The organism is Pseudomonadales bacterium, from assembly GCA_024234215.1.
Classification (GTDB): Bacteria; Pseudomonadota; Gammaproteobacteria; order Pseudomonadales; family UBA5862; genus JACKOQ01.
The window spans coordinates 1-54,859 of record JACKOQ010000007.1; the positions used below are offsets into that span (position 1 = coordinate 1).

Annotated in this window: 50 protein-coding genes; 13 read left to right on the top strand and 37 right to left on the bottom strand. The window is 62.3% G+C overall.

The window, feature by feature from the left end:
* From arsC to H7A13_11540, 3 genes are all read left to right on the top strand, one after another.
* A partial coding sequence (gene arsC / locus H7A13_11530; GenBank protein MCP5333965.1) for an arsenate reductase (glutaredoxin) occupies nucleotides 1–323 on the top strand: 323 nt, incomplete at its 5' end.
* Between the two features lie 3 nt (nucleotides 324–326).
* On the top strand, nucleotides 327–950 hold the full coding sequence (gene wrbA, locus H7A13_11535; protein ID MCP5333966.1) for an NAD(P)H:quinone oxidoreductase: 624 nt from the start codon (nucleotides 327–329) through the stop codon (nucleotides 948–950).
* The gene (locus H7A13_11540) at nucleotides 951–1,358 is read left to right on the top strand and encodes a DUF2069 domain-containing protein (GenBank protein MCP5333967.1); all 408 of its coding nucleotides are present in this window, start codon (nucleotides 951–953) and stop codon (nucleotides 1,356–1,358) included.
* 52 nt (nucleotides 1,359–1,410) lie between these two features.
* On the opposite strand, the gene H7A13_11545 is transcribed toward H7A13_11540, so the two are convergent.
* From H7A13_11545 to H7A13_11645, 21 genes are all read right to left on the bottom strand, one after another.
* Complete coding sequence (locus tag H7A13_11545; protein MCP5333968.1) at nucleotides 1,411–1,650, bottom strand: CDGSH iron-sulfur domain-containing protein; 240 nt, start codon at nucleotides 1,648–1,650, stop codon at nucleotides 1,411–1,413.
* 34 nt (nucleotides 1,651–1,684) lie between these two features.
* Entirely contained in the window at nucleotides 1,685–2,557 is an 873-nt protein-coding gene (locus H7A13_11550; GenBank protein MCP5333969.1) for a GGDEF domain-containing protein, read from the bottom strand.
* Nucleotides 2,557–3,759: a 1-acyl-sn-glycerol-3-phosphate acyltransferase gene (locus H7A13_11555; GenBank protein ID MCP5333970.1), complete on the bottom strand. Its 1,203-nt coding sequence runs from the start codon at nucleotides 3,757–3,759 to the stop codon at nucleotides 2,557–2,559. The genes H7A13_11550 and H7A13_11555 overlap by 1 nt, the downstream gene beginning before the upstream one ends.
* Before the next feature lie 61 nt (nucleotides 3,760–3,820).
* Entirely contained in the window at nucleotides 3,821–5,281 is a 1,461-nt protein-coding gene (gene sbcB, locus H7A13_11560; GenBank protein ID MCP5333971.1) for an exodeoxyribonuclease I, read from the bottom strand.
* A 21-nt stretch (nucleotides 5,282–5,302) separates the two neighbouring features.
* Nucleotides 5,303–6,499, bottom strand: a complete 1,197-nt coding sequence (lpxB, locus tag H7A13_11565) for a lipid-A-disaccharide synthase (GenBank protein ID MCP5333972.1) — start codon at nucleotides 6,497–6,499, stop codon at nucleotides 5,303–5,305.
* A gap of 80 nt (nucleotides 6,500–6,579) precedes the next feature.
* A complete protein-coding gene (gene lpxA / locus H7A13_11570) occupies nucleotides 6,580–7,350 on the bottom strand; it encodes an acyl-ACP--UDP-N-acetylglucosamine O-acyltransferase (protein ID MCP5333973.1) in 771 nt (256 codons plus the stop codon).
* Nucleotides 7,343–8,854, bottom strand: coding sequence for a UDP-3-O-(3-hydroxymyristoyl)glucosamine N-acyltransferase (gene lpxD, locus H7A13_11575; GenBank protein ID MCP5333974.1), 1,512 nt, complete (start codon nucleotides 8,852–8,854; stop codon nucleotides 7,343–7,345). The genes lpxA and lpxD overlap by 8 nt, the downstream gene beginning before the upstream one ends.
* 7 nt (nucleotides 8,855–8,861) lie before the next feature.
* Nucleotides 8,862–9,365 carry an OmpH family outer membrane protein gene (locus H7A13_11580; GenBank protein MCP5333975.1) on the bottom strand — a complete coding sequence of 168 codons (504 nt, stop codon included), beginning with the start codon at nucleotides 9,363–9,365 and terminating at the stop codon, nucleotides 8,862–8,864.
* A 56-nt stretch (nucleotides 9,366–9,421) separates the two neighbouring features.
* Nucleotides 9,422–11,737: an outer membrane protein assembly factor BamA gene (bamA, locus tag H7A13_11585; GenBank protein MCP5333976.1), complete on the bottom strand. Its 2,316-nt coding sequence runs from the start codon at nucleotides 11,735–11,737 to the stop codon at nucleotides 9,422–9,424.
* Between the two features lie 65 nt (nucleotides 11,738–11,802).
* Nucleotides 11,803–13,158, bottom strand: a complete 1,356-nt coding sequence (gene rseP / locus H7A13_11590; GenBank protein ID MCP5333977.1) for an RIP metalloprotease RseP — start codon at nucleotides 13,156–13,158, stop codon at nucleotides 11,803–11,805.
* 48 nt (nucleotides 13,159–13,206) lie between these two features.
* Entirely contained in the window at nucleotides 13,207–14,388 is a 1,182-nt protein-coding gene (locus H7A13_11595; GenBank protein MCP5333978.1) for a 1-deoxy-D-xylulose-5-phosphate reductoisomerase, read from the bottom strand.
* Nucleotides 14,388–15,218: a phosphatidate cytidylyltransferase gene (locus H7A13_11600; GenBank protein MCP5333979.1), complete on the bottom strand. Its 831-nt coding sequence runs from the start codon at nucleotides 15,216–15,218 to the stop codon at nucleotides 14,388–14,390. Before H7A13_11600 ends, H7A13_11595 begins: the two co-directional genes overlap by 1 nt.
* Nucleotides 15,212–16,012 carry a di-trans,poly-cis-decaprenylcistransferase gene (gene uppS, locus H7A13_11605; GenBank protein MCP5333980.1) on the bottom strand — a complete coding sequence of 267 codons (801 nt, stop codon included), beginning with the start codon at nucleotides 16,010–16,012 and terminating at the stop codon, nucleotides 15,212–15,214. Before uppS ends, H7A13_11600 begins: the two co-directional genes overlap by 7 nt.
* Nucleotides 16,013–16,089: 77 nt before the next feature.
* A complete protein-coding gene (gene frr / locus H7A13_11610) occupies nucleotides 16,090–16,647 on the bottom strand; it encodes a ribosome recycling factor (protein MCP5333981.1) in 558 nt (185 codons plus the stop codon).
* A 27-nt stretch (nucleotides 16,648–16,674) separates the two neighbouring features.
* Entirely contained in the window at nucleotides 16,675–17,394 is a 720-nt protein-coding gene (gene pyrH, locus H7A13_11615; GenBank protein MCP5333982.1) for a UMP kinase, read from the bottom strand.
* A gap of 20 nt (nucleotides 17,395–17,414) precedes the next feature.
* Nucleotides 17,415–18,284 (bottom strand): elongation factor Ts, encoded by an 870-nt coding sequence (locus tag H7A13_11620; GenBank protein MCP5333983.1) that lies wholly within the window; start codon nucleotides 18,282–18,284, stop codon nucleotides 17,415–17,417.
* 140 nt (nucleotides 18,285–18,424) lie between these two features.
* Entirely contained in the window at nucleotides 18,425–19,168 is a 744-nt protein-coding gene (gene rpsB, locus H7A13_11625; GenBank protein ID MCP5333984.1) for a 30S ribosomal protein S2, read from the bottom strand.
* Between the two features lie 281 nt (nucleotides 19,169–19,449).
* Nucleotides 19,450–19,965: a 2,4'-dihydroxyacetophenone dioxygenase family protein gene (locus H7A13_11630; GenBank protein MCP5333985.1), complete on the bottom strand. Its 516-nt coding sequence runs from the start codon at nucleotides 19,963–19,965 to the stop codon at nucleotides 19,450–19,452.
* 114 nt (nucleotides 19,966–20,079) lie between these two features.
* Nucleotides 20,080–21,201 carry an ABC transporter permease gene (locus H7A13_11635; protein MCP5333986.1) on the bottom strand — a complete coding sequence of 374 codons (1,122 nt, stop codon included), beginning with the start codon at nucleotides 21,199–21,201 and terminating at the stop codon, nucleotides 20,080–20,082.
* A 1-nt stretch (nucleotide 21,202) separates the two neighbouring features.
* Complete coding sequence (gene rbbA, locus H7A13_11640) at nucleotides 21,203–23,968, bottom strand: ribosome-associated ATPase/putative transporter RbbA (GenBank protein MCP5333987.1); 2,766 nt, start codon at nucleotides 23,966–23,968, stop codon at nucleotides 21,203–21,205.
* On the bottom strand, nucleotides 23,965–25,035 hold the full coding sequence (locus H7A13_11645) for an HlyD family efflux transporter periplasmic adaptor subunit (GenBank protein ID MCP5333988.1): 1,071 nt from the start codon (nucleotides 25,033–25,035) through the stop codon (nucleotides 23,965–23,967). The genes rbbA and H7A13_11645 overlap by 4 nt, the downstream gene beginning before the upstream one ends.
* Nucleotides 25,036–25,209: 174 nt before the next feature.
* Here H7A13_11645 and H7A13_11650 point away from each other — a divergent pair, with 174 nt between their 5' ends.
* Nucleotides 25,210–25,905, top strand: a complete 696-nt coding sequence (locus H7A13_11650; protein MCP5333989.1) for an enoyl-CoA hydratase/isomerase family protein — start codon at nucleotides 25,210–25,212, stop codon at nucleotides 25,903–25,905.
* A gap of 41 nt (nucleotides 25,906–25,946) precedes the next feature.
* Here H7A13_11650 and H7A13_11655 read toward each other — a convergent pair whose 3' ends face one another.
* Nucleotides 25,947–27,014, bottom strand: a complete 1,068-nt coding sequence (locus H7A13_11655) for an MBL fold metallo-hydrolase (GenBank protein MCP5333990.1) — start codon at nucleotides 27,012–27,014, stop codon at nucleotides 25,947–25,949.
* Nucleotides 27,015–27,073: 59 nt separating this feature from the next.
* On the opposite strand from H7A13_11655, the gene H7A13_11660 reads away from it, so the two are divergent.
* From H7A13_11660 to H7A13_11670, 3 genes are all read left to right on the top strand, one after another.
* Nucleotides 27,074–27,661, top strand: a complete 588-nt coding sequence (locus tag H7A13_11660) for a cytochrome b (GenBank protein MCP5333991.1) — start codon at nucleotides 27,074–27,076, stop codon at nucleotides 27,659–27,661.
* Nucleotides 27,658–28,245 carry a YceI family protein gene (locus H7A13_11665; GenBank protein MCP5333992.1) on the top strand — a complete coding sequence of 196 codons (588 nt, stop codon included), beginning with the start codon at nucleotides 27,658–27,660 and terminating at the stop codon, nucleotides 28,243–28,245. The genes H7A13_11660 and H7A13_11665 overlap by 4 nt, the downstream gene beginning before the upstream one ends.
* Before the next feature lie 108 nt (nucleotides 28,246–28,353).
* The gene (locus H7A13_11670) at nucleotides 28,354–28,689 is read left to right on the top strand and encodes a DUF1820 family protein (GenBank protein MCP5333993.1); all 336 of its coding nucleotides are present in this window, start codon (nucleotides 28,354–28,356) and stop codon (nucleotides 28,687–28,689) included.
* 18 nt (nucleotides 28,690–28,707) lie between these two features.
* On the opposite strand, the gene H7A13_11675 is transcribed toward H7A13_11670, so the two are convergent.
* The 7 genes from H7A13_11675 to H7A13_11705 all read right to left on the bottom strand — a co-directional run bounded on the left by H7A13_11675 (nucleotide 28,708) and on the right by H7A13_11705 (nucleotide 35,446).
* Nucleotides 28,708–29,991 (bottom strand): aminotransferase class I/II-fold pyridoxal phosphate-dependent enzyme, encoded by a 1,284-nt coding sequence (locus H7A13_11675; protein ID MCP5333994.1) that lies wholly within the window; start codon nucleotides 29,989–29,991, stop codon nucleotides 28,708–28,710.
* Nucleotides 29,992–30,137: 146 nt separating this feature from the next.
* Entirely contained in the window at nucleotides 30,138–31,238 is a 1,101-nt protein-coding gene (locus H7A13_11680; GenBank protein ID MCP5333995.1) for a pseudouridine synthase, read from the bottom strand.
* The gene (gene scpB / locus H7A13_11685; protein MCP5333996.1) at nucleotides 31,235–31,840 is read right to left on the bottom strand and encodes an SMC-Scp complex subunit ScpB; all 606 of its coding nucleotides are present in this window, start codon (nucleotides 31,838–31,840) and stop codon (nucleotides 31,235–31,237) included. The genes H7A13_11680 and scpB overlap by 4 nt, the downstream gene beginning before the upstream one ends.
* Nucleotides 31,837–32,643, bottom strand: a complete 807-nt coding sequence (locus H7A13_11690) for a segregation/condensation protein A (GenBank protein ID MCP5333997.1) — start codon at nucleotides 32,641–32,643, stop codon at nucleotides 31,837–31,839. The genes scpB and H7A13_11690 overlap by 4 nt, the downstream gene beginning before the upstream one ends.
* A gap of 30 nt (nucleotides 32,644–32,673) precedes the next feature.
* Nucleotides 32,674–33,876, bottom strand: a complete 1,203-nt coding sequence (locus tag H7A13_11695; protein ID MCP5333998.1) for a tryptophan--tRNA ligase — start codon at nucleotides 33,874–33,876, stop codon at nucleotides 32,674–32,676.
* Between the two features lie 77 nt (nucleotides 33,877–33,953).
* Nucleotides 33,954–34,589 carry a threonylcarbamoyl-AMP synthase gene (locus H7A13_11700; protein ID MCP5333999.1) on the bottom strand — a complete coding sequence of 212 codons (636 nt, stop codon included), beginning with the start codon at nucleotides 34,587–34,589 and terminating at the stop codon, nucleotides 33,954–33,956.
* A complete protein-coding gene (locus H7A13_11705; GenBank protein MCP5334000.1) occupies nucleotides 34,586–35,446 on the bottom strand; it encodes a PHP domain-containing protein in 861 nt (286 codons plus the stop codon). The genes H7A13_11700 and H7A13_11705 overlap by 4 nt, the downstream gene beginning before the upstream one ends.
* Before the next feature lie 135 nt (nucleotides 35,447–35,581).
* Here H7A13_11705 and H7A13_11710 point away from each other — a divergent pair, with 135 nt between their 5' ends.
* The 3 genes from H7A13_11710 to H7A13_11720 all read left to right on the top strand — a co-directional run bounded on the left by H7A13_11710 (nucleotide 35,582) and on the right by H7A13_11720 (nucleotide 37,207).
* The gene (locus tag H7A13_11710; GenBank protein ID MCP5334001.1) at nucleotides 35,582–36,133 is read left to right on the top strand and encodes a septation protein A; all 552 of its coding nucleotides are present in this window, start codon (nucleotides 35,582–35,584) and stop codon (nucleotides 36,131–36,133) included.
* A gap of 2 nt (nucleotides 36,134–36,135) precedes the next feature.
* A complete protein-coding gene (locus H7A13_11715) occupies nucleotides 36,136–36,435 on the top strand; it encodes a YciI family protein (protein MCP5334002.1) in 300 nt (99 codons plus the stop codon).
* 151 nt (nucleotides 36,436–36,586) lie between these two features.
* Nucleotides 36,587–37,207: a TIGR04211 family SH3 domain-containing protein gene (locus H7A13_11720; GenBank protein MCP5334003.1), complete on the top strand. Its 621-nt coding sequence runs from the start codon at nucleotides 36,587–36,589 to the stop codon at nucleotides 37,205–37,207.
* A 51-nt stretch (nucleotides 37,208–37,258) separates the two neighbouring features.
* Here H7A13_11720 and H7A13_11725 read toward each other — a convergent pair whose 3' ends face one another.
* Nucleotides 37,259–39,394 carry a hypothetical protein gene (locus H7A13_11725; GenBank protein MCP5334004.1) on the bottom strand — a complete coding sequence of 712 codons (2,136 nt, stop codon included), beginning with the start codon at nucleotides 39,392–39,394 and terminating at the stop codon, nucleotides 37,259–37,261.
* A 150-nt stretch (nucleotides 39,395–39,544) separates the two neighbouring features.
* Here H7A13_11725 and H7A13_11730 point away from each other — a divergent pair, with 150 nt between their 5' ends.
* Nucleotides 39,545–40,468, top strand: coding sequence for a hypothetical protein (locus tag H7A13_11730; GenBank protein ID MCP5334005.1), 924 nt, complete (start codon nucleotides 39,545–39,547; stop codon nucleotides 40,466–40,468).
* Nucleotides 40,469–40,498: 30 nt separating this feature from the next.
* On the opposite strand, the gene queF is transcribed toward H7A13_11730, so the two are convergent.
* Nucleotides 40,499–41,323 (bottom strand): NADPH-dependent 7-cyano-7-deazaguanine reductase QueF, encoded by an 825-nt coding sequence (gene queF / locus H7A13_11735; protein MCP5334006.1) that lies wholly within the window; start codon nucleotides 41,321–41,323, stop codon nucleotides 40,499–40,501.
* Here queF and H7A13_11740 point away from each other — a divergent pair.
* Nucleotides 41,303–44,485, top strand: a complete 3,183-nt coding sequence (locus tag H7A13_11740) for a tetratricopeptide repeat protein (GenBank protein ID MCP5334007.1) — start codon at nucleotides 41,303–41,305, stop codon at nucleotides 44,483–44,485. The two genes, queF and H7A13_11740, sit on opposite strands and share 21 nt — an antisense overlap.
* Before the next feature lie 87 nt (nucleotides 44,486–44,572).
* Nucleotides 44,573–45,655: a 3-deoxy-7-phosphoheptulonate synthase gene (locus tag H7A13_11745; protein MCP5334008.1), complete on the top strand. Its 1,083-nt coding sequence runs from the start codon at nucleotides 44,573–44,575 to the stop codon at nucleotides 45,653–45,655.
* Nucleotides 45,656–45,714: 59 nt separating this feature from the next.
* Here the strand turns inward: H7A13_11745 and H7A13_11750 are convergent, their stop codons facing one another.
* The 6 genes from H7A13_11750 to H7A13_11775 all read right to left on the bottom strand — a co-directional run.
* Complete coding sequence (locus H7A13_11750; GenBank protein ID MCP5334009.1) at nucleotides 45,715–46,977, bottom strand: CoA transferase; 1,263 nt, start codon at nucleotides 46,975–46,977, stop codon at nucleotides 45,715–45,717.
* Between the two features lie 16 nt (nucleotides 46,978–46,993).
* Nucleotides 46,994–48,280 carry a CoA transferase gene (locus H7A13_11755; protein ID MCP5334010.1) on the bottom strand — a complete coding sequence of 429 codons (1,287 nt, stop codon included), beginning with the start codon at nucleotides 48,278–48,280 and terminating at the stop codon, nucleotides 46,994–46,996.
* Between the two features lie 253 nt (nucleotides 48,281–48,533).
* On the bottom strand, nucleotides 48,534–50,921 hold the full coding sequence (locus H7A13_11760) for a tetratricopeptide repeat protein (protein MCP5334011.1): 2,388 nt from the start codon (nucleotides 50,919–50,921) through the stop codon (nucleotides 48,534–48,536).
* A gap of 144 nt (nucleotides 50,922–51,065) precedes the next feature.
* Nucleotides 51,066–52,796 carry an undecaprenyl/decaprenyl-phosphate alpha-N-acetylglucosaminyl 1-phosphate transferase gene (locus H7A13_11765; protein MCP5334012.1) on the bottom strand — a complete coding sequence of 577 codons (1,731 nt, stop codon included), beginning with the start codon at nucleotides 52,794–52,796 and terminating at the stop codon, nucleotides 51,066–51,068.
* Between the two features lie 113 nt (nucleotides 52,797–52,909).
* Nucleotides 52,910–54,490, bottom strand: a complete 1,581-nt coding sequence (gene xrtD / locus H7A13_11770) for a VPLPA-CTERM-specific exosortase XrtD (GenBank protein ID MCP5334013.1) — start codon at nucleotides 54,488–54,490, stop codon at nucleotides 52,910–52,912.
* 150 nt (nucleotides 54,491–54,640) lie between these two features.
* Nucleotides 54,641–54,859: glycosyltransferase (locus tag H7A13_11775; GenBank protein MCP5334014.1), on the bottom strand; the 219-nt coding region annotated here is incomplete at its 5' end.

Consider the following 54,859-nt stretch of genomic DNA (forward strand, 5'->3'; position numbering starts at 1 on the left):
CCCGCTGCTCGAAATCGCGACAGGCATTGCAGCTGCTCAATGAGCGCGGCATCACGCCGACCATCCTGCTCTATCTGGAAAATCCACCCGATCTCCCTACGCTGCGCCGCCTGCTCCAGCAACTGAATCTGCCGGCCCGTGCACTGCTGCGCAGCGGCGAGGCAGAGTACCGGGCCCTCGGGCTCGACGACCCGGCCTGCGATGAAGAGACGATCATTGCCGCCATGGCGGCAACGCCGAAACTGATCGAACGGCCGATCCTGGTGGTGGACAGTCGCGCAGTGATTGGCCGCCCCGCCGAAAAAGTACTGGAGCTGCTCTGAGCCATGGTCACCTCTGCCAATCCCTACGTGCTGGTGCTCTACTACAGCCGCCATGGCGCAACCCGCAACATGGCCCTGCAGATCGCCCGCGGTGTCGAACAGGTGGAGGGCATCGAAGCCCGCCTCCGCACGGTGCCGGCGGTGTCACCGGTCAATCAGGCAGTGGAGCCGGCCATTCCTGACGAAGGGGCCATCTACTGCGAAGAGGCCGACCTGCGTGACTGCGCCGCCCTGGCACTCGGCAGTCCGACCCGCTTCGGCAACATGGCCGCGCCACTCAAATATTTTCTCGACGGCACCGGCGCGCTGTGGGGCTCGGCCACACTCGCCGACAGGCCGGCCGGGGTCTTCACTTCCACCTCGAGCCTGCATGGTGGACAGGAGAGCACACTGCTGTCGATGATGCTGCCACTGCTGCACCACGGCATGATTCTGACCGGCATTCCCTACCGCGAGGCTGCCCTGCATCGCACTCGCAGCGGCGGCACGCCTTATGGCCCCAGCCACCACGCCGGCGATGGTCAGGCGGCGCTGTCCGAAGATGAAAAGGTGCTCTGTCAGGCATTTGGCAAACGGTTGGCCAGCCTGGCGCTCACCCTGCACCACGCGCGGCGCGGCGCACACTGAATGGCCGCACCACCCCTTTCCAGGACTGCAGGTTGCGGCAACCGCTCACGAATCGCGCAACAGACCGCCCTGTGCTGCCTGCTGGCACTGCTCGCACTCTTTGCATTGCAGACCCTCTGGCTCGATCCGCCCACCGCCCTGCCCCCCGCAGTGGCACTGGCGATTCAAGCCTTGCCGCTGCTGGCCTTTCTACCCAGTGCCATCAAGGGTTCACCACGCAGCATGGTCTGGCTCTGCTTTGTGCTGCTGCTCTATTTCATCGTGGCCGTGCCCCACCTCTTTTTGCCGGCAATGCTGCTGTTCGGCATCCTCGAAGTGACGCTGATCACGCTGCTGTTTGTGGCGGCCATGCTCTTTGTGCGCTGGCACAGGCACGAGCGTACCGCAGCGGACCAGGAAGATGATTAGGCAGAAAAAAGCGGCGACCGGAGGGTCACCGCCCGTGGACAGAGGAGGCAGTTCAGAGATTCTTGTGGGTGCCGTCGCACAGCGCACCGGCGGCTGAGCGCTTGCAACCGCAGAAATAGACCGTCTTGCTCTCGGCAGTCTCATAGGCCAACGGCGTGAAAGGCCCCTCCTTGTGCGAACCATCGCAGAAGGGCTGCTTGGCACTCTTGCCGCAGGAGCACCAGTAGTAGGTCTTTCCTGCCTCGACCGCCACACCATAGGGCGCTTTCTGGGCAATCACTGCTTCGGACATGTCGTTCTCCTCGAGGTTGTCGTTGTCTGAAAGTTCACAATGCGCTCTTGCGCGAACCCGCCACCATGCGGTTGCCACCGCGTGACTGTGCTTCGGCCAGTGCCCGGTCAGCCCGGCCCAGTACGCTGCCGAGATCCATCTCCAGCTCTTCGAGCGTCGCCAGACCGCCACTGATGGTGAACCTGAGCGGCTCATCGATCGACTGCATCGACCGCGTCATGGCACTGCGAATCCGCTCGGCAATGGTTCTGGCGCCCGCCAATGGGGTTTCGGGGCAACAGATGCCGAACTCGCTGCCACTCATCCTTCCCAGGATGTCCACTTGACGCACTTCGGCCTGACAGATTCCGGCGCAGTGCACCAGCAGCCGATTGGCGACCTCTTCGCCTTGCCTCGCCACCCGCTCCTTGAACTGGTCGATGTCGAGCATGATCAGCGAAAAGGGCACCGAGAAGCGCAATGAGCGCGACAGTTCATTGTGCGCCAGCGAGAGGAAGTGAGCGCGGTTGAAGACGCCGGTCACCGGATCGGTCACCGCCAGCCGTACAAGCTGGGCCTGCGCCTCTTGCAGCGCCCTCTTCTGTGCCTGAAGTCGCAGCAGCAGCTCGACCCGATGCTGGAACAACGGCTGCTCCAGCGATATCTGCGCCAGATCGTCGACGCCGGAGGCGCACCAAGGCGTGGCGTCGACGCCATCGCCGATCACCGCCAGAGTGGCAGCCTGCGCATGCTCTGTCAGAAAAATCTGCAATCTGGCGGGGTCGGCAGCCCATACGATCAGCAGATCCACCTGTTGCGGCGCTGCATCCATGCTCGATCGCAACAGCCGATGATTGGCAGCATGGAGGCCACTGAGCCACGCCTGCGGCAACGGAGCCACCTCTTCGATCAGCATGATGCTTGCCATCAACCACCCCCTCTGTTGTCCTGTTCACTGTCCGTTCGTACGCTGGCTGCATCGAGCTGCTGTCGCGCCAGCAGCGGATTGGCGTACATGCGCAAGAAATGGCTGCGCTGGCCGGGTGTCAGCTTGGCGCAGCGCTGCAGAAAACCTCTTTTGTCTTCCGCCGACTCATCGGGCCGCTGCAAGTCATGCGAAGCAGGCAGGTCGGTTGCCCCCTCCGCCTGCAATTCGCGCCAGGCAATCCAGCTTGGCGGAAAGAGCGCGTAGTTGGCGATGATCTGCCGATCTATCGCCGTCGCCACCTGATCAGGATCGCTGAACGTCCCACTCAGTGGTTTGCCGAAGACCAGCCGAATGCGCCCCTTTTGCCCCTGGACGCCCGCGGCGATGCTGGTCAGATCCTCGAACGGCGCCTTTTCGTACCGGCCCAGGCGCGCAATCTGGTCGAGTTCCACCGCCTTGCGCTCATCGCAGGGGTCATACTCGTAAGAGATCGCCACTGGGATCAGATTCATCCGCCGCACCGCTTCTGTCAACTCCAGGGCATCGCGTCGATAGGCCAGCAGCAGCATCTTGATCACCGCTGGATCGGTGCGGTCCATGCCATCCTTGGCCCGCCCCTCACTCTGCGCAATCCAGACATTGGCGCTGTGCTCGAGGCGGTCGCGAATGTAATCGGAGAGCAGCTGGCTGTTTCTCAGCAACTCCTTGGCGCCCTTGGCGCTGCGCTTGACGATGAAGCTCTTGTTCAGGCGCATCAGATCGGCCGCGAAGGGCTTGCTCAGCAGGTTGTCACCAATGGCGCAATGCACCGTCTGCAACCCCTGATGGTAGAGCGCATAATTGATCAGTGCCGGATCGAGCACGATGTCGCGGTGGTTGGAGATGAACAGGCAGCCCTGATCGTGCGGGATGTTTTCGACGCCGATCGCTTCAAACCCCTCGGAGGTCTGCTGGAGAACCCTGGAAAGAATCTCCTCGACCCGATCCTGCAGCCGTGCCACTGAGTCGATCCCCGCGACCTCTTTTCTGAAAGCACGTCGAACCAGCCAGCGTGTCAGCACCGGAACGAATCGGTGCAGCCGTGGCAGCATCAGGTTGCCGAACAGATCAAGGAATTCCGGATCGCGCAGCAGCCGTTCGAGAACAGGCCGTACCTCATCATCCCGATAGGGTCGAATCTGTTCAAACCGATCTTCACTCATTGCTTCTGCTCCACGGTTGGCATGATTGAGTTCCCGGGGACACCACCCTTCTTCGCCGGTCTCACGCCGCCTCCACCATCCGCGCCAGCCGCTCGCCATGCTGACGCAACTGCACCAGCACCGCCCGATCGCGTTCCGAACGGATCTCGCCACTGACCGCAAGCTGATCGATCTGCGCAAAAAACTGGGCCAGCGTGAGCAGACCCGGGCCGCCCTCCAGCAGCCGCTGACGCCGCCACTGCTGCCAGCGCGTCTGCTCGGATTCGCTCAGAGTGTGCGGATGGTTGCGCGCCCGGTAGCGAAACAGCAGTTCGGGCAGACGCGGATCGGCAAAGCGCCCGGCATAGCTGGCCAGTCGTGTCGGCTCCTCCTGTTGCAGCTGCTGCATCAGGCGCCGGTCCGGTTCGCTCCAGAAGCTGCCGGCATAAAGCGCCTGCTCGACATCGGGTTCACCCTGTGCGGGAGGCTCGCCAAAAATCTGTTGCAGTTTGTCGGTCAGCGCGGCCACTGCCGGAAAGTTTTGCCAATGTCGTTCACAGCGGGCGCGGTCGATCTGCAACCGTTCTGCCAGTTGAGGCGTCAACAACTTCAGCGGTGCAATGGCCGGACAACGGTTGAGATGGATCAGCTTGAGCGGAATGCGCCGCTGTCCCTGCTGCTCCAACTGCTCCCGGCTGGAGAAGAGCCGCTGACGGATCTCCTCCACGCTGCACTCCAGCAGTGGCGCGGGATCTTCGCTCAGATCGAAACAGATCACCGCATTGGCATTGGTGGCGTGACGCGCCAGTGGCAGCACGATGGCGGTGTGGCCATGCGCTGCCGGAAAACGGCCAGAGACATGCAGTACGGGAGTCGGTTGGCGCAGGTCGATCAGGCGGGCCACCTCGCGCTTGTCACGCATCCGGTAGCTGTAGTCGAACAGCCGCGGCTGCCGCGCCTTGATCAGGCGGGCCACGGCAAGGGTGGCCTCGACATCGGCCAAGGCATCGTGCGCATCTGCATGGGCTATCTGGTTGGCACGGGTGAGATCTTCGAGGCGAAAGCTGGGTGTGCCATCCTCATGCAGTGGCCAGTCGATGCCGTCGGGACGCAGCGCATAGGTCATCCGCACCAGATCGATCAGATCCCAGCGACTGTTGCCCTGCTGCCATTCATGCGCATAGGGGTCGAGAAAATTTCGATAGAACAGATGGCGGGTGAAGCCATCATCGAACCGCAGGTTGTTGTAGCCGACGATGCAGCTGTTGGCACTCGCCAGTTCGCTCTGCAGAGCGCGCGCGAATCGGGCTTCGTCGACACCCAGCTCATCACAGCGCTGCGGCGTGATCCCAGTAATCAGGCAGGAGCGTGGCTGTGGCAGACAGTCATCGCTCAGTCGGCAGTGGAGCACGACCGGCTCTGCCACCGGCTGCAATGCAAGGTCGGTACGCACTGCGGCAAACTGCGCCGGCCGGTCGATGCGCATGTCGAGACCAAAAGTTTCGTAATCGTGCCACAAGAAGGTTGGAGCACTGCTGTTCATCCTGCCTCCAGAGACATCCGCTCATCCCGCTGGAACGCGGTCTTGCGACTGCCGGATGGGGTGATCGCTGCCGGATGTCGGCAGCAGCCGGGAAACTGCCTCGGCCGCCCGCTGGCTGGCGTCGCGTGCCAACTGCTGACGCACCTGCGCAAAGCTGACCAACATCGGTTCACGATCGGAATCGGACTCCAGCAGCCGCAGCAACTCCTGGCCCAACAGTTCCGGCTGCGCCGCATTCTGCAGGAATTCAGGCACGATCTGCTCATGCAGCAGCAGATTGGGCAGCCCGACATGGGGCACCTTGACCAGTTTCGAGAGGATCCAGAAACTCAATGGCGCAAGCCGGTAGGCAATCACCATCGGGCGGCCGATCAGCATCGCCTCCAGGGTCGCGGTGCCCGAAGCCACCAGCACGGCATCTGCCGCCGCCATCGCCTCGCGCGACCGTCCATCCACCAGGCTGATCGGCAGAGAGTCATCACGCTGCGCCAGAAGCTGCTCCAGTTGCGCCCGACGCGCCGTATTGGCGCATGGCAGGATGAACCGCAGTGCCGGCAATCGCCGCAGACACCAGGCGGCGGTGTCAAAGAACAGCGGCGCCAAACGGGAAACTTCGCCAGCACGACTGCCGGGCAGCAGCGCCACCAAGGGCACTTCCGCCGAGAGATCGAATGCCGCACGATGCGCTGCCGCATCGCCAAACTCTATCAGCTCATCGGCCAGGGGATGGCCAACGAATTCGACCGCCACGTCGGCCTTGCGATAAAAATCGGCCTCGAACGGAAAGAGCGTCAGCATCAGATCGACGGCCTTGCCAATCTTCTTGACCCGTCCCTGCCGCCAGGCCCACACCGAAGGACTGACATAATGGGCGGTGCGGATGCCCGCTGCGTGCAGCCGGGCCTCCAGTCCGAGGTTGAAGTCCGGGGCATCGATGCCGATGAAGAGATCCGGCGGATCGTCGATCCAGTGGCTGACCAGGCGGTGACGCAGCGCCAGCAGTTCCGGCAACCGCCCCAGCACCTCGACCAGCCCCATCACCGACAACCTTTCCATCTCGGCCAGTGGACTCAGCCCTTGGGCCAACATCCGCTCTCCGCCAATGCCTTCAAAACTGGCATGCGCAAACCGCTGCCTCAAGGCGGCCATCAACGGCCCCCCGAGCAGATCTCCCGAGACCTCTCCGGCAACCAGAGCAATACGCGGTGACATGGTCATTGAGCCTGCTGGGCTGGCACTGTCTGTTATTTTTGTCTCATGCGGCGCCGGGTGGCTTGACCGCGAATCTGCCTTGGCCGTCAGCGAACGATGCCACGCGTCGAACGGCGCAGTGATTCGAGCAGCGGCAGCAGGACCGGAGACTCATCCACCAGCACTGCGATCTGCTCGATCGCCTCGGCGGCACTGCGACCTTCGCGGTACAGGATTCGGTAGGCACGCCGAATGGTATTGATCTGCTCATCGGAGAAATTCCGCCGCCGCAACCCATCGCTGTTGATGCCATGCGCTTTGGCGCTGTTGCCATTGACCATCACATAGGCAGGAATGTCTTTCAGCACCACACTGCCAGTGCCGCAGAAGGCATGCCCGCCGATCTGGCAGAACTGATGGACCAGTGTATAGCCGCCCAGAATGGCCCAGTCGGCCACCTGCACGTGGCCACCCAGCGTGGCATTGTTGGCAAAGACCGTGTGGTCTCCAACGATGCAGTCATGCGCAATGTGCACATAGGCCATCAGCAGATTGTGGTTACCGATGCGGGTCAACGACTTGTCCTGCACCGTGCCCCGATGCAGTGTGCACCCCTCACGAATGATGTTGTGGTCACCGATCTCGAGATAGGTGGTTTCACCGTGGTATTTCTTGTCCTGGCAATCTTCGCCAATGGTGGCGAATTGATAGATTCGATTGTTGCAGCCGATCCGGGTCGAGCGCGCAATCACCACATGGGGACCGATGACCGTTCCCGCACCGATCTCGACATCCGGACCAATGATGCTCCAGGGTCCAACCACCACATCGGACGCCAGCCGTGCATCCTTGTCGATGATGGCACGCGGATCAATCACGGGTCAGCTTCCGATGCGCACAGAGGATGGTGCCTTCGCAGACCAGCTGGTCACCCACCGATGCACGGCATTCGAACTTCCAGACACCCTTTTTGCTGGAAATGACCTTGGCAAAGAGATCGAGGCGGTCTCCAGGCACGACGGGACGTTTGAAGCGAACATCGTCGATACCGGCGAAATAGTAGATCGAATCACTCGAGCTTTTCTGATTCATCGTCTTGAAGCCAAGAATCCCAGCCGCCTGCGCCAGCGCTTCGACCACCAGAACACCCGGCATCACCGGATGAGAGGCGAAGTGCCCCTCGAAAAAATGTTCGTTCACCGTGACATTCTTGTAGGCATTGATCGACTCACCAACGATCAGATCGGTGACTCGATCGACCAGCAGAAAGGGGTAGCGCTGCGGCAGGTACTCCTTGATCTCATTCACATCAATCATTGCTTCGTGGCTCTCAGGTTGAGGCAGACAGTGATTCGGTTCAGCAAGATGCTCTTCCAGCCGGCGCAGACGTCGGGCCATCTCATCGAGATGGCGAAAGCGCGCAACATTTTTTCTCCACTCCAGATTCTCGAGCATGCCGGTGCCGGATGAATAGGCACCTGACTTCGAAATGGAGCGCGTCACCATCGCCATGCCGGTCAGATGAACATCGTCCGCGATGGTGAGATGCCCACCAATGCCCACGGCACCGCCAATGGTGCAACGCCTGCCGATAACGGTACTGCCAGAGATTCCGGTTCCAGAAGCGATCGCCGTTCCCTCGCCGATCTTCACATTGTGCGCAACCTGCACCCCGTTATCGAGCTTGACCCCATTCTCGATGATGGTGTCCTCGATCGCGCCACGGTCGATGGTGGTTCCGGCCCCGATTTCGACATCATCGCCGATGATGACCGAACCGATCTGGGCAATTTTATGCCAGGCATTGTCGCTTCTGGCAAAACCGAAACCGTCGGCACCGATCACTGCCTGACTGTGGATGATCACTCCCCTGCCGAGGCGCACTCCGTGGTAGAGGACCACCTGCGGATGCAATCGACTGTGGGCCCCGATCACACAATCCTGACCCACGTAGCAACCACTGCCGACCACGGCATGCGCTTCGAGCACCGCACCGGACTCGATCACGGCAAAGGGGCCTATGCAGGCAGTCGTGGCCACATGCGCCTGTGGACTCACCTTGGCCGAGGGGTCGATGCCCATTGCCATGACGGGTGCGCTGTCAAACCAGTGAGAAACCTTGGCATAGGCAAGGTAGGGATCGGCTACCACGATATGTGGCAAGGGACATTCTTTCGCCGCTTCCGCATTCAGAATGACCGCACCCGCGTCGCTGGTGGCCAGATATTTTCGGTAACCCGGATTGGACAGAAAAGCCAATTGATCTGCCCGAGCACGCTGCAGGGTGGCCAGTCCGGTGATCTCCAACTGTGGATCACCCGACAGCACCCCGCCCAGTTGTTCGGCAATCTCGCCCAGTCGATAGCGTGGTTTTTTGACCATGCCCGGATCACTTCTGCTGATTGATCCGATCGGTCACCTTGGCGGTGATGTCCAGTGCGGAGACCGCATAAACCACGGCCTGTCGTTGCAGTACCAGATCGAACTGCTCAGCCTTGATGATCTCCGTGACCGCTTTTTCAACCTTCGGGTTCATTTTTGAAAGCAGCTCCTGCTGCTTGTCTCGTTGCGTACTTTGCAGTTTGCCGACCAGATACTTGTAGTTGACCGCTTTTTCTTCGATTTTTTCTGCCAGTTTCCGTTTTTCATCCTCTGACATGATCGGCCCGTCTTTCTGCATCCGTTCCTGAAGCTTTCTGCCCTCTTCGGAGATGCCTTTCAATTTCTCTTCATCCGGCCCGGTCTCTTTTTTGACCTGCTCGATGAATTTCTTCGCCTCGTCGGAGGAGAGCACGGCGGTTTGCACGTCAAGAACCGCAACTTTCAGCTCTGCCACTGCCGAAAACGCCAGCCCCATCAGCCCAACCATCGACCATATCTGCAATTTTTTCATGAAAAAACTCCGGTTAATTTTCGAATATTGCAAGGAATATCAAAACAGTATTCAGATCAGTTGACATAACCCAGTGAGAACTGGAAGAACAGGGTCTTGTCTCCATCACCCGGATTCAGCGCTTTGGCAATGCTGAAAGAGAGTGGTGCCAACCCGGTCACCCATGTCAATCCTACACCCGTGGCGTATCTGATCTCGGCAAAATCAAAATCGTAATCCCTATTGGTGTCGAAGACATTGCCCGCGTCGACAAAGAACGCACTGCGCACCGAGGCCTTGTCATCGACGAAAGGAAGCGGGAACAGCACCTCACTTCTGAGCGTCGTCAGCAGGTTGCCGCCAAAGGCATCTGGACTTTGATCAGGATCATTGATGTTTGGCGTGGCCTTCGGTCCCAGCGTGTTGTCCTTGTAACCTCGGACCGATCCGAGTCCACCTGCATAAAAGTGCTTGAAGAACGGGAATGAACCGTCACCATTGAAACTGTCGCCATAGCCAATGTAGCCATCCAGGTGAAATACCCAGTCATTCCTGATCGGAAAGAACCGCTCACTCTTCAACCTGAGAATGTAATAGTCAAGCGTGCTCCCCGGCGTGGTGACCTCCATCACCGCACTGGTGGCATAGCCTCTTCTGGGCAAAACACCTCCCTCAAGTGTCGACTGCCGCCAGCCGAGGGAGAACAGATAATTGTCGAAGGTATCGCCAAACTCATTCAGATAGTTGACGATCTCGTCTTCTGGATAGACCCCTTCCTTTATTTTTGTATGCTCTACATCAAACCCGAAATTCAGCCGCTGCGTGTCAGCGATTGGATAACCGAAATTGATTCCGGCCCCATAGGCGTCGGTCGAATATTTTGCAACATTGAACTCATCGAAATCCGTGGTCTGATAGAAGAACCGATAGCCGAGACTGACACCATCGACGGTAAAATAGGGGTCGGTGAACTTCAGGCTGTAGAGATCCTGATAGTCGCTTTTACTGACATTGAAACTGACATTGTTGCCCGTTCCAAGAAAATTGCTCTGCTGGACTCCAATGCCATAGACGATGCCGGAGGTCTGCCCATAACCTACGCTGGCAGTGACGGCGCCGGAGGGCTGCTCTTCGACCGTGTACTTGAGGTCGATCTTGTCGGTGGCGCCTGTTACCGGAACGGTTTCGACATCCACCTTCTTGAAGAACCCAAGGCGCTCAAGACGACTCTTGGAGTTCTCGATCTTGCGCGTGGAGGCCAGCGAACTCTCCATTTGTTGTAGTTCACGTCGCAGCACTTCGTCCTTGGTCTTGCTGTTTCCTGCGAAACTGATTCTGTTCACATAGACCAGATTGCCCGGTTCGACGTAATAGACGATATCAACCTGATTGCTTTTTGTGTCGACTTCCGGATTGCCATTCACATTGGCCGTGGTGTAGCCATCATCACCCAGTCTCTTGCGCAGCAGATCAGCCGAGGCGGTCATTTTCTGCCGTGAAAACACTTCACCGCTCTGCGTGGTGATCAGCGACCTCAACTCGGACTCCGAAACCTTCAGATCGCCTGCGAGCCTGACGTTTCGTACTTTGAATTCTGCACCTTCACGGACGTTGATGCTGACATAGACCTCTTCCTTGTCTGGCGAAACCGAAACCTGCGTCGAGTCGATCTCGAACTGAATGAAACCCCGATCGAGATAATAAGAACGCAGGCGCTCCAGATCACCCGAGAGTTTTTCTCGGGAATATTGATCGGACTTGGTGAAGAAGCTGAACAGACTGCCGGTGTCTATTTCGAACAGTTTCAACAGCTCCTTGTCGCTGAAAATTTCGTTTCCGACAATGTTGATATGTCTGACCTTGGCCACTTCACCCTCTTCAATGGCGATCTGAATGGCCACCCGGTTGCGAGCCTCTTCCGTGATTTCGCTCTTGATCTCGGCACCATAACGCCCCTCGGAAACATATTGGCGTTTCAGCTCGAGTGTCATCCGGTCGAGCACCGCACGACGAAAAACCTGACCTTCGGCAAGACCAACCCCTTTCATCGCCTTGGTCAACTGCTCGGTCTTGATGGCCTTGTTGCCACTGATCTCGATCTTGCTGATCGCTGGTCGTTCGACGACCTTGATGATCAAAACCCCCCCCTCGCGACCAATGGAGATGTCCTGGAAATAGCCTGTTTCAAACAGCTCATGGACCACCTGATCCAGTCTGCCCTGATCGATTGTCTCTCCGACATTGACCGAGAGCGCCGAAAAGACCGTCCCTGCCGACACCCGTTTGAGTCCATCGACGCGGATATCGGTGACCCGAAATGCGCTCTCGGCCGCGTGGGCGCAGAACCATGTCAGACCACCAAGCAGAACGAACAGCTTGCACAACGCTTTCATAGTGATCTATCGGATTCTAGTGGTGGCAGGATTATTGATATTGTTCGAAAAAAGATCGGCAGCCATCACAACTGCCTGAAGTCATTATATAGTGCCAGCAGCATCAGCGCAGCCAGAATCGCCAGGCCGATGCGCAGACCGATCATTTGGGCATGCTCCGAAAGCGCCTTGCCGCGAACCGCCTCGACCAGAAAATAGAGCAGATGCCCCCCATCCAGCAGAGGGATCGGCAGCAGATTGAGGATGCCAAGGCTGATGCTGAAATAGGCAATGAACCCCAGCAGGGCGGTCGCGCCCGATGCGAGCGAGCTTCCTGCCGCCTTGGCGATGGTAATCGGCCCACCGATCTGATCGACCGAAATCAGTCCCGTGACCATTTTCTGGATCGAGTCGAGCGTCAGGAGCATCATTGCGCCAACTTTTTCCGCCGCCGGCAACCATGCACTCCACCATGGGTGGCGAATTTCTCGCAACAACTCCGGCGGCCAGACAACGGGCGGTGCCCCGACCCCCAGATAGCCGATGGCTCGTCCCGCTTCATCTTTTCTTTCCTGCGGCGTCACCAGCAACTTGAGATCGACCCCTTCGCGCCTGAACAGCACCTCCATCGCCTGCCCGGGATGCTGACGCACCCGTTCGACCCACTGCTGCCAGTCGCTGATCGGTTCACCATCGACGGCGACGATCTGGTCGGCGCTACGCAATCCCGCTGCCGCAGCCGCACCGTCCGGTGCGACTTCGCCCAGCACGGCCGGGATGGCCGGACGGTAGGGTGAAATTCCCAACGCGGCAAGCGGATCGGGATCCTCTGTTCCACGCAGCCAATTGTCGAGCGGAATCCGCACCACCTCATGGATGTTCGACTTGGACGGCGTGACCGTCAGCTGCAATGTGCCACTCTCGCCCAGTCTGGAGAGCAGGCGGATGCTCACCTCCTGCCACGTCAGGGTGATGGCCTCGTCAACCGCGATGATTTCACTGCCCGACTGCACTCCTGCCCGTTCCGCCAGCGAGCCCGCCGTCACCTCACCGATCACCGGTTTGACATTTTCGACCCCGAGCACGAAAACCGCCCAATAGACCAGCCAGGCCAGCAGCAGGTTGGCGATCGGACCCGCCGCGACGATCGCGATGCGCGCGAAGACCGGCTTGCGGTTGAAGGCCAGGTGCTGCTGCGCTGGCGCGACTTCACCTTCGCGCTCATCGAGCATCTTGACGTAGCCGCCGAGCGGGATGGCGGCCAGTACGAACTCGGTGCCTGCCCGGCTCGTCCAGGCATAGAGGGGTGCGCCAAAGCCGATCGAGAAGCGCAGCACCCTGACGCCCATGCGCCGAGCAACCCAGAAATGGCCAAATTCGTGCACCGTGACGATCACGGTCAACACGATCACAAAGCCCAGCAGGGTTTCAAACATCGTCATGAATGCTTTGCACGTTGCTAAAAAAGAGAAGCATCTGTCGTCGTCGCGTCATTTCAGGCGCCGCCTCAGCCATTCGTTGGCCAGCTGGCGTGCCCGCATGTCCACTTCCAGAACCTGCTCGATGGAGTCGACTCGAAGTGGAACCAACTGCTCCAGCACCTGCTCAAGCAATGCCACCATCTCGGTAAACAGCAGTCTGCGCTGCAAAAAAGCGTCGACGGCGACCTCGTTGGCGGCATTCAGCACGGCACCCGCGCCACCGCCGGCGCGCGCCGCGGCAATCGCCAATGCCAGCGCAGGATAGCGGGCCAGATCGGGTTTGGAGAACTCCAACTGTCCGATGGCCACCAGATCGAGTGCTGGAACACCGGACACGATGCGCTCAGGCCAGGCCAGTGCATGGGCGATGGGTGTACGCATGTCGGGATTGCCGAGCTGCGCCAGCGTCGAACCGTCGACGTACTGCACCATCGAGTGAATGATGCTCTGCGGATGAATGACGATGTCGACCTGATCCGGCGTGGCATCGAACAGCCAACAGGCTTCGATCAGTTCCAGCCCCTTGTTCATCATGCTCGCCGAGTCGACCGAAATCTTGCGCCCCATCTCCCAGTTGGGATGGGCACAGGCCTGCTCCGGGGTCACCGATTGGAGTTGATCGATCGGCAGCGTCCGAAATGGCCCGCCCGAAGCGGTCAGGATGATCCGATCGATCACCCTTTCATCAAATATTTTCTTGGAACATCCCGCAATACATTGAAATATCGCGTTATGCTCACTGTCTATCGGCAACAGTTGTGCGCCGGAATCTGCCACCGCCTCCATGAAGAGCTCGCCGCTCATCACCAGACTCTCTTTGTTCGACAGCAACACTCTTTTGCCAGAACGCACGGCAGCCAGGGTCGGCAGCAATCCGGCCGCTCCGACGATGGCGGCCATGACGGTATCAACCCGACTCTCTGCGGCCACTTGGCAGAGTCCCTCTGCCCCCCACAGCACTTCGGTGGCGAGCTCCGCCGCACGCAGCCGCGAAATCAGAGCGTCGGCCAGTCTTTCATCCGCCACCACGGCATAGAGCGGATTGAATTGCCGACATTGCGCAAAGAGCAGATCGACGCGTCGGTGCGCCGTCAGCGCAAACACCTGATAGCGCTGCGGATGCAGGGCGATGACATCGAGCGTGCGGGTGCCGATCGAGCCGGTCGAGCCCAGAATGGTGATGCGTTGCATCAGCCATCCACCTGCTGGCTCGAACAGAGCATGACCCAGGCAAACCAGGGTGCGGCTGCGCAGATGCTGTCGAGGCGATCGAGCAATCCGCCATGGCCGGGCAGCAGATGGCTGCTGTCCTTCACGCCCCGGTAACGTTTCAGCATGCTGATCGACAGATCACCGACCACTGAAAACAGCATCGTCACTGCCGCGATGCCCATGGCCAGCAGGCTCCGCTGCAGCGACAGACCCTGCGCGAGTGCAATGCCAGCAGCCAGCGCCAGGGTGGCGCCCAGCCCCCCGGCAAAGCCCTCCCAGGTCTTGCCGGGGCTGACGCGCGGCGCCAGCTTGGTCTGCCCCCAGGTTCGCCCGATTGCGAATGCGCCGATGTCCGCCGCCGCGACCAGCGCGAAGAAATAGAGCAGATGCCACTCGCCATTGGGCAGTTTCTTCAATGCGGCCAAGGCCAGCCAGGTCGCCATCAACGACCACCAACCCCAGAGAGTTCGCATCAGCGGTGCCTGCCACAGCGCTGACGCTTCGGGATAGCGCACCAGCCATGGAATTGGCAACAGCCAGACGATGGCAGAAAGCGCAAGCGGCAGACGCAGCAGATCGAGATCGGTATCGATGAGCCAGTAGCTGCCGCCCACCAGCAGCAGCATGACGCCGACGCAGAGTCCGCGTACGGCAAGCCGTTCGATCGATGCAAGGTTGAAAAACTCCCAGCTTGCCGCCAGGGTGATGAGCGCAGTGATGAGGGCGAACTGCTTGAACGAGGTGGCCAGAATCAATCCGAGCAGCAGCGCCCCGAGCAGGATGCCGGTGAGGATGCGCTGCCTCAACATCCGGTCTGCTCTTGACTGGGACTCTCCTGATCACGGCGCCCGAATCGCCGCTCACGCTCCATGTAGCTGTCGATCGCCCGCGCCAGCTCCTCTTTCTGGAAATCGGGCCAGAAGGCTTCGCTGAAGTAGAATTCGCTGTAGGCCGCCTGCCACAGCAGGAAGTTGCTGATGCGGTATTCGCCCGCTGTGCGGATGTACAGATCGGGCGGTGGCAGATCGGCCAGGCAGACATAACGCTGCACGGTCTCTTCATCGATCCGTGCCGGATCGATCAGCCCAGCCATGGCATCCATGGCGATGCGGCGCGCGGCCTGGACCATGTCCCAGCGCCCGCCGTAGTCCGCGGCGATCACCAGCGTGCTCTTTGCGTTGTCTGCGGTCAGCCGCTCGGCGCGTTCGATGTGGCGCCGAATGCTCGGATGAAAACGGTCCCTGTCACCGATCACACGCAACCGGACGCCATTTTGGTGCAATCGACTGACTTCGTACTTGAGTACGGCCAGAAACAGCGCCATCAGCGCACGCACTTCACCAGCCGGGCGTTGCCAGTTCTCGGTGCTGAACGCGAAGAGTGTCAGCACCTCGATCTGCTGCTCGACACAGTACTCGACCACGGAACGCACCGATTCGATTCCGGCACGGTGGCCGGCCTTGGGTGACAGACCACGGCGTTTGGCCCACCGGCTGTTGCCATCCATGATGATGGCGATGTGCCGGGGCCGAGAGGATGGGAGGAGATCCTCACCCGAAGGCAAAACTGTTTGCGCCATCATCTTCGAGGCTGCTTCGGTCATACCGACCTGCACTATGCTTATTAGAAGGTGCCATTGTAGGGATCAATCGACACCGAACCACTCAGAAAGACGAAAAACTAAATCTCCATCAGATCGGTCTCCTTGGTGGCCAACAGTGCGTCGACCTCCTTGATGAACCGATCGGTCAATTTCTGAATCTCTTCCTCGGCACGGCGCAGGTCATCTTCCGAGATCTCCTTCTCTTTCAGCAGCTCCTTGAAATCGCCGTTGGCATCGCGCCGGATGTTGCGGATGGCCACGCGCGCCTGCTCGGCTTCGTTGCGCGCCTGACGGATGTGGTTCTTGCGCGTCTCTTCGGTCAATGCCGGCATCGGAATGCGGATCAGCTCACCCGAAGAGGTGGGGTTCAGACCCAGACCGGCACTCAGAATGGCTTTCTCGATGGCCGGCAGAATTTTCTTCTCCCACGGCGAGACGATCAGGTTTCTCGAATCGTCCACGCTGACGCTGGCAACCTGCTTGAGTGGCGTGTCGGTGCCGTAGTAGTTGACCTTGACGCCATCGAGCAGGCCTGGACTGGGCCGGCCGGTGCGGATTTTACTGAAGGCGACACCCAATGCATCCACCGCCTTGGACATGCGTTCGCTGGCGTCCTGTCTGATCTCGTTGATCACGGTCTCAACACCCCTTTTCGGATAGATCTATTCAATCTGCGTTCCTTCCGAGCCGCCAACGACAATGTTGAGCAGCGCCCCCGCTCGATCCATCCTGAATACCCGCAGCGGCATGCCATGGTCCTGACACAGGCAGATCGCGGTCAGATCCATCACTCCCAATTTGCGATCCAGCACCTCCTGGTAGGTGAGCCGGTCATACTTGATCGCGGATGAGTCGGTGAAGGGGTCGGCAGAGTAGACCCCATCCACCTTGGTCGCCTTGAGCACCAGTTCGGCATTGATCTCGATGCCGCGCAGACAGGCCGCCGAGTCGGTGGTGAAAAAGGGGTTGCCGGTGCCCGCGGCAAAGATCAGCACATCGCCCTGCTCCAGATAGCGAATCGCCTCGCGCCGGTCATAGTGTTCGACCACACCACTCATCGGGATGGCGGACATGACGCGCGAAGAGATGTCCGAGCGTTCGAGCGCATCGCGCAGCGCCAGGCTGTTCATCACCGTCGCCAGCATGCCCATGTGGTCACCGGTCACCCGGTCGAGCCCCACCTCATGCAGTTGCGCGCCACGAAACAGGTTGCCGCCGCCCACGACCAAACCGACCTGCACGCCGATGCCGACCAGCTGGCCAATCTCGAGCGCCATCCGGTCGAGCACCTTCGGGTCGATGCCGAAGCTCTGATCGCCGGTCAGCGCCTCTCCACTGAGCTTGAGCAGGATGCGCTTGTACTTGCGGTCTGTTGCTGCCATTGCGCGGGCGACCTCCGGGTTCAGCTCAAGCCTGCCTGAGCAGCCACTTCGGCCGCGAAGTCGACCTGCTCCTTGACGATCCCTTCACCCACTTCGTAACGGGTGAACGAGAGAATCTCGGCGCCGGCCTTCTTGACCAGATCGCCCACCTTGACATCGGGATCCTTGACGAAAGGCTGTTCGACCAGGCTCACCTCCGCCAGGAACTTGCGAATGCGGCCATCGATCATCTTCTCGACGATTTCGGCCGGCTTGCCGCTCTCGGCCGCCTGCGCGCTGTAGATCTCGCGCTCTTTGGCGATCACGTCAGCGGACACATCGGTGCTTCGGACCACCAGCGGATTGCTCGCGGCCACATGCATGGCGATGTCGCGGGCCAGCGCGCTGCTGCCATTCTTCAGCACGACCAGCACGCCGATCTTGTTGTTGCCATGCACATAGCTGCCAACGATGGCGGAATCGGCCTGCTTGAGTTCGGCCCGGCGCACACTGATGTTCTCGCCGATCTTCTGCACCAGCGCCTCACGCACGGCACCCAGCTCGGAGCCCATCAGTGCATCGACATCGACTGTCTTTGCGGAAAACAACCGATCAACCACCTGCCGCGAGAAGTTGAGGAAATTTTCGTCCCGGGCCACGAAGTCGGTTTCACTGTTGATCTCGGCCATGACGCCGTAGCTGCCATCTTCCGCCAGTCGGGTGACGATGACCCCTTCCGCCGCGATCCGTCCCGCCTTTTTGGCGGCCTTCATGCCGGAAGATTTGCGCAGCTCATCGATCGCCTTCTCGATGTCGCCATTGGCCTCCTGCAGCGCGCGTTTGCACTCCATCATGCCGAGGCCGGTTCGCTCTCTCAGCTCCTTGACCTGGGAAGCACTGATTGCGGTCATTTACACTCTCCTTCCGAATTTCATCCGCTGCGCGACAGCTGCAGCGGCCGTTCATCTTCTGCCCGAGCAGCGGGTGAGCGCGCAGCGCACCCATCCGCCCGGGCCTTCATTTCTGCAAAAGCGGCAGGATTCCGGCCGACTCAGACCGACGCCGACTCATCCTGGACTTCGACGAACTCATCCTGACGCACCACACCGCGCGCCCGCTCCTTGCCGTCGATGATCGCATCGGCCACTGCGGTCACATAGAGCTGGATGGCGCGAATGGCATCGTCGTTGCCCGGGATCACATAGTCGATGCCTTCAGGGTTGCTGTTGGTGTCGACAATGGCAATGACCGGTATGCCGAGCTTGCGCGCCTCGGTGATGGCAATGTGCTCGTGGTCGACATCGACGACGAACATCGCGTCGGGCAGGCCGTTCATCTCTTTGATGCCGCCGATGCTGCGCTCGAGTTTTTCCAGCGTGCGCATCCGCATCAGCGCTTCTTTCTTGGTGATCTTGTCGAAGGTGCCATCCTGACTCTGTTTCTCGATCTCCTGATAGCGACGGATCGAGCTGCGAATGGTCTTGTAGTTGGTGAGGGTGCCGCCCAGCCAGCGGTGGCAGACATAGGGAGCGCCGCAGCGTTCGGCCTGCTCCTTGATGATCTTGCTGGCCGAGCGCTTGGTGCCGACAAACAGAATCTTGCTGTTGCTGGCGGCAAGATCACCAAGCAGGCCGAGGGCGCGGTTGAACGCCGGCAGGGTGTATTCGAGGTTGATGATGTGAATCTTGTTGCGGGCTCCATAGATGTAGGGGCCCATTTTGGGATTCCAGTACCGGGTCTGGTGTCCGAAGTGCACTCCGGCCGCCAGCATCTCTTTCATGCTCACGTGTGGCATAACGCCTCCTGTTGGGTTGAACCTCCACGCATCCCATGATTCAACCCTGTGAGAGGGGCACCCAGAACCATGTGACGATGCGTGTGTGTCGTTTCGTTCGTTGAATTGAGGTGTGCTTCGCACCCCCCCCCTGCCCCTCGTAAAAAGAGGCAGGGCGCGGATTATGCCACAGGGCGGAATGCATCAAAAGCCGAAGCGGGTTCGATCGAAGCTGGCGGCACTCCAGGTGGATACGGTTGTGATCGCTCCGCGAAACGGGCGAGCCATCGCCCCGTCACCGTTCAGCTCTTGGGTTCGCCGAGGACGATCACCTTGTCGGCCGAGAGCCCCTGCGCGGCGCAAAGCATCCGGTAGGTTCTGAGAATCGCGGCAGCATCGACCATGCCGACCACATTGCCGGCCTCGTCGATGTTGATGTTGGCGCCATAGATCGCGAACCAGACATCGGTAATGCCTTCCTGATCCTTCGGTGTCATCAGCGTGTGGACCGAACCGGCGGGTTCATAGAGGTAGGAGCCGGGTGCGTTGACGTAGCTGGGATACTCCTTGTAGAACCAGCGCCCCTTCAGGGTGACCGCAAAGACCGATCCGGTGTGGTAGTGCTTGGTGATGGTGCGTCCGGGCGGCATGCGGGTGCGCAGAATCCACAATCCCTGGTTCAGATCGACCTGCAACAACTGCATCGAACCACCATCGCCGGTGTCGACGAAGGGCACTTCGCTCTCGCTGATGTGGATGGCTTCGGTCAGGCCATGCAGCGGAATCATGGGTGGCGGATTGGCAGGCGCAGTGGACATGCGGGCTTCCTCAAAGGGGGAGTGGACAGGGATGTGTCTGAAAGGTGGCCGGCATTGTTGTGGTGGCGAACCCCGGACCGACTCACCCGGCCGCATCATAGCGCATCCCTGTGGTCACGCCATCAGACTGATCGCCTTGCGAAACCGCGCCAGCGACAGGCCGAACAGTGCCGCTCCGATCAGGCCAAGCGCGGCAAAGTGAGGCCAGACCACCCCAATGCCGGCACCGCGGTAGAGAATCGCCTGCGAGAAGGCGACGAAGTGGGTGGTGGGCGCCAGCGCCATGATCCACTGCACCAGCTCCGGCATGCTCTCGCGTGGCGTCACTCCGCCCGAGAGCATCTGCAACGGCAGCAGCACCAGCATCAGCAGCAGGCCGAACTGCGGCATCGATCGGGCCAGGGTGCCGAGGAAGATCCCCATCGAGGTGGTGGCAAACAGATGCAGCGTGGCGCCGGCCAGAAACAGCAGCAGCGAACCTTCGATCGGCACCGCCAGCAATCCCTGCACCACGCCGAGCAGTGACAGGGTGCAGGCGACCAGCACCACCAGCCCCATCGCCCACACCTTGCTGGTCATGATCTCGAACGGCGTCACCGGCATCACCAGCAGATGTTCGATGGTGCCATGCTCACGCTCGCGAATCAGTGCCGCGCCGGTCAGTACGATCGACAGCATGGTGACGTTGTTGATCACCTCCATCACCGAACCGAACCACGCCTTGTTCAGCTCCGGATTGAAGCGCGCCCGCAGCGTCAGTTCGACCGGCAACACACTGTTGCTGCGGTGACGCTGAACGAATTCGGCCACCTCACTGTTCACCATGCTCTGGATGTAACCGCTACCGGCAAAGGCCTGACTCATGCGGGTCGCATCGACGTTGAGCTGGATGGTCGGTCGACGCCCGGCCAGCAGGTCACGCTCGAAATCGGGCGGAATGTCGAGCGCGAAGGTGTCGAGCCCGGCATTCATCCGCGCATCCATCTGCGTCTGATTGATCAGCACCGGCGGCATGAAATGGGGTGGGTAGAATGCGCCGACGATGCGCGTCGACAGCGTCGAACGGTCTTCGTCGACGATCGAGATGGCCGCCCGGTTGAGGCTCTCCGGCATTGCGGTGGCGGCGGAATAGATGGCGAACGTGAACGCGAACACAATCAGCACCAACATGGTCGGATCTCGAGAAAGACTTCTCAATTCCTTGATTCCAAGATTTAAAATGTTGGAAATGCGCATCTCATCGCTCCTGTTTTTTCAGCAGCAGCACGCAGAAGGTGAAGATCACCGGAGTCGCCAGCAGCAGCGCCATCATCTCGGTTTGCAGGTCGGCGAAACCGAGTGCCTTGGAGAAGACCCCCCGTGCGACGATCAAAAAATGGGTGGTCGGGTAGATCTGGCCGATCAGCCGACCCACTCCTTCGAGCGAGGAGACCGGATCGATCATGCCGGAGAACTGTATCGCCGGCAGCAGGCTGAGCAGCGCAGTGCCGAAGATGGCGGCGATCTGGCTGCGCATGAAGCTGGAGATCAAAAGACCGATGGCCGTCGCGGTGCAGACATAGAGCAGCGCGGCCGTCGCCAGCGTCAGAAAGCTCCCCTTCAGCGGCACCCCGAACAGCGTGACGGCCAGCAGGGTCAGCATCAGGAAGTTCAGCATCGCCAGCGCGACGTAGGGAAGCTGCTTGCCCAGCAGAAACTCCATGCGGGTCACCGGCGTGACGTAGAGGTTGATGATCGAACCCAGCTCCTTCTCGCGCACGACGCTGAGCGCGGTCAGCATCGCCGGAATCATCATCAACAGCAGTGGGATCACCGCCGGCACCATCGCCACCAGACTCTTGACGTCGGGGTTGTAGCGAAAACGCAGCTCGATGTTGACCAATCCCTGGCTGCCGGCTTGACCGGAACGGCGCAATTGCAGGTCGGCCAGCCACTTCAGGTGCATGCCACGCACATAGTTCTGCACGGTCTCGGCGCGCTGCGGCATGGCGCCGTCGATCCAGGCGCCAATCTCCACCGGGCGACCACGTTGCAGGTCGGCAGCAAAACCCGGGGGAATCTCCAGCGCCAGACTGATCTCGCCACTGCGCATGCGTCTGTCCAGTTCTGCATGGTCGGCAATGGGGTGACGCTCGATGAAGTAACGCGAGCCAGAGAGGTTCGAGACATAGTCACGGCTCAGCGTGCTCTGATCGCGGTCGAGCACGGCAAAGGTGAGATCCTCGACATCCATGCTGATGCCATAGCCCATCACCAGCATCAGCAGCAGGCTGCCGAGCAGCGCCAGCGTCAGCCGGATTGGATCACGTCGCAACTCCAATGCCTCGCGCCGGCTGTAGCTGAACATGCGCTCCGGATCGAAACGGCGGCGCCGGATTGGCGTGGTCGCCGATGCCGAGCCACTCGCCACATCATTGGCCACCTCGACCACGGCATGCGGGGGCTCCTCATCGACCACCTCGCGCAGATGGCTGATGAAGGCCTCTTCGAGACTCCCGACTCCACGCTCCGCCACCAGCCGGACCGGGCTGTCGCTCGCCAGCACCTTGCCGGCATGCATCAGCGAGATGCGATCACAGCGCTCGGCCTCGTTCATGAAGTGGGTCGAGACGAAGATCGTCACCTGGTCATTGCGTGCCAGGTCGACCATGATCTGCCAGAAGGCATCGCGGGCGATTGGATCGACTCCGGAGGTGGGCTCGTCGAGAATCAGCATCTCGGGCTGATGGATCATCGCCACCGCCAGCGACAGCCGCTGACGCTGGCCAAGCGGCAGATCCATCGGCAGCATCTCCATGATCTCCAGCAGCCCAAAGCGCTGGCCCATCTCCAGCACCCGCCGCGCGACCTGTGCCGGTGCCACGCCGAACAGGCGCGCGTGCAGCAGCAGGTTCTGCCGCACCGTCAGTTCGGCGTAGAGCGAGAAGCCCTGCGACATGTAGCCGACCCGGCGCCGGGTGTCGATCGCCTTCGGATCGACCGGCTGACCGAACAGCCAGGCATGCCCCTCGCTGGCGGGCAGCAGGCCGGTGAGCATCTTCATCGTCGTGGTCTTGCCACAGCCATTGGAGCCGAGAAAGCCGAAGATCTCGCCGCGCGCGATGCGGAAGCTGACATTGTCGACGGCCACGAAGTCGCCGAAGCGCATCGTCAGGCCACTGGCCTCGATCGCCGCGTCGCCATCGCCATCGGGCTGGCGCGGCGGAATCACCACCGGCCGATGTTCACGGCGGCGCAGCTCCGGCAGCAGTGCGATGAAAGCCTGCTCCAGGGTCTCGCTGCCACTTTGCGCCAGCAGTTGCGCCGGCGTGCCACTGGCCAGCACGGTGCCGCCATCCATCGCCACCAGCCAGTCGAACCGGGCCGCCTCCTCCATGTAGGCGGTGGCGACCAGCACACTCATCCCGGCGCGGTGGCTGCGAATGCGGTCGATCAGCTCCCAGAACTGCACGCGGGAGAGCGGATCGACCCCGGTGGTCGGCTCATCGAGAATCAGCAGATCCGGGTCATGGATCAGCGCGCAGCACAGACCCAGCTTCTGCTTCATGCCGCCGGAGAGCTTGCCGGCCGGACGGTCGCGGAACGGGGCAAGGCCGGTGCTGATGAGCAGTTCGTCGATGCGCCGCCGGCGCTCACCATCGCCATGGCCAAACAGCCGGCCGAAGAAATCGATGTTCTCGAACACCGACAGCGTCGCATAGAGGTTGCGGCCAAGCCCCTGTGGCATGTAGGCGATGCGCGGGCAGACCGCCAGTCGATGGCGCCGCTGTGCCATGTCGCCATCCAGCACCTCGATCTGACCGGTCTGGATCTCGCGCGCACCGGCAATCAGCGCCAGCAGGCTCGACTTGCCGACGCCATCCGGTCCGATCAGCCCCACCCGCTGACCGCGCGGAAGCTCCAGTGTCACCGCCTCGAGTGCCCGCACCGCGCCATGGTGCAGTGCGACGTCGCGCAGGCAGACAACCGGTGTCAATGTCGGATCGGCAGCACTGTCACTCATTGCGGCAGTTTGACCTGCAGCTCTTCCGGCCACTGCGCCTGCGGATCGATCCGCACATAGGCCATGCCCGGCAGGCCGGTCTTGATCGAGCGGAGATGCTGTTTGAGCAGCTCTGGTGCAATCCGCGCCTTGACCCGGAACATCAGCTTCTCGCGCTCACTGGCGGTCTCGACGGTCTTGGGGGTGAATTGCGCCACATCGGCGACGAAGGAGATCTGCGCCGGAATCACATACTCCGGCGCGGCATCCAGCCGCAGACGCACCTCGCTGCCGATCGCCAGCCGGCCGGCAGCGGCCGTGGGCAGAAAGAAGGTCATGTAGACATCGGTCAGATCGAGCACATTGAGCAGTCGACTGCCGGCACCGACCACCTCGCCCGGCTGGGCAATGCGGTACTGCACCCGCCCATCGCGCGGCGCCTTCAAGGCGCTGTCATCGATGTCGGCCTGCAGCCGCTCGATGGTGGCGCGACCGGCTTCGACGGCGGCCAGCGCGCCGGTCACCTGCGCCTGGGCCGTCACGATTGCCGCCTCCATCGCCACCACCTGTGCTTTCGCGCCATTCAGCGCTGCTTCTGCACTCGCTGCGCGGGCACGACCATCGTCCAGATCCTGCGCGGTCACCACCCCCTTGGCGGCCAGCAGTTCGGCCCGCTTGAGCCGCTTGCGGGCCACATCCAGCTCAGCCATGCGCTGGGCCACAACCGCCTCGGCGGCCTTTTTTTCACTCTCGCGCTGTGCCGCCTGACTGCGGGCGGTGGCCACCGCGCTCTCGGCCTGGCGCAGCCGCGCTTCGGCTTCACGCCGCTGCGCAGTGAGCACCTCGGTATCCATCTGCGCCACCTGCTGGCCCGCGGTGACGAAATCTCCTTCATCGACCAGAATCGCCTGCACTCGTCCCGGCACCTTGGCCGCCACATCGACCTCGACCGCCTCGATGCGGCCATTGCCGCTGGCAAAGCCCGCACCCAACGGCGTTGGTTGCAGCCGCTGCCAAACCAGATAGCCAATTGCCACCAGCGCGATCAGCGCACCTGCCTTCAGCCATCCTCCAAGCCTCGATTTCATACCCCATCCATTGCGTCAAAGTGAAAAAATAATGAGTTTACAGCGTCATGAAGCCTGCAGAGCCTGACTTCGCGCAAGCATCTCCATCAAAACAGCTGATCCAAGAGATGGCAAGGCGCCGGACTTGGTCATGGGTCGGACAGACTGCTAAAGTGACGAAAAAAGGAGCTGACCATGGACAAGCTGCACTATCAGATACAGGACTCGGTCTGCACGATTCATCTGGATGACGGCAAGGTCAATGCGATGAATCTGGTCTTTTTCGAGGAGCTGCATGCCGCGCTCGACCAGGCGGAAAAATTCCGCTGCCGGGCCGTGGTGATCGATGGGCGGGAGGGCGTCTTCTCGGCCGGACTCGACCTCAAATACATGCCGACGCTCGAACCGGCCGAGCGTGCCCGCTTCAGTCAGACCTTTGCCCGCGCCATTCTGCGGCTCTACACGCTGCCGATCCCCTCGGTGGCGGCGATTGCCGGCCATGCCATTGCCGGCGGCGCGATTCTGGCCTTTGCCTGCGATTGCCGCTACGCGCTCGATGGGCACTATCTGATCCAGCTCAACGAGATCAAGAACAGGATGGCGCTGCCGAACTGGATGAGCCTGATCGCCTCGACGGTGGCCGCACCCGCCACCCTGACCCAGTTGGCGCTGCATGCCCGCGCCTACCGCCCGCGCGAAGCCTTTGCAGCCCAGCTTCTGACCGGATTGGCCGGCGACGGCAATGAGCTGAACGAACTGCTCCAGCAGTGCTGCCGCGACTTCTTCGAGTTCGACCCCGCCAGTTACGCCACCACCAAACGCTGGATGCGCAATGGTGCTGCCGAGCAGGCGCTGTCGCATCTGAAGGATGTGCAGGCCACACTGATGTGATGTGCGGCTCGGGCCGACCACCGTCCGGGCCATTTCACCACTCAGAAGGGCTGGGTCTCGCCGATGTGCGGAATCCAGATCCGTTCGGCCGCCACCCCCTGCTGCGTGGCGGCAGCGCGAAAGCGTGTCGGCGCTTCCATCAATCGATCGAAGCCGAGCTGCACGGTGCCCCAGTGCATCGCCGCCATCCGCCGTGCCCGCAGATCGAGCCCCAGCCGCAGGCAGTCGGCCGGTTCGCAGTGGTGTCCCGCCATCACCTCCCGCGGCAGAAAGGCCCCAATCGACAGCAGCGCCAGGTCGAACGGCCCATACTGCTCGCCCAACTGGCGGTAGTGGGGACCATACTCCGCATCGCCACCGAAGTAGAGCCGCTTGCCGGTGGCCGAGACGATCGAGAAGCCTGCCCACAGGGTGTCGTTGGTCTTGAACAGCGTGCGCTTCGACCAGTGGATCACCGGCAGCGCAGTGATGCGCAGTCCGGAAAACTCACTGCTCTGATGCCAGTCGAGCTCCACCACCTGCGTCAGTCCCTGCTCACGCACCAGCTCACCGAGCCCCAGCGGCACGATCACCAGCGGATTCTGCCGCCTGGCGAGCTGCCGCAGGGTCGCAGTGTCAAAATGGTCGTAATGGCTGTGGCTGATCAGCAGCAGGTCGATGCGCGGCAGACTCTCCACCGGCAGTGCTGGAGGGACCACCCGCCTGGGACCAAAGGGCGGCAGCGGCGAACAGTGGTCGCTGAACCAGGGATCGGTCAGCAGGGTCACGCCGCCCATGCGCACCAGTGCGGTCATGTGACCGATCCAGGTGACACTGTCGCCCTGGGCGTGGCGATCGAGCCCCGCCTGCACCTGCGATACCGACCAGCGATGGTCTGCCGGCAATTGGCTCACGTCGGCGCGCTGAAACGGAAACTGCACGATGAAGGGCAGCTTGCGCCACCAGGGGCCGGTGGGCGGACTTTGCGGGAGATTGCGAAAGCCACCCCCCGGAAGATGGTGCGATGGTGACTCGGCAGAGTGTCCGGCACTGTCGCAGCCAGCCAGAAAAGCGCCCAGCAAGAGTGCGAGCAGCAGCCTGCTCAATGGCAGACGAAGTCGGTTTGTCATTTTCGATTCAGCGCGTGTATGGTAAAAGCCGATCGGGGCAATTGCTCATGGGGCATGGCATGCAGTTGAAGGATCGCGCACAGGGGTACGGCTGGATCAGCTGGCTGCTGCACTGGCCGTCGGCGCTCCTCATTGTCGGCCTCTTTGCGCTTGGACTCTACATGCGCGGCCTCGACTACTACCACCCCTGGTACCACCGGGCCCCGGCGCTGCACAAACAGATCGGCATCCTGCTCGCCACCATCACCCTGCTGCGGCTGTGCTGGCGGCTCTTCAACCGCACGCCGCCGTTCGAAGCGATGCTCGCACCATGGGAACGAATCGTCGCAACTCTGGCACACCAGCTGCTCTATCTGCTGCTGTTCCTCACTCTCGCCACTGGCTATCTGATCGCCACCGGCGGCGGTCAGGCAGTGTCGCTGACCGACATGCTGAGCATCCCCTCACTGGTTCGACTGCACGACAGCGACACCGAAGAACTCGTGGGGGAACTGCATGAGCTGTTCAGTTTTCTGCTGATCGGCCTGACCCTGCTTCATGCCCTGGCCGCCTGCAAGCATCACTGGATCGACCGAAACCGCACCCTGCTGCGCATGCTCTGGCCGGGTTCGACATCCCCCACCGCCCCTCAGGAGAGAGAACCATGAAACGCCCCTTCCACCGCCGATTGCCCCTCGCCGCCACCGTGGCAGGCCTGTTGCTGAGCCCCATCGGCCAGGCGGCCGACTACCTGATCGATACCAAGGGCAGCCACGCCTTCATCCAGTTCCGCATCCAGCATCTGGGGTACAGTTGGCTCTACGGTCGCTTCAACAGTTTCGATGGCCGGTTCAGTTGGGACGAAAAGCAGCCGACCGCCTCGAAGGTGGAGGTCAACATCGATCCCGCCAGCATCGACTCGAACCACGTTGAACGCGACAACCATCTGCGCTCAAAGGATTTTCTCGACGTCAAACAGTTCCCGACCGCCCACTTCGTCAGCACCTCGGTTGCTGCGGAGGCCGGGGGGGGGCTGCTGCTGAAGGGCAAGCTCAGTCTGCATGGCGTCACCCGCGACATCGACATCAAGATGCACAAGCTAGGCGAAGGGGCCGACCCCTGGGGTGGCTATCGTGCCGGTTTCGCTGGCACCACGACGCTCAGACTGAAGGACTATGGCATCCAGCGCGACCTGGGCCCCGCTTCGCAGGAGGTGGAGCTGACGCTGTCGATCGAGGGTGTGCGACAATAGCCGCCCTGTTCAACCGGGGCGGCTTGATTCAGCATCGATCGCCCCCATTGCACAACGACACCCCGCCGGGGTCAGGCAGCGCCTCTTCATCATCCCGCGAGACCATCCATGGCTGAACGCCAACTCTATAAAGTGATCTTCACCAACCAGGGCAAGGTGTACGAAATCTACGCCCGGCAGATTTACCAGAGCGAGCTCTACGGCTTCATCGAGATCGAGGAGCTGGTGTTCGGCAGCACCACCCAGCTGGTGGTCGACCCGAGCGAGGAGCGACTGAGGAGCGAGTTCGATTCGGTGACCCGCAGCTACATCCCGATCCACTCGGTGGTTCGCATCGACGAAGTGGAGCGCGAAGGCGTCGCCAAGATCAGCGAATCAACCGGCGGCAGCAATGTCACCCCGTTTCCCCTTCCGGCCTTTCGCCCCGGCGGTCACAAGGAGTGACCGCTGCAAGGAGACCTTTCACGCTCGGCTGGCCAGTCGCTGCCTGAGTGTCGCCAGTTCGACACAGAGAACGAAGACCTCCATGCTCCGATCGATCTCCTCCAGCGAGGGAAAGGAGGGGGCAAGACGGATGTTGCTGTCCTGCGGATCGCGCCCGTAAGGGAAGCTGGCTCCGGCCGGCGTCAGCGCCACTCCCGCCGCGCGACAGAGCCCGACCACTTCGCTGGCCAACCCCGGCAGGGTGTTGAAGGAGATGAAGTAGCCGCCCCTTGGACTGGTCCAGCTGGCGATCTCCTTGCCCCCCAGTGCAGCCTCCAGCCGCTGCAGCACCCGGTCGAACTTCGGCCGCAGAATCTCGGCATGCTGCCGCATCAAGGCGCGCAGGGTCGACTCATCCTTCAGAAAGCGGACGTGACGCAACTGGTTGACCTTGTCCGGACCAATGGTCGACATGCCGAGATGGGCACGAAACCGGGCCAGATTGGCCGGTGCCGAGGCCAGAAAAGAGATGCCGGCCCCGGCATGGGTGATCTTGGAGGTCGAACCGGTGATGAAGATCGACGTCTGGGTGCCCAGCCTCCGTGCCAGCTCCATCAGATTGGCGAGCGCATCGCCCGGCGTATGGAGGTCATGCACCGTGTAGGCGTTGTCCCACATCACCACGAAATCCTTCGGTGCGATGCGACCGAGCGCCGCGATGCGGGCCACGGTCTCGTCGCTGTAGGTCTCGCCGGTGGGATTGGCGTATTTGGGCACGCACCAGATGCCCTTGATCGAAGGATCCTGCCCGATCAGCGCCTCGACCTGCGCCATGTCGGGGCCCTGACCGGTCAGTGCGACCGGCACCATCTCGATACCGAGGTGCTGACAGATCGAAAAGTGGCGGTCATAGCCCGGCACCGGACAGAGAAACTTCACTCCGCCCTGTTCGCGCCAGGGCGTGGCATCCGGCCGCAGGCCGAAAAAGTGAGAGAAAAACAGCACCCGATACATCAACTCAAGGCTGCTGTTGCCGCCAACCAGCACCTCGTCACTGCCGACCTCGAGCAGCGCAGCGCCCAACCGCTTGGCCTCAGGCAGACCATCGAGCCCACCATAGTTGCGTGCATCGGTGCCATCCTCGGCCAGATGTCCACCCTCGAGCGGACCCAGCAGCGCGTCGGAAAGATCGAGCTGGGCCGGACTCGGCTTGCCACGGGTCAGATCGAGCTTCAGCCCGGCCGCACACCACTGTGTGTAGGCGTGGCTCAACACCTGTTCACGCGCCAACAGTTGCTCTTCTGGAAGCTGAAGCAGTGACAAGAGAGACTCCTTGGGCAGGTTTGGAAGGGGTGGACCACCCACGACCGCGCCGGCAACAGAGCGCCAGCCGATCAGGGGCGGCCATTATAAATAAGACGAACGGTTCTTGCCCGGCGATTGCTGAATGAAGCCGCCAGCAGATCGCCTCAGCGGCGCGGCCTGGTCGGCGCCGACTTGCCACCTGCTGGCCGGCGAGCCGGCTGCTTCCGTGCAGTCTGCGGTCGGTTGCTGAGCGCATCGTCCGGTGTGCGCCGACGTGGTGGCCGCTCCGCCGCGCGCTGCGCCGCGGCAGCAGGCGATGACGCCGAACCTCTGCCGCGCGCCGGAGCGGTTTCGCGGGTCTCATCCGCCGTGCGTGACCGCGGGCTGCGTCGAAGCGATGCGCCGAAACGCGGCGCCGCCGGCGCGTCTGTGCGCTCCCGTCCGACCATGCCACGGCCACGACCGGCGGGTTTTCTGGTACGTTCGGCGGTCGCCTCGTCGGCCACGAAATCGGCCGGCAGCGGGATGTTGGCGTAGCGGCACAGCGCCTCGATCTGCGGTCGCTCCAGCTCCTGGTAGCGCCCCTGCTTCACTGCCGACGGCAGAAAGATCGGCCCGAAACGGACCCGTTTGAGGCGGCTGACCCGAATCCCCTGCGACTCCCACATCCGCCGCACCAGCCGGTTGCGTCCCTCCATCACGGTGACGTAAAACCAGCGATTGATCCCCTGCCCGCCCCCATCGCCAAGATCGGTGAAGCGGGCCGGCCCATCCTCGAGCTGCACGCCGGTCAACAGCCGTTCGCGGACGCCCTCGGGCAGCTCGCCGAACACCCGCACCAGGTACTCGCGGTCGATGGCAGTGGAGGGGTGCATCAGCCGGTTGGCCAGCTCACCCTCATTGGTGAACAGCATCAGACCGCTGCTGTTGAGATCGAGTCGGCCCACGGCGATCCAGCGGCCATACGGCAGTTTGGGCAGGTTGGAGAAGACCGTCGGCCGCCCCTCGGGATCACTGCGGGTGCAGATCTCGCCCTCGGGTTTGTGGTAGATCAGCAGTCGGGTCTGCTGCTTCACCGGCGGCCTGATGGTCACCGGACGTCCGGCCAGAGTCACCTTGTCGCTTGCTGTCACCCGGTCGCCCAGCCGGGCCACCCGACCATTGAGGGTGACCTGTCCCTCGGCGATCAACTGTTCAAGCGCGCGACGGGAGCCCAGTCCGCAACGGGCCAGTGCTTTGTGCAATTTTTCGGTCGGTACAGTCATGGGTGCTCTCTGGTCAATGGCGTGGTTGGCGGATCAAGTTCACCCAACTCGAGCTGCGGATGGCTGACATTCAGGTCGACGAGCTCTGCCAGCGGCGGCAGTTCACTGAGGCTCTTGAGGTTGAAATGGTCGAGGAGCTGCCGGGTGGTCGCATAGATCGCCGGTCGTCCCGGCACTTCGCGGTGGCCGATGACGGCAATCCAGCCCTGTTCGAGCAGACTCTTCATGATCGAGCTGCTGACGGCAACACCACGCACCGCCTCGATCTCGGCACGGGTGATCGGCTGCCGGTAGAGGATCAGCGCCAGGGTTTCGAGCAGCGCGCGGGAGTAGCGCGGGGGTTTCTCCTGCGCCAGCCGGGTGACCCAGGGGGCGAACCGCGCCCTGACCTGCATGCGCCAACCGCTGGCCACCTCCTTGAGCTCATAGCCGCGCCCCTCGGCTGCCACACCGACCCTGGTCAGCGCCTCGCGCAACTGCGACAGCGACGGCTGCTCTGGCGGGTCGAACAGCTGCTGAAGCTGCTCAGGCGTCAAGGGGCGATCCGCCGCCAGCAGCACCGCTTCGACGATCTCGGCAAGCGTCGGCTGCGCCATGCTCATGCACGCTTCGCCTGCAGATGGATCGGTGCCAGCGGCGCATTCTGCAGCAGTGTCACCAACCCCTCCTTGACCAGCTCCATCATCGCCAGAAAGGTGACCACCACGCCAAGCCGCCCCTCTTCGACAGTAAAGAAGAGGGTAAAGGGGAGAAAACCATCATGCGACTGGCTGAGCCTCGCCAGAATCGCACTCATCCGCTCCCGGGTCGACAGCAGCTCGCGTGACACCTGATGGTGCTCGAACAGCCGGGCACGCTCCAGCAGTCCACGCAGCGCTTGCAGCAGTTCATCGAGCTGCAGCGACGGCGGCAGCGGCGCCCGTACCAGCGGCGGCAGCGCACAGTTGAGCAACGCCAGATCGCGGCCAAGCCGCGGCAGTTGGTCGAGCCGCTCGCCCGCCTGCCGGAACTGCTCGTAGTCGCGCAGCCGCCGTATCAGTTCGGAACGGGGATCTTCGCTCTCCTCATCGGTGGAGGCAGGCTTTGGCAGCAGCAGGCGGGACTTGATCTCGGCCAGGGTCGCGGCCATCACCAGATACTCCGCCGCCAGTTCGAAGCGGCTGTCCTGCATCAACTCGACGTAGGCCATGTATTGGCGGGTGATGGCCGCCACCGGGATGTCGAGGATGTCGAGGTTCTGCCGCTTGATCAGATAGAGCAGCAGGTCGAGCGGCCCCTCGAAGGTCTCAAGAAAGATCTCCAGCGCATCGGGCGGGATGTAGAGCCCCTCAGGGAGGCGGAACAGCGCCTCGCCCTGCACTCTGGCCAGCGGCAGCTCCTGCTGCAGTGGCACAGGCAAGGGCATCGGTTCAGCCGACACGGCCGTGCCGTTGCATCAGCGGTACCTCAGCCCCATCACCTCGCGCACCTCATCGAGGGTGGCACGCGCCTCTTCACGCGCCCGTGCATTGCCCTCCTTGAGGATGTTGCGCACCAGCGGCAGATCCTGCTCATATTCGCTCGCCTTCAGTTGCAGCGGCCGCAGCTCGCCTTGGATCGAATCGATGATCGGCCGCTTGCAGTCGACGCAACCGATGCCGGCACTGCTGCAACCCTCGCGCACCCACGCCTGCTGCACGCCATCGCTGTAGATCTGATGGAACTGCCAGACCGGACACTTGTCCGGATCGCCCGGATCGCTGCGCCGCACCCGCGCCGGATCGGTCTGCATCGTGAGAATCTTCTTTTCGATCAGCTCGGGCGGGTCGCGCAGCGCCAGCGTGTTGCCGTAGGATTTCGACATCTTGCGGCCATCGAGCCCGGGCATCTTCGGAATCGGCGTCAGCAGCGCCTGCGGCTCGGGCAGAATCACCTTGGCATCGCCTTCGAGGTAGCCCATCAGCCGTTCACGGTCCGCCAGTGAGAGGTTGGGCTGTTCGCGCACCAGAATCCGTGCCCGCTCCAGCGCATCGCCATCGCCCTGCTCCTGATAGGCGCGGCGCAGCTCGACGTAGAGTTTCGCCAGCTTCTTGCCCATGCGCGCCGCCGCGGCCTCGGCATTCTCGCGAAAGCCCTGCTCGCCGCCATAGAGGTGATTGAAACGGCGCGCCACTTCGCGGGTCAGCTCGACATGGGCCACCTGGTCGGCACCGACCGGCACCACGCCGGCCCGGTAGGCAAGGATGTCGGCGCTTTGCAGCAACGGATAGCCAAGGAAGCCATAGGTGGCCAGATCCTGCTCCTTGAGCTGCTCCTGCTGGTCCTTGTAACTCGGCACCCGCTCCAGCCAGCCCAGCGGGGTGATCATCGACAGCAGCAGATGCAGTTCGGCATGTTCCGGCACCTGCGACTGGACGAACAGCGTTGCCAGACTCGGGTTGACCCCCGCCGCCAGCCAGTCGATCACCATGTCGAGCGCGTTCTGCTCGAGATCCATCTCGCTCTCGTAGTGGGTGGTGAGCGCATGCCAGTCGGCAACGAAGAAGTAGCACTCATACTCCTGCTGCAAGCGGGCCCAGGTGCGCACATTGCCATAGTGGCCCAGATGCAGTTTTCCAGTCGGTCGCATGCCGGACAGCACGCGGCGCCGCGATTCCATGATGCTCAAAGAGTTCTCTCCCGATTCAAAACCGATTCCTCCGCAAGCGGCGGAGTATAGCCTGTCGCCGGCCGCTTTCAGTCGGCCTGCATGTCGGCAAAGGGTGCCGGATCGCCCTTGCCCAGTCGCACCACCTGCGGCGCCTCACCGGTCAGATCGACCACGGTGCTGGGCTCCAGCCCACTGAAGCCGCCATCGATCACCAGATCGAGCTGGTGCTGCAGCAGTTGCCGAATCTCATGGGGATCGGTCATCGGCTCGCTCTCGCCCGGCAGGATCAGGCTGGTGCTCATCAGCGGCTCACCCAGCTCCTCGAGCAGCGCCTGTACAATCCGATGCTCCGGCACCCGAATGCCGATGGTCTTGCGCTTGGGGTGCTGCAACCGCCGTGGCACCTCACCGGTCGCCGGCAGGATGAAGGTGTAGGCCCCCGGCGTGTAGCGTTTCAGCAGGCGAAACCGGCTGTTGTCGAGCTTGGCGTAGGTCGATATCTCGGTCAGATCACGACAGACCAGCGTGAAGTTGTGCCGTTCATCCAGCCGGCGGATCGCGCGGATGCGGTCGGCACCGGCCTTGTTCTCCAGCCGGCAGCCCAGCGCATAGGCCGAATCGGTGGGGTAGGCAATCACGCCCTCCTTGCGCAGAATCGCCACCGCCTGCTGCAACAGGCGCGGCTGCGGATTCTGCGGATGGATCTGAAAGAACTGACTCATGCGCAAACTCCGTAAGGTTGGCGGAGCCGTTGATGCTCCCAGATCGGTGCAATGTCGACAGGCAGTGGCAGCGAGCGCCCCAGATCGGCCCAGGGCGTCCGCTCGTGATGAAAGTCGCTGCCCACCGATCCACCCAGCCGATGCTGGCGTGCCAGCGCACTCCAGAGCCGCTGGGCATCCGGCGATTGTCCGGCCATGCCCAGCTCCAGCGCCTCACCGCCCCAGCCGCTGAAATCGCTCACCAGTGCCAGCCGCTGCAACCGCCCCAGCCGGTAGTGGTGCGGATGGGCCAGCACCGCCACCCCACCCGCTGCCTTCACCACCGCGATGGCGTCGCCCAGATGGGGCCAGTGGGTGACCTCCTCCTGCCATTTTTCATTGCCGATGTGGCGGTCGAACGCCTGCTGGAAGGTGTCGACATGGCCGCTCGCCACCAGCCAGTTGGCAAAGTGGACCCGGCCCGGCGCGGCACTGCCCGCCAGCGCGGTCGCGCCCAAGAGGGCGCCTTCGATGCCGCGCTGGCGCAGATGATCGGCCAGGATCTCGGCACGCCGCAGCCGCCCACGCCGCAACTGCTCGATCAATCGCAACAACGGCTCATGGTCGATGTCGATGCCCAGACCGATCAGATGCAGCGCGCAGCGCCCCCAATGGCAGGAGATCTCGATGCCGGGCACCACCCTGATTGCCTCACCATGCTGTTCTGCCGCCGCTGTGGCCTCGGCCACCCCGGCAACGGTGTCATGGTCGGTCAATGCCAGCAGCGTCACGCCAGCCCGATGTGCCCGCTCGACCAGCGCCGTCGGCGAGAGCGCACCGTCGGAAGCCGTGCTGTGGCTGTGCAGATCGACTTTCATCGGCGGGACGGTTCGCTCACTTTCATTCAATGGATCGGCGGATTGCAGCCGGCATCGACAGCTTCTAGACTGTCAGCAAGCCCCTGATGGCTGCAATGGTAACACCCCTGCCCCCCTCTATCTGCCGAACCAACCATGAAACAACTGCTCGAATTCATCCCCCTGCTCGCCTTCTTTGCCGCCTACAAGCTGTACGACATCTATATCGCCACCGCCGTGCTGATCATCGCCACCTCGCTCCACTACGGCATTCTCTGGCTGGTCGAGCGCAAACTCGACAAGACCCAGCGCTGGACCTGGATCGGCGTCGTGCTGTTCGGCGGTCTGACCCTGGCCCTCGGTGATGACACCTACATCAAATGGAAGGCGCCGGTGCTGGACTGGCTCTTTGCACTGGCCTTTCTCGGCAGCCAACTGTTCGGTGAAAAGTCGCTGGTCGAGCGGCTGATGGGCAACGCCGTCAGCCTGCCCAAAACGATCTGGAACCGCCTCAACCTGAGCTGGGTGATCTTCTTTGCCGCCACCGGCTTTGCCAACCTCTATGTCGTGTTCTATCACCCCGAATTCTGGGTCGATTTCAAGGTGTTTGGCAGCTTGGGACTGACCCTGCTGTTCATGGTCGGTCAGGCGATCTACCTGGTGCGCCACATCACGCCCGAAGCTGTCGAAGAGCAGGGCAAACAGTGAGCATGCTCTACGCCATCATCGCCGAGGATGTGCCGCACAGCCTGCCGCTGCGGCAAACGGCCCGGCCCGCTCACCTGGCGCGGCTGCAGGCACTGCAACAGCAGGGGCGGCTGCTGCTCGCCGGTCCCCATCCCGCCATCGACCACCCCGATCCTGGCGAAGCCGGTTTCAGCGGCAGCCTGATCATTGCCGAATTCGACTCGCTGGCCGCCGCGCAGCAGTGGGCGCAGGCCGACCCCTATGTCAGCGCCGGCGTCTTCGCCCACGTCACGGTCAAACCCTTCAAGCAGACGTTGCCCTGAACAAAAACCGGCTGCTTTTCAGAAAATATTCAGGCGTTTTCGGCTCATACCGTTAAAACCCGCCATGGCTGCGAGTAGAATGCCGCCACCTCAATCGGCCAAGGAGACCCTGGTGGTGCCCGCTTTCAGACCCCTTCGACTGCTGCCACCCATGCTGACGCTCCTCCTTGCCACCGCAAGCCATGCCGAAACCCGCTATGTCACCGATCAGTGGCGTTTCGAGCTGCGCAGCGGCAACAGCAATGAGCATCGCATCATCGACTACCTCGGCAGCGGCACCGCTGTCGAGGTGCTCGAGCCGGTCAGCAACGGCTTCATTCACATCAGCACCGCCAAGGGTGTCGAGGGCTGGATGCGCGAGAGCTACCTGCAGACCGCACTGCCGGCCACACTGCGGCTCGAGCAGCTCACCAACTCAGCCACCGCTGCGGCGGTCGCCGCGGGCAAGCTCCCCGCAACCAGACCCCTCGCCCCTTCGGCGCGCGAAACCGAACTGGAAACAGCCAATCAGAGCCTGACCCAACAGCTGACCGAGGCCAAGGCGCTTTGCGAGAATGCCGCCCAACTCGACCAGCGCAACCGCGAACTGCTGCAGGAGAATCAACTGCTGCAGGATCAGAGCACGCTGCTCAAGGTCGAAAGCGAGCGGTTGCGGGAGCAACTGGAGAAAAAAGAGTTCTATCTGGGTGCCGGCGCGATTCTGCTTGGCCTGCTGCTGGGGGTCATACTCCCCCATCTGAAGCCAAAGAGAAAATATTCGGAGTGGCGCTGAACGGCTGCACTTGATCGCCGCCACGCGCCTGCGCGGCAGGTGACCACCATCTCAAAGCACACGCAAAAATTTCAGGCTCCACAGGGTGCCCCGTCCACTGCTGCGCAGCTCGATCACCCCCTCCAACTGCTCCATCAACTGCTTGACGATGCTCAAGCCCAATCCTTGGTGCGGCGGCGCCTTGCGGGTCGGTATCGGCTTGAACAGGTTGGACAGCACCTCATCGGCCATCCCCGGCCCCTGATCGCGAATGGTCAATTCGACATAGTGCTTGCCATCGACGAGGACCTGGCCGTAGGTGGTGAGCGTGATCTCGCCCTGGAACGCCGAGGCATCGGCTGCATTGTCGAGCAAGTTGATCAGCACCTGCCGCAATAGCAGTGGATTGCCCCGAATCTGCGGATTGGCTTCATCCAGATCGAGCCGATAACGAACGTCTTTGCCCGAAGTGTCAGCCTGTTGCAGTGCCTGCACCAGCTCGCACACCACTTCGTTGAGATCGAACGCCTGCCATGCCATTGCAGTCGGATGCTCTTCGGCACGCTGCACGACGCTGTCGACCAGCTCGACCACACGGTCGATCTCGGCCTCGACCGGCAGCAGATCGGTCCTGGTCAATCCACTGTGCTGAAACCGCAGGGCGATGATCGAAAGGTAGTTTCTGGCGATGCTGAGCGGACTGCCGAGCTCATGCCGCAACTCCCGCAACAGCAGCGATATCTGTCCACGCAGTGCCTGTCGCTGCTTCACTGTCTGCGCCTGATGCATCCGTATCGCCCCAAGGCGACGCCCCAGCAACAGGCCGTAGTAACGCAGTGCCGGCAGAAGTTTCTCCAGCCGGTCGCGTGTGCTGATTTCCGTCCCGATCACCAGCAGTGCGCCGGCTGTCGCATTCTGCATCAGCGGCAGACAGAAGATCGCCGTGGCGTCCAACTCCCGAATCAGTTGCCGGTCGAGCAGGGCCAGTGGCGCCTCCCACTGCCAACTCCCCAGCGCAACACCCTGAGCGAGGCAGTGCGCCACCATCGAATCGCCATGCCCGGCAGCAAGAGTGATCTCGTCAGACAGCATGCCGTCGTCGTGCGCCGCTGGACAGAGCAGCTCAAGGCTGCCGTCAGTGCACAGGTAGAGCATGAAGCGCTCGACACCGGCCAGCAGCCGCAGCTCCTGTGACACGGCGCTCGCCAAGGTCTGCAAGTCCGCGTCGGGCTGCCATGCCCAGGGGGTGACGATGTCCTTGACCAGTGCCTGATCGCGCAAGGTGGCGGCCAGACTCAACGCCACGGCATCATCAGAGGCTCCCCAGCAGGAGGAAGAGAGTGGCCAACCAGACCAATCTGGACTCTCCGCCAACCGCGTCAGAAATGCTGCCGGCAGCTCGAGCCGTTGCCCGACCACAGTCACGGCCTCGATCGCCTTCCTGTTGGCGTGCCGCAACTCTTCGCTCGGCAGGGCCAGATTGGCCGCGATTTCGTCGAGACCGACACTCTGCGCGGACAGCAGAGGCGTGATCGCAACCGGATAGGCGTCGACCGCAGCGCGCAGCAGCCTGATCAGCGGGTGAGCATTGCGGGTTCGGGAGAGGGGTTCATCAAGAAAATGGAGCGCATCAACCACCCGCCTTGGCACCCCCAACAGGGTGGTCAGCAGATCAAGCTGTCTGGAGCGCTCCAGATCCGGATCTTCGAGCGCCGATGCAGTGGCGAAATCCGCATCGATGGTTGCCGCCAGCTCGCGCAGCTCCATCAAGCCCAGCAACAGCGTTCCCAGGCGCAGGTCATCCAGTTCAGGATAGGCAAGGTGGTTCGCCAGCTCGACAGCAAAGGTCCGACGCAGCGTGATGCGGGCCCACAGATCGAGCCAGCCTGCGTCACCCAACTGATTGAACACAGAGAAGAACTGGCTGGTGACCGCCTGGTCGAGCAGAGCCTCGATTCGCCACTGACCCAGCGCGGCAACGCAATCGCCAAGCCGGTCATCCGAACTCTCGGCGGTTGGCGCCCTGCCCTGCAGCGCCAGGACTCTGGCGCTCAGCACCACATCGAACTCAAGCAGCCGCGTCCACTGTGTCTGCGCGTCGACCGCACCATCCAGTTTCCGCCGCTGCAGATGAAGCAGCAGCTGTGGCAGCACCGGCAAGCGCAGCCATGGCCATGCCGATGAGCGCAGGACAGCAGTTTCTAGCATGCCATCCGCACCAGCACAGCTTGAGCAACTTCAAGACAATTGAGTGAACAGCACGCCAATGAATTGTTTTTTTTGGTTAAGGTGCGCAAAATCAGACATCTCCGCCCCGGCTTCGCAGGGGCATCGCCCTCTGCGTCCAGGACCCATCGCGTGGCCAAAGTTCCAGCACTGATCGGCATGATGGGCGCTCACCACGGCGCTGGCGTCACGACGCTCAGCTTCAACCTTGCCGCAGCCCTGCTTGCGCTGGATAAGAGTGTCGAGATTATAGAGGGGGAGCTGGGTTCGACAACAGCCACTCATCGGCTGGCAGCGGCACGCCGCCAGAGCGTGCAGCAGCACTCTGGCATCTCACCGATCATTCATCAGCTGCAGGAGGCCACCCAGCTTCCGGCGCTGCTGCGCCGTCTGATCGAGCCAACCCAACGGCAAAGTGCCATCGACTTCATCCTGATCGATCTGCCCAGCCTCGACATCACGGCCGACGCCGCCCAGGGCGAGATTCTCGAACTGCTCGATCAACTGATTCTGGTCACCACTGCGCAACGCAGTTCGTTCCATGCAACGACCGAGAGCCTGTGGCGGTTGGCCAATCAGGAGATCCGCCTGCCCATCGGACTGCTGATCAATCGGGTCAAGGGCTACCACGAGAGCCAGCACTGCTTCCAGCGGCTGCAACAGGAGGTGACGCCAGCGCTGCGCAGCGCCTTCGATTACCTGGGTTGCATCACCTGCGACAATGGCATCGACCTGGCCATGACGCTGGGCAAGCCAGTCGCGCTGGCCTTTCCCGACAGCCCGGCCGCACTGAATCTGCGCTTTCTGGTCTCGCACAAACTCCAGCATCTGCTCTCGACCGGCCGCATCGATCGGCTGCTCTGGAGCGTCGATCCCGTGCAGTCGCAGCCACTTCCAGCCATGCCTGTCGCGGCAACCGCACCTCAAGGCACCACGGCAGAACGGCAACCGTTGACCGCACCCGACGAAATCGAGGCCGAACCGAGCCGGCCAAACAGCCACGGCGAGCAGTCGGCACTGCATCGCGCCCTGCGTCTGGCGGCCGCGCTGGTCTGATCCATTGCCACTGCGGTGCGCTGCAATCCACTACTGCCGGGCAAGACGCAGATTGAGACCGGCGCTCTGCTGCGTCGAACGCCAGCAGTTGATCTCAAGGCCACCTCGGCGCAGATACCAGGTGGCAACCGTCAGCCGCCGCGGCCGGCAATGGTTCAGGATGTCGATGAAGATCTGCTCGGTACAGGCTTCGTGAAAGCCACTGTGGCAGCGGTAGGAGATCAGATAGGCGAGCAATCCTGACCGATCGATCGACACCCCCTGATAATCGATCAGCACCGAGCCCCAGTCAGGCTGGCCGGTCACCGGACAGTTCGATCGCAGCAGGTGGCTGTGCAACTGTTCGACCACCTCATCTCCCGCCACCCGCAGCAGCTCCGGGCGCGGCAGGTAGTCGGAGATCGCCACCTCCAGCTCATCGAGCGAGCTCCCCGGCAGTGGTTGCCAGGCGGGATGGTAACTCGCCAGCGACTGCAACCGCACCCGCACTTCGCCGCCCAGCCGCGCTGTCAGATCGGCGGCGATGCGCTGCTCGACCTCGGCCATCGCGGCGAAACATTCCTGATTCAGCGAGTTGAGATAGAGCTTGAGCGATTTGGACTCCACCAGATTGGGCAGCCCGGCCGCGAAGGTCAGCTCGCCCACCGCCACCATCGGCTTGCCACTCGGCATCAGCCAGGAGATCTCGTAGGCGCGCCAGCGATCGGCACCGAAAAATGGCCATGCTCCCTCATTCAAGCCATACGGCAGGCGCCCGGCCTGGCGCGGAATCGCTTCCAGCAACTCAGGCGCATAGCGTTGCGGATGGGCCACCTGCCTGCCCAGCAGGCTGCCATGTTCGCTCATTCTGACCACTCCAGTGCCGACAGCACGACAGATTGCTCTACAATTTCAGAAGCGTTCGCCCACCACATCAGCCAGACCCCATTGATCTTCCCGCAGCCTGCCATTATCCACCCTTCTCCAACACTGTCGCATCCTGTACCGAGAGGTCTCAGAGGCGGCTTCGGCCTGATTCTGCTCATTCTGCTGCTGATCGGCTGTCAGGAGCCCCAACCGGCCGACCCAGCCACCCAGATCGACACCGCGCGGCAGAAGTGGCAGGAGGGGGAGGTCGATGCGGCCCGCAACCTGCTGCAACAGCTGCTGACCCGCTATCCGCGCCTCTCCCCGGCCCGCACCCTGCTCGGTCGCATCGAACTGGCGCAGGGCAATCTCGACCGCGCCGAGCACCATCTGCGCCATGACCTTGGCTGCGTCGATGACGGCGATCAGGCCCGGCTGGCCTATGCCGAACTGCTGCGGGCCCGGGGCGATCTTCAGCAGCTCTCGCTGCTGCTGGCGGCCGATCTGCTCTCACCCGCTGCCGACAACAGCGCACGTCATCACTTTCTGCTGGCAGAGGTCGCCAGCGGTCGCGGCGACTGGGCCAGTGCGCTCGACCACTATCGACGCGCCATCCAGATCGATCCACGAATGTCCGAAGCGCAACTGGGGCTGCTGCGCACGCTGATCCGCCAGGGACAGGATGCAGAGGCACTGCAACAGATCACCCTGCTGCTGAATGAGCCCGCCGCGCCGGCCGAACTGTTCGAACTGCGTGCAGAGATCGAGGCGCGACAGGGCCGACTCGAGACCGCGGTACAGAGCCTGGAGATGGCCATTGCGCTGGCGCCCAATCGAGCGGAGGCCAGGATCGCACATGCCCGCCTGCGGTTGCGCATGCGGCAACCCGATCTCGCCCGCCAGGAGATCGCCGTGCTGCTGAAGCAGATGCCGGATTCCATTGCCGTGCGCCTGCTCGATGCCGACCTGCATGAACAGCTCGGCGACCGCGACGGCACCATCAGCCGGCTGCGAGAGATCTTTCTGCTCGACCAGAACCAGTCCGACGCGCTCGGGCGGCTCGGCACCCTGCTCTACCAGCGGCAACGCTGGCGCGAGGCCGAGATCTATCTCGACCGCTGGCTGACGCTCTCCCAGCGTGGCAGCACGGACGAAGTGGCGATCAGGCAGATGCTGGCGCGCAGCCAGTTGCAGTTGCGCAACTTGACCGCAGCCGAAAAGAATCTGCTCTGGCTGCGCACGCATGGCGGCGGCGATGCCAGCGAAGTCGATCTGGTGAAACTCTATCTGTTGGGAGGAAGAACCTCCGAGGGCGTGTCACTGGCCACCGCCCTGACCGAGCGGCTGCCACAAAACGATGCGCCACTGGCGAACCAGCTGGCCGAACTGCTGCTGCAACAGAATCAAACGCAACCCGCGCTGAAGCTGCTGAGCCGCATCACTTCGACCCAGCCGCAAACGCCGCCACCAACCCGATTGCTGCTGATTCGTACACTGATCGCCAGTCAGGATCTCGACCGCGCCCGACGCGAGCTCGAAAGCTGGCATCAGCGCGACACCGCATCGGCGCTCGCCTGGCAAGCCGCCGGCGAGGTTGCGGCAGCCAGGGGCCAGTGGCCCGAGGCGCAGAGTGCCTGGCAGCGCGCCAAAGCCATCGATGACAGCGACCCCCGACTGTGGCTCGACATCGCCACCGCAGCCCGGATGCAGAACCGCGCCGACGAGGGGCGCAGACTGCTCGATGAGGCCCTGGTGCGTTTTCCGGATCAACTGGAGCTGCAACTGACCGCTGCCGACTTTGAACGGATGACCCACCATCCGGAGAATTATCACAGCCGGATGAAACAGCTGATCGAACGACATCCCGAAGAGGCAGTGCCACGCATCCGCTACGCCCGCACCCTGCTTGAGCTTGGACAGGCCGAGGCCGCGCAGCTCTGGTTGGTGCCACTGGAGACCCACGAAGAACGCAACGCCGACTACCACCTGATTGCCGCCCAGGTCGCGCTGAAGCTTGCCGATGCCAACAGCGCGGTGATTCACTGCAAGCGGCTCACCCAACTTCAGCCCAACAGTGCGGCCCATCAGCAGTTGCTGGGTGACGCCTATCTGCTGCAGAACGAACCGCTCTCGGCAGCCAGTGCCTATGAGCGGGCCTGGCAGATCGAACCGGCGAACGGTCTCGCCTTCACTGCGATGATCCAGACCCAGCTCAGACTGCAAAAACATGCCATGGCGCAGCGCGCCATCCTGCGGGCCAGCAAACAGCCGACCGGGCTCGACGCACAGACGTTGGCCAGCGCCGCCGCGACAGTCGCCGAGGCACAGCTCGAAGCGGGCCAATCTGCCGAGGCCGAACAACTGCTTGAACAACTGCCCAAACTGACCCTGACCACGCCCCGGCTGCTCGCGCTCAGGATCGAACTGCTGATCGCCAGCAACGCAGCGGCCGAAGCCGAACGGCTGTTATCGCTGCTGCGGCAGATCGAGCAGGAGGGGCCCTACAGCCATTTCGCCCAGGCCAGACTGCTGCAACAGCGGGGTCGACAGGCCGAAGCCATTGCAGAGTTGCAACAGTCGCTGGCACGCGTGCCGCTGCCACGTGCCCACCTTGCCCTGCTCGACCTGCTGCTCGAACGCAACGCCTACACCGAAGCCGAGGCCCAGGCCACTGCCTGGCAACACCAGCATCCCGACGATGCCAGCAACCTGCAGCGGCTGGCCAGACTCTCTCAGCACAATGGCAACAGCGAGCAGGCCATTGCCCAGTACCAGGCGCTGCTGAAACTGCAACCCGGCCAGATCGATGCGATGGCCAACCTGATCCGCCTGCTCGAACCGAGCGATCCGGCCCTGGCGCTTGGCTACGCCAAGCAGGCCTATCTGCTCAAACCCGGTTCGGCCGAGATCTCGGGTCTCTATGGCTGGCTGCTGCTGCGCACCAGACAGTCACCGGACCAGGCCCAGCGCCTGCTGCTGAGCGCACACCAGAGCCAGACCGATGATTCGGAGATTCTCTATCACCTGGCACAGGCGGAACTGGCTCTGGAGCGCAAGGCCGAAGCGATCAAACACCTGCGTGTTCTGGCGGAGCGCGAAAACGATCCCTATCGGGAGCAGGCCGGCGCACTGCTCGACAGCCTGGCCTGGCGACCCTCGCAGCCCAACTGAACGACAGCCCGGTCAGATTGGCTTTTTGCCGACGGCTCGGCTTTAATAGTTGCCCTTCGTCAATTCATAGACTCGACAACGATCGCCATGCCCCACTCCCTGGAAAACATCAACGTCATCTCGCAGGATGTGCTGCTGACCCCGGTGCAACTGAAGCGCGAAATTCCCGCCTCCGAACTGGCCCAGTCGACGGTCGCGGCCGGTCGACAGACGCTCTGCAACATCCTCGATGGCAAGGACCATCGCCTCTTCGTCGTCGTCGGACCCTGTTCGATTCATGACCTGGATGCCGCCCGCGAATACGCTGGCAAGCTGCGGCAACTGGCCCGGCAGGTCGAGGATACGCTGGTGCTGGTGATGCGGGTCTACTTCGAAAAACCGCGCACCACCGTCGGCTGGAAAGGGCTGATCAACGACCCCTACATGGATGACTCGTTCCGCATCGACGAAGGATTGCGCATGGGCCGCAGGCTGCTGGTCGAGCTGGGCGAACTCGGACTGCCGACCGCCACCGAGGCGCTCGACCCGATCACGCCGCAGTACCTGCAGGATCTGATCGCCTGGTCGGCGATCGGTGCCCGCACCACCGAATCGCAGACCCACCGTGAAATGTCCAGCGGTCTGTCGATGCCGATCGGCTTCAAGAACGGCACCGATGGTGGCCTCGAAGTGGCCATCAATGCACTGAAGTCGGTCAAGCATCCGCACAGCTTCCTCGGCATCAACCCCGAGGGGCAGGTGTCGGTGATCCGCACCCGGGGCAACCGCTATGGTCACATCGTGCTGCGCGGCGGCAACGACCGGCCCAACTACGACTCGGTCTGCATCGCCATCTGCGAACAGCAACTGGCAAAAGCCAGGATTCCCGCCAACATCATGGTCGATTGCAGCCACGCCAACTCCAACAAGGATCCGGCACTGCAACCGCTGGTGCTCGAAGACATCACCCACCAGATTCAGGAGGGCAACCAGTCGATCATCGGCGTCATGCTGGAGAGCAATCTGGAGTGGGGCAACCAGCCGATTCCGGCTGATCTGACCCAGTTGAAGCGGGGGGTTTCGGTCACCGATGCCTGCGTCGACTGGAAGACCACCGAAGAAGCGCTGCTGCTGATGCGCCGTCGCCTGGTCGACCACCTGCCGCAACGCCGTCGCAGCCTCGGCAGCTGATCAACCGCGACGCTGCGCGCTCCCCTCGTCCGCATGGCGAAGGGGAGCGCGCAACCGCATCAACCCGCGGCGGTGTGCGCGGTCCTCCCCCCCTTGCGGCCCGATGCCGAGACCTCGACCACGCCGGCTGCCACCAGCTGATCGACCTCGGCCGGGTCCATGCCCAGCAGCTGTTCCAGCACATAGAGGCTGTCCTCGCCGACACAGGGCGATGCGCGGCTGAGCAGGGCCGGAGTCTGCGACAGCACCGCCTGACTGCCGTTGTAGGGCACCCGCCCCATCACCGAGTGCTCCAACTCGACGAAGTAACCGCGATAGAGCACCTGGGGGTCTTCATAGAGATCGGACTGCGACTGCACCGGTGCGGCGGCCACCTCCGGCTGCAGCAGGTACATCAGGGCGCGACCATCCTGATCACGGGTCCAGTCACCGAGGTGCTGATCGAGCAGCGCCTGATGCGTCAGCCGGCCGCTCAGCGTCTGAAAACGGTCATCCTCGGCCCAGGCCGGCGCGCCCATCTTCTGCTTCAACGCCTGCCAGGCCGCATCCCCCTCCACGGCGATCGCCACCCAGCGGTCCTCCCCACGGCAAGGGTAGACCCCATGGGGCGCGGCACTCGGCGCGGCGTTGCCGGCGCGGTCGGCCACCCGCTCATTGACGGCGTAGTCGAGCAGTTCGGTGCCGAGAAACTGGCTGGCGGCCTCGAACTGGGAGACATCGATGTACTGCCCCTGACCGGTACGGCGCCGATGATCGAGCGCCGCCACCAGCGCGCAGGTGGTGAAGCGCTGGGCGATGAAGTCGGTGTAGGCACCATAGACCGGCACCGGCGTGCCGTCGGGCCAGCCGGTCACCGCATAGAAGCCGCTGTGGGCGGCCATCAGGTTGCCGAAGCCGGGATAGTGCGCGCGCGGACCTGTCTGCCCCTGCATGCAGGTCGACAGCATCACCAGACTTGGGTGCTCGTGCCGCAGCGTCTCGTAGTCGAGCCCCCACTTGGCCAGGTTGCCCGGCGTGAAGCTCTCGATCAGCACATCGGCCCACAGCGCCAGCCGCCGGGCGATCTCCTGTCCCTGGGGCTGGGCCATGTCGAGCCCCAGCCCCAGCTTGGAGCAGTTGTAATCGCCATAGAACATCGAATTGTCGAGACCGGGCTGCCCTTTCTGAAAGGGCGGCGCGGTGCGCAGGATGTCCGGTCGCTTGCTGCTGTCGAGCCGCACCACGGTCGCACCATGGTCGGCCAGATAACGGGCCGTCAGCGGACCGACGCCGACCCAGGACATGTCCCACACCTTGAGTCCGGAAAAGGGCTGCTTGTTCATTGTTCGATGCTCCTTGCTAGAGTACGCCGGCGCCGGCCAGGCGAACCAGTTGCTGTCGATCGAGGCCAAGTCTGCCGCAATAGACCTCTTCGTTGTGTTCGCCGATGGTGGGCGCACGCGACAGCGCCGGCAGCGGCGTCTGCGACAGCTTGGCCCAGGGCCCCGGATAGCGGACCTCGCCAATGCCAGGGTGCTCGACCTGCTGAAAGAATTCACGCGCGATCAGCTGTTCGTCGGCACTGATGTCCTTGACCGTGCTGATCGGCGCCAGCAGCACCCGCCGCTGCAGCGCGCCGGCATAGAGGGTCGCCTTGTCGTGCAGCATGAAGAATTCGAGCAGGAAATCCGAAAGCAGCGTGAACAGCTCGGCTTTTTCGGGATTGCGGATCAGCGCGCCGAAATCGAGCGCCTTCCAGTCGGTGTCGAGCAGTATCGCCGGCACGGTCATGTCGGCCGCCGCCCATTCGAGCAGCGCGCCGATGGTCTGCGCACCCAGCACGCCGCCGGTCAGCATGATGCAGACATGGCCATCCTTGCAGCCATAGATGGCGCGCCGCTTGAATCCACCACTTTCGGCCCAGATGCCCTGCCGCACCAGATTCTTGTTTTCGAGTTTTGGAAAGGGGGTCGCATTCATCAATGCCCGCGTCGCCGAAAGCTGCGCCGCCACGTCGACATGCTGGCCGCTGCCGCCACCGGAGACATGGTAGAGCGCGAACAGGCTGTTGAGCGCCCCCTCGGCCGCACCATGCAGATCGGCCTGAGGCACCGAGACCCGCACCGGTGCGCGGTCAGGATCACCAGTCAGAAAGATCGAACCACAGAGCGCGGTCAGAATCAGATCCGGCCCCTGGAACCGGGCATGCGGACCCAGTTGGCCAAAAGGGGTGATCGAGGTCCAGACCAGCCTGGGATGCTCTGCCATCAACTGCGCATGATCGATACCGAGGCGGGCGAGATGGCCCGGCGCGAAGGATTCGAGCAGCAGGTCGGTCTGCGACAGCAGCCGCCGGAACAGCGCCCGGCCATCTTCGGTTTCGAGATTGAGGGTGATCGAGCGCTTGCCGCGGTTGAGAAACCACCAGCGCAGCGAGTGTTCGGGATCGGCCCGGTCCTGGTAGAAAGGTCCACGGTGACGGCCCGGATCGCCGCCAACCGGCTCGACCTTGAGCACCTGCGCACCCAGATCGGCCAGAATCTTGCCGGACATCCAGCCCCGCTCGGTGGTCAGATCGAGCACACGATAGGGCGCAAGCGGGCCGGCCTGCGATTGAGCCGCAGCGGCTCGGGTGGGTTGACTCATTGCCCCGCACTCCATGTGGTGCTGAATCGGGGTTACGACAGCAGTTGATTCAGCGTTGATTATTGTTATTGGTGGTCATTGCTGGTCGCCAGATCACCCTGCGCCTGCCGTCTTGATCCGGGTGACATGCGCGTCCATCATCGCCCGAAATCGATCTTCGTTGCAACGTTCCGCGCTGCTTCATCACGCAATGGGCGGTGCCCGCCCGATGCTGCAACAGCGCCGGAGCAGACGCTGTTGCATCGCGACATCCTCAACCTCCCAGCTTCGCCAGCGCGCCCCTGGCATCACTGATCCAGGATTCGCCCTTGGCCTGTTCCAGCGCGGCGCGCAACCGCGCCTTGGCCTCTTCCGTGCGCCCGGCATTCTGATAGCTCAGCCCCAGGTGGTAGTTGATCACCGCCACGTTGGGGGCCAGCCGCTGCGCCTCCTCGAGGTGGGCGATCGCCTGCGCCATGTCGCCCTGCCGGTAGTAGACCCAGCCCAGCGTGTCGCGGTAGAGCGGATTCTTCGAGTTCTCGAACTGCTTGGCCAGCGTCAGCGCCTCCTTGAGCAGGGTCGGGTTGTCGCGGTCGCTCAGCAGTGCCGCCAGGTTGTTGGCCGCCACCTCGATCTGCGGTGAGCTGGCCAGAATGGCACGGTACTCGTTGATCGCCTGATCGATCTGTCCGGTGGACTCGTAGAGGTTGGCCAACTGCAACCAGAGCATCATCTCTCCGGTGGCCTCATGGCCCTGCTTCAGCATCGCGGCGGCCTGCTGCGGCGCCTTGCGGGCCATGTGCAGCTTGGCCATGTTGAGATAGGGTGCCGGGAACTTCGGCGAGACCTCGATGGCACGGCGGAACGCAGCCTCGGCAGCCGCATGATCACGTTTGCCCAGCAGAATCTCGCCCTTGAGATTGAGCGCCACGCTGTGTTGCGGATTCTGTTTCAGCGTCTTTTCGAGGTTTGCCAGCGCGGCATCCACCTGATTGAGCGCCAGATAGGAGCGGCTGATCGCCACCAGCGGTTCGATCGCATTGGGTGAGCGATCGAGCGCCTGCTGGAACTCCTTGATGCTGGTCTCGAAGACCTGCTCGCCCTGATGGCTGAGGCCGGCCAGATAGTAGCCCAATGGCTGGTCGGGGAAGGCCGCCTTCAGTTTCTCGGCCGTCTCCCGCGCGCTGCCCCACTGCTTGTCGTTCAGTTGCAGTTCGGCCAGCCTGCGCAATCCATCCTGGTCGTTCGGCAGTGCCTGGTTCAACTGCTCCAGCGTGGCAATGGCGGCCTTGGCATCGCCGCTCTCCAGGGAGATCTGCGCCAGTTCGAGGTAGAGCTCGCGCTCCTGTGGCGCACTCTGCAATGCCTTCTGCAGGGTGTCACGCGCCAGCTCGACCTCTTTCTTCTGCAGGTGCGCCCGCGCCAGCAACCGCATCGCACGGATGGCATTGGGCTGCTCCTTCAGCACCGCACGCAGGTCGGTGATCGCCGCATCGGGCTGCTCACGCACCAGCGCCACCGCGGCGCGGTTGATCAGGCCATCCTGGTTCTTGGGATCGGCCTTCAGCACTTCGCTGGTCAGGGTGTCGGCCTCGTCGACCTTTTTCTGTGCGAGCAGATAGCCAGCCAGACTGTTGCGCGCCTTGATGCCCTCCTTGCCCTCGCCATCGAGCTTGATGATCTCGCGGTAGACCTCCATCACCTGCTGCTCGCGCTGGGCACTTCGATAGAGATCGGCCAGTCCGAAGCGCAGCGTGTGGTTCTTCGGCTCCTGTTCGATGAAACCGCGCAGGCTCTGCTCCGCCGCCTCGAAGCCCTGCTGCTTGCCAATCAGCTCGATCAGCGCCAGTTTGGGCGGAACCGCCGTGGCATCGGCGGCAATGGCATCACGCAGAATCTGCTCGGCCTCGGCCTGCTGCCCATGGGCGTTGTAGTAACGGGCCAGACGCAGCCGGTGCGAAAACTCCTGCGGCTGCAGGGCAATGATCTGCTTCAGCGCCTGCGCGCTCTTTTCGCTCTGGCCGCTCTTTTCATAGAGCCGTGCCAGCAGCAGTTGCAGACTGGCCTCCTTCGGGTTCTGGCTGCTGCTGCGCTCCAGCACCGCAATGGCATTGGTCAGGTCACCCTTCGCCTCGTAGTTGGCCGACAGCACCGTGGCGGCCGGGATGTTGGCCGGATCTTTCTCCAGCACCTGGCTGGCATCCCTGAATGCGGCCTCGTTGTCACCCTTGCGGCCAGCGATGATGCCGCGCATCACCAGGGCATCGGACTTGTCCGGTGCCAGCTTCAGCACCTCGGTCACCTGCTCCAGCGCCTTGTCGGCATCGTTGCTCAGCAGGTAGATCTGTGCCAGCTTCAGTCGCGCATCGACATGGCTGGAATCGAGCTCGACCACCTGCTGATAGTAGGCGTAGGCCTTGCGCCAGTTCTGCTGCTTCTCTTCAAGCTGCCCCAGCAGATAGAGCGCGCCGACATCCTTGGGATCGATCTTCAGCACATTGCGCAACTCGAGCCGCGCCTTGGCGTAATCGGCCTGCTCCATCAACGCCTTGCCACTGGCCAGGTACTTCGCCTTGCGCTCCTCGGCCCCACCACAGGCCAGCAGCAGCAGGCTCAACCCGACCACTGCGGCCACTTTCAACCGTTTTGCATGCACTGGCACCTGCTGTCCCCTTGATTGATCAGATTTGAAAAAACGTTCCGCGATTCGAACATTGTCCGGGAAGTCTATTGCAATTTGGCTGACGCACCCAGCCGCTTTCGCAAAACTCCGGATGCCGGCACGGCACCTCCAGCGACCTGCACGCTATGGCAGCAGACCGCGCACGGCCAGGATGGTCAGGCCACCCAGTGCCGAAAAATTCAACAGATTGCGCTGACTGCGGGCACGCATCGCCAGCAGTTCGCATCCATAAAGAATGACCAGAAACTTGACGGCAAGCAGCATGAAACCGCTCTCGACCGCCCCGGAAAACTGCAACAGCGCAACCGCCAGCACCAGAAACAGACCCAGAAAATCGGTTGGCGTGGTGCGGAAGTTGATCTCATACGAGTAACGTATCGCCACGCCGCTCGCCACGGCCAGAACGCCATAGAACAGCCAGCTCGGCCAGATCAGGCCGTTGAAAAGCGGAATCGAGTGCTCCTGATACAGGTAGGCGGAAAAGAGCGCGGCAATGTAGACCACACCACGCGCCAGAATCGACGGGCGGCGCCGGACGAAGAGCATCTCGGCCAGCAGCACGACGGCCAGCACCGCGGCCACCAGCGCGAAATCGCGCGGCACTGTCGTCAGCAGGGCCGGCACCAGCACAAGATAGAGCGGGATCAGCAGCAGAATCACTGCCACCGCACCGCGTCTGAACAGGTTGCGGACCAAACCTCGATCGAGCCAGTGGGGAAAGAACCCGCCTTTCCCGTTCTGACCGACACGCCAACCGCCGCGCTCCAGCAGGGTCAAGGCCGCATAGATGCCGGCAAAGGCCGCGACATAGAGCAGCAGGATCAGCCCGTCCGGTTCATAGGCCAGGCACCAGCCACCAAACACGAACAGCGCCTGTATCGAATAGATGACGACCACGGTCTCGTGGTGGGTGAATCCCAGCCCCAGCAGCCGATGGTGGATGTGGTTCTTGCTGGCCTTGAACCAGTTGTTGCCGCTGGCCGCACGCAGATAGAACACTCCCAGAATGTCGATCACCGGCAGACCGATCAGCAGGGCCACCACCGCCGGACTCAATGCACTGTTGGTGTACTGGGTCAGACGCACCGCCAGAAAGGCCAGCGTGAAACCGAGGAACTGGCTGCCGTTGTCACCCATGAACACCTGGGCCGGATGGCTGTTGAAGCGCAGAAAACCGAGAATGCCGCCAATCACCGCCATGGCGATCAGCAAGGTGATGCTGCCCCCGGCCAGATAGGCCAGAAAGGCGATGACGATCAGCGACAGCAGCACCTCGCCGGCGGCAAGTCCATCCAGCCCATCGGCATGGTTGACGCCGTTGATCACCCCCACCATCGCCACCACGGTGAACGGAATGGCCACCGCCGCCGGCAGCGTGACCGAATCGAGCAACGGCAGGTGTTCGACCCGCAGACCGCCATACCAGACCAGCGGCACCACCGCCAGAAACTGGCCGATGAACTTGAAGAAGTGGCCCGACTCGTTGCGGTCATCCCAGGCGCCGAACAGGAACAGCACCAGCGCGCCGAACAGATAGCACTGCACCAGCGGGTCGCTGCCGAGCAGCAGCGCAATCGGAATCAGCGCCCCGACGACGATGCCGATGCCGCCGACACGGGGGATCGGCGCCAGATGCACCTTGCGCTCGTTCGGTGCATCCACCATGCCGAGCCAGGGCGCCAGACGGATCATCAGCGGAATCAGCACCACGCTGACCAGCATCGCACTGACGGCAACGAAGATCAGCATCGCGGGCGACTGCTCCACGCCCTCGAATGAGAACTCGGCAAATGTCGGTGCCCACCGATCCGCCAATTGCGTGGACCAGGTGGTCAACAGATCAGGACTGAACATGCGCAACCATCACCTTGCTGTTGAAAAAATCCACGCCGCGCTCCAGTTGATCGTCCTGAAGGAGCCGACGAATCCGGCGCATTTCAAGCCCATCCCCACCGGGCACAGTGTCTCTATTCGGGCACATAGGCCACGATCTTCGGTCCCACCTGCCGGATCAGCTCCCGGATGCGGGCGTCACCCTCTGCCCACTGCTCACCGGGCCGCAGTGGCGTGGTGAAGCGCACCAGAGCACCATCGGAGCGGTTGCGGGTCAGCGCATCCCAGAACAGATACCACTTCACCAGATACTCATTGTTGATGATGCGGCCGCGCTGCTGGAACCAGTAATAGACCAGTTGTCGATTGTCACCCTTCTGGATCTGCACCCGGTTGATGGTGAGCGGATGGCCGGCAATCTCGATGCCCGGCACCGGTTGCGTTTCGAGATTGGAGATGCGCCAGCCATCGCCGGGAATGCAGGAGCGCGGCGAATGCGCCGAGGCACCGCTGCGCTGCGAGTCGTAGTAGGCCACGTAGAAATTGACCCAGTCGCCCTGTGCCGACAGATAGTCGGCCATGTGATAGTCGGTCAGCTTGAGTGAGTCGAGATAGCGGTCCTCGATGCGCTGACTCTTGCCCTTCCAGCCATCCAGCGTCAGCGGAAACTGCTGGAACTCCTGCCGCGTCGGTATCAGCTCCTGACGCTCGCCCAACGCGAACATCCCGCCCATCGCGATGACCAGCGCCACCACGCTGGCGACGAAGGCGGTCGGCAGCGGTCGACCGGCAAAGGCGCCGGGAGAGGCATTGCCGCCGAAATCGACACCGAACACCTCACGGAATGGCTCGTGGTTGCGCCGGCTCCAGTTGAGCAGCCACATCTCCAGCAGCAGGATGGCGGTGCAGCTCATGAAGATGACCCAGCCCTCGAAGTCGTGCAGAAAGCCTTCGGCCATCTCGATGCCCCAGCGATCAACGGTGACGCCGATCACCCCGATGCGAAAGCTGTTCATCAACACCGTGATCGGAATGGTCGACAACAGCACCAGCAACCGGTGCCACCATGGCCCCTTGTAGAGGTAGGCGGCAATGTAGCCAAAGCTCATCAGCGGAAAGAGATAACGCAGGCCGCTGCACGCCTCCACCACCTGCAACTGATACACCCCGAGGTCGATCACATTGCCTTCGAGATAGACCGGAATGTCGAACAGCGAGATCACCGCCACCCCGATCTGCGACGAGATCAGCTGCAACTGACCCGAGAGGTTGTTGTACAAAAACGGCGGCAGCGGAATGGCGAACACCAGCAGCAACAGCCCGGGCCAGATCAGCCGCACGCCGCGCCAGCCGAGCAGCGCGCCACTCAGACCGAAGATCACCATCAGCAGACCATAGTGCTCGATGATGTGCAGCGTGGTCAGCCGCCCCAGCAGCAGCGCCAGCAGGCCGGCCAGCAACGCAGCCCATCCAAGCCAGGTGGAGCGGTCGGCCGGACTGGCCAGATGCAGCTCGCTGCGTTTCTGCAGCACCATAAAGAGGGCCACCAGCACCAGCAGATAGCCGTGGCTGTACTCCTCACGCCCCCACTCCTTGCCCAGCCAGGCCAGACCGCTGTCGAAGGCCAGGGCACCGGCCACCAGCGCGATCAGCAGAAGAAACAGCAGCAGAAAATTCCACTGCACCGGGTGCCTGCCAAGCAATGACCCATTCATGGCTGTTCAAACCTCGAAAAAAGATGGGGAACGGAGTCCGTCGGCACCCTGGTTATTGGATTGGGTCATCCGGGAGTTTTGCGCCCGATTCCCTAGTTTCATGGAAAGTACCATCATGCAGCGCTGAATTATCCACGAAAAAATGACGGATCAGTCACCAAACAGCCGCTGATAGGCGGCCAGCAGCTTTGGCGCTTCATATTTCCACTCCAGCTCGCTCTCGACGCGGTTGCGGCCATACTCGCCCATCGTGCGCATCCGCTGCGGGTCGTCCAGCAGTTCGAGCATCTTCTCGGCCAGATCGATCGCGTCATTGGGTCGGGCATACAGCGAAGCCTGCTGCGCCGAAAAGCGCCCCTCGGTCAGGTC

Bases quoted from the DNA above. Each gene is read 5' to 3' on its own strand.
- wrbA (MCP5333966.1), top strand. From the start codon at position 327: ATGGTCACCTCTGCCAATCCCTACGTGCTGGTGCTCTACTACAGCCGC.
- H7A13_11540 (MCP5333967.1), top strand. From the start codon at position 951: ATGGCCGCACCACCCCTTTCCAGGACTGCAGGTTGCGGCAACCGCTCA.
- H7A13_11545 (MCP5333968.1), bottom strand. From the start codon at position 1,650: ATGTCCGAAGCAGTGATTGCCCAGAAAGCGCCCTATGGTGTGGCGGTC.
- H7A13_11550 (MCP5333969.1), bottom strand. From the start codon at position 2,557: ATGGCAAGCATCATGCTGATCGAAGAGGTGGCTCCGTTGCCGCAGGCG.
- H7A13_11555 (MCP5333970.1), bottom strand. From the start codon at position 3,759: ATGAGTGAAGATCGGTTTGAACAGATTCGACCCTATCGGGATGATGAG.
- sbcB (MCP5333971.1), bottom strand. From the start codon at position 5,281: ATGAACAGCAGTGCTCCAACCTTCTTGTGGCACGATTACGAAACTTTT.
- lpxB (MCP5333972.1), bottom strand. From the start codon at position 6,499: ATGACCATGTCACCGCGTATTGCTCTGGTTGCCGGAGAGGTCTCGGGA.
- lpxD (MCP5333974.1), bottom strand. From the start codon at position 8,854: ATGGTCAAAAAACCACGCTATCGACTGGGCGAGATTGCCGAACAACTG.
- H7A13_11580 (MCP5333975.1), bottom strand. From the start codon at position 9,365: ATGAAAAAATTGCAGATATGGTCGATGGTTGGGCTGATGGGGCTGGCG.
- bamA (MCP5333976.1), bottom strand. From the start codon at position 11,737: ATGAAAGCGTTGTGCAAGCTGTTCGTTCTGCTTGGTGGTCTGACATGG.
- rseP (MCP5333977.1), bottom strand. From the start codon at position 13,158: ATGACGATGTTTGAAACCCTGCTGGGCTTTGTGATCGTGTTGACCGTG.
- H7A13_11595 (MCP5333978.1), bottom strand. From the start codon at position 14,388: ATGCAACGCATCACCATTCTGGGCTCGACCGGCTCGATCGGCACCCGC.
- H7A13_11600 (MCP5333979.1), bottom strand. From the start codon at position 15,218: ATGTTGAGGCAGCGCATCCTCACCGGCATCCTGCTCGGGGCGCTGCTG.
- uppS (MCP5333980.1), bottom strand. From the start codon at position 16,012: ATGACCGAAGCAGCCTCGAAGATGATGGCGCAAACAGTTTTGCCTTCG.
- pyrH (MCP5333982.1), bottom strand. From the start codon at position 17,394: ATGGCAGCAACAGACCGCAAGTACAAGCGCATCCTGCTCAAGCTCAGT.
- H7A13_11620 (MCP5333983.1), bottom strand. From the start codon at position 18,284: ATGACCGCAATCAGTGCTTCCCAGGTCAAGGAGCTGAGAGAGCGAACC.
- rpsB (MCP5333984.1), bottom strand. From the start codon at position 19,168: ATGCCACACGTGAGCATGAAAGAGATGCTGGCGGCCGGAGTGCACTTC.
- H7A13_11630 (MCP5333985.1), bottom strand. From the start codon at position 19,965: ATGTCCACTGCGCCTGCCAATCCGCCACCCATGATTCCGCTGCATGGC.
- H7A13_11635 (MCP5333986.1), bottom strand. From the start codon at position 21,201: ATGCGCATTTCCAACATTTTAAATCTTGGAATCAAGGAATTGAGAAGT.
- rbbA (MCP5333987.1), bottom strand. From the start codon at position 23,968: ATGAGTGACAGTGCTGCCGATCCGACATTGACACCGGTTGTCTGCCTG.
- H7A13_11645 (MCP5333988.1), bottom strand. From the start codon at position 25,035: ATGAAATCGAGGCTTGGAGGATGGCTGAAGGCAGGTGCGCTGATCGCG.
- H7A13_11650 (MCP5333989.1), top strand. From the start codon at position 25,210: ATGGACAAGCTGCACTATCAGATACAGGACTCGGTCTGCACGATTCAT.
- H7A13_11655 (MCP5333990.1), bottom strand. From the start codon at position 27,014: ATGACAAACCGACTTCGTCTGCCATTGAGCAGGCTGCTGCTCGCACTC.
- H7A13_11660 (MCP5333991.1), top strand. From the start codon at position 27,074: ATGCAGTTGAAGGATCGCGCACAGGGGTACGGCTGGATCAGCTGGCTG.
- H7A13_11665 (MCP5333992.1), top strand. From the start codon at position 27,658: ATGAAACGCCCCTTCCACCGCCGATTGCCCCTCGCCGCCACCGTGGCA.
- H7A13_11670 (MCP5333993.1), top strand. From the start codon at position 28,354: ATGGCTGAACGCCAACTCTATAAAGTGATCTTCACCAACCAGGGCAAG.
- H7A13_11680 (MCP5333995.1), bottom strand. From the start codon at position 31,238: ATGACTGTACCGACCGAAAAATTGCACAAAGCACTGGCCCGTTGCGGA.
- scpB (MCP5333996.1), bottom strand. From the start codon at position 31,840: ATGAGCATGGCGCAGCCGACGCTTGCCGAGATCGTCGAAGCGGTGCTG.
- H7A13_11690 (MCP5333997.1), bottom strand. From the start codon at position 32,643: ATGCCCTTGCCTGTGCCACTGCAGCAGGAGCTGCCGCTGGCCAGAGTG.
- H7A13_11695 (MCP5333998.1), bottom strand. From the start codon at position 33,876: ATGGAATCGCGGCGCCGCGTGCTGTCCGGCATGCGACCGACTGGAAAA.
- H7A13_11700 (MCP5333999.1), bottom strand. From the start codon at position 34,589: ATGAGTCAGTTCTTTCAGATCCATCCGCAGAATCCGCAGCCGCGCCTG.
- H7A13_11705 (MCP5334000.1), bottom strand. From the start codon at position 35,446: ATGAAAGTCGATCTGCACAGCCACAGCACGGCTTCCGACGGTGCGCTC.
- H7A13_11710 (MCP5334001.1), top strand. From the start codon at position 35,582: ATGAAACAACTGCTCGAATTCATCCCCCTGCTCGCCTTCTTTGCCGCC.
- H7A13_11715 (MCP5334002.1), top strand. From the start codon at position 36,136: ATGCTCTACGCCATCATCGCCGAGGATGTGCCGCACAGCCTGCCGCTG.
- H7A13_11720 (MCP5334003.1), top strand. From the start codon at position 36,587: ATGCTGACGCTCCTCCTTGCCACCGCAAGCCATGCCGAAACCCGCTAT.
- H7A13_11725 (MCP5334004.1), bottom strand. From the start codon at position 39,394: ATGCTAGAAACTGCTGTCCTGCGCTCATCGGCATGGCCATGGCTGCGC.
- H7A13_11740 (MCP5334007.1), top strand. From the start codon at position 41,303: ATGTTCGCTCATTCTGACCACTCCAGTGCCGACAGCACGACAGATTGC.
- H7A13_11745 (MCP5334008.1), top strand. From the start codon at position 44,573: ATGCCCCACTCCCTGGAAAACATCAACGTCATCTCGCAGGATGTGCTG.
- H7A13_11750 (MCP5334009.1), bottom strand. From the start codon at position 46,977: ATGAACAAGCAGCCCTTTTCCGGACTCAAGGTGTGGGACATGTCCTGG.
- H7A13_11755 (MCP5334010.1), bottom strand. From the start codon at position 48,280: ATGAGTCAACCCACCCGAGCCGCTGCGGCTCAATCGCAGGCCGGCCCG.
- H7A13_11765 (MCP5334012.1), bottom strand. From the start codon at position 52,796: ATGTTCAGTCCTGATCTGTTGACCACCTGGTCCACGCAATTGGCGGAT.
- xrtD (MCP5334013.1), bottom strand. From the start codon at position 54,490: ATGAATGGGTCATTGCTTGGCAGGCACCCGGTGCAGTGGAATTTTCTG.